Source organism: Shewanella atlantica (genome assembly GCF_003966265.1).
Classification (GTDB): Bacteria; Pseudomonadota; Gammaproteobacteria; order Enterobacterales; family Shewanellaceae; genus Shewanella; species Shewanella atlantica.
The window spans coordinates 57,672-115,342 of record NZ_RXNV01000004.1 but is presented as its reverse complement, the minus strand read 5'-3'; the positions used below and the strand labels follow the sequence as shown (position 1 = coordinate 115,342).

General features: G+C 45.3%; 54 protein-coding genes (1 of these 54 only partly in view). 29 read left to right on the top strand and 25 right to left on the bottom strand.

Annotation, left to right across the window (positions count from 1 at the left end):
• A protein-coding gene (locus EKG39_RS11780; protein WP_126505947.1) for a PGPGW domain-containing protein crosses the window boundary here: on the bottom strand, positions 1-45 show its 5' portion. The gene continues 183 nt to the left of window position 1, outside the view; only the first 45 of its 228 coding nucleotides appear in the window; the start codon lies at positions 43-45; its stop codon lies beyond the left edge, outside the window.
• Between the two features lie 238 nt (positions 46-283).
• Between EKG39_RS11780 and EKG39_RS11775 the strand changes: the two genes are divergently transcribed.
• Positions 284-991, top strand: coding sequence for a substrate-binding periplasmic protein (locus EKG39_RS11775; RefSeq protein WP_126506101.1), 708 nt, complete (start codon positions 284-286; stop codon positions 989-991).
• Between the two features lie 57 nt (positions 992-1,048).
• Here EKG39_RS11775 and EKG39_RS11770 read toward each other — a convergent pair whose 3' ends face one another.
• Positions 1,049-1,456, bottom strand: a complete 408-nt coding sequence (locus EKG39_RS11770) for a YccF domain-containing protein (protein WP_126505946.1) — start codon at positions 1,454-1,456, stop codon at positions 1,049-1,051.
• A 205-nt stretch (positions 1,457-1,661) separates the two neighbouring features.
• On the opposite strand from EKG39_RS11770, the gene EKG39_RS11765 reads away from it, so the two are divergent.
• Positions 1,662-2,582: a 1-aminocyclopropane-1-carboxylate deaminase/D-cysteine desulfhydrase gene (locus EKG39_RS11765; RefSeq protein ID WP_185817592.1), complete on the top strand. Its 921-nt coding sequence runs from the start codon at positions 1,662-1,664 to the stop codon at positions 2,580-2,582.
• An 83-nt stretch (positions 2,583-2,665) separates the two neighbouring features.
• Here EKG39_RS11765 and EKG39_RS23740 read toward each other — a convergent pair whose 3' ends face one another.
• The gene (locus EKG39_RS23740; protein ID WP_281276242.1) at positions 2,666-2,800 is read right to left on the bottom strand and encodes a hypothetical protein; all 135 of its coding nucleotides are present in this window, start codon (positions 2,798-2,800) and stop codon (positions 2,666-2,668) included.
• Positions 2,801-2,923: 123 nt separating this feature from the next.
• Positions 2,924-3,097, bottom strand: coding sequence for a hypothetical protein (locus EKG39_RS11760; RefSeq protein ID WP_126505944.1), 174 nt, complete (start codon positions 3,095-3,097; stop codon positions 2,924-2,926).
• Between the two features lie 487 nt (positions 3,098-3,584).
• On the opposite strand from EKG39_RS11760, the gene EKG39_RS11755 reads away from it, so the two are divergent.
• Positions 3,585-5,195: a mechanosensitive ion channel family protein gene (locus tag EKG39_RS11755; RefSeq protein ID WP_126505943.1), complete on the top strand. Its 1,611-nt coding sequence runs from the start codon at positions 3,585-3,587 to the stop codon at positions 5,193-5,195.
• A 141-nt stretch (positions 5,196-5,336) separates the two neighbouring features.
• Positions 5,337-6,275 carry a chemotaxis protein CheV gene (locus EKG39_RS11750; RefSeq protein WP_126505942.1) on the top strand — a complete coding sequence of 313 codons (939 nt, stop codon included), beginning with the start codon at positions 5,337-5,339 and terminating at the stop codon, positions 6,273-6,275.
• Positions 6,276-6,353: 78 nt separating this feature from the next.
• On the opposite strand, the gene EKG39_RS11745 is transcribed toward EKG39_RS11750, so the two are convergent.
• A complete protein-coding gene (locus EKG39_RS11745; protein WP_126505941.1) occupies positions 6,354-7,019 on the bottom strand; it encodes a hypothetical protein in 666 nt (221 codons plus the stop codon).
• A gap of 98 nt (positions 7,020-7,117) precedes the next feature.
• The gene (locus tag EKG39_RS11740; RefSeq protein WP_126505940.1) at positions 7,118-7,477 is read right to left on the bottom strand and encodes a DUF2750 domain-containing protein; all 360 of its coding nucleotides are present in this window, start codon (positions 7,475-7,477) and stop codon (positions 7,118-7,120) included.
• Positions 7,478-7,734: 257 nt separating this feature from the next.
• On the opposite strand from EKG39_RS11740, the gene EKG39_RS11735 reads away from it, so the two are divergent.
• The 4 genes from EKG39_RS11735 to EKG39_RS11720 all read left to right on the top strand — a co-directional run bounded on the left by EKG39_RS11735 (position 7,735) and on the right by EKG39_RS11720 (position 10,835).
• Positions 7,735-8,922, top strand: a complete 1,188-nt coding sequence (locus EKG39_RS11735) for a lytic murein transglycosylase (RefSeq protein ID WP_126505939.1) — start codon at positions 7,735-7,737, stop codon at positions 8,920-8,922.
• A gap of 170 nt (positions 8,923-9,092) precedes the next feature.
• Positions 9,093-9,965 carry a WYL domain-containing protein gene (locus tag EKG39_RS11730; protein WP_126505938.1) on the top strand — a complete coding sequence of 291 codons (873 nt, stop codon included), beginning with the start codon at positions 9,093-9,095 and terminating at the stop codon, positions 9,963-9,965.
• Between the two features lie 82 nt (positions 9,966-10,047).
• Entirely contained in the window at positions 10,048-10,530 is a 483-nt protein-coding gene (locus EKG39_RS11725) for an FKBP-type peptidyl-prolyl cis-trans isomerase (protein ID WP_126505937.1), read from the top strand.
• 83 nt (positions 10,531-10,613) lie between these two features.
• Positions 10,614-10,835 (top strand): DUF3389 domain-containing protein, encoded by a 222-nt coding sequence (locus tag EKG39_RS11720; protein WP_126505936.1) that lies wholly within the window; start codon positions 10,614-10,616, stop codon positions 10,833-10,835.
• Positions 10,836-10,985: 150 nt separating this feature from the next.
• On the opposite strand, the gene EKG39_RS11715 is transcribed toward EKG39_RS11720, so the two are convergent.
• Positions 10,986-11,999 (bottom strand): glutathione S-transferase family protein, encoded by a 1,014-nt coding sequence (locus tag EKG39_RS11715; RefSeq protein WP_126505935.1) that lies wholly within the window; start codon positions 11,997-11,999, stop codon positions 10,986-10,988.
• A gap of 168 nt (positions 12,000-12,167) precedes the next feature.
• Between EKG39_RS11715 and EKG39_RS11710 the strand changes: the two genes are divergently transcribed.
• From EKG39_RS11710 to EKG39_RS11700, 3 genes are all read left to right on the top strand, one after another.
• Positions 12,168-12,839 carry an alpha/beta hydrolase gene (locus tag EKG39_RS11710; RefSeq protein WP_126505934.1) on the top strand — a complete coding sequence of 224 codons (672 nt, stop codon included), beginning with the start codon at positions 12,168-12,170 and terminating at the stop codon, positions 12,837-12,839.
• A gap of 366 nt (positions 12,840-13,205) precedes the next feature.
• Entirely contained in the window at positions 13,206-14,963 is a 1,758-nt protein-coding gene (ushA, locus tag EKG39_RS11705; protein WP_126505933.1) for a bifunctional UDP-sugar hydrolase/5'-nucleotidase UshA, read from the top strand.
• Positions 14,964-15,292: 329 nt separating this feature from the next.
• Positions 15,293-15,733, top strand: coding sequence for an Hsp20 family protein (locus EKG39_RS11700; RefSeq protein ID WP_126505932.1), 441 nt, complete (start codon positions 15,293-15,295; stop codon positions 15,731-15,733).
• A gap of 179 nt (positions 15,734-15,912) precedes the next feature.
• On the opposite strand, the gene ilvN is transcribed toward EKG39_RS11700, so the two are convergent.
• The 7 genes from ilvN to EKG39_RS11665 all read right to left on the bottom strand — a co-directional run bounded on the left by ilvN (position 15,913) and on the right by EKG39_RS11665 (position 23,553).
• Positions 15,913-16,407: an acetolactate synthase small subunit gene (gene ilvN, locus EKG39_RS11695; RefSeq protein WP_012143005.1), complete on the bottom strand. Its 495-nt coding sequence runs from the start codon at positions 16,405-16,407 to the stop codon at positions 15,913-15,915.
• Complete coding sequence (locus tag EKG39_RS11690) at positions 16,407-18,128, bottom strand: acetolactate synthase 3 large subunit (protein WP_126505931.1); 1,722 nt, start codon at positions 18,126-18,128, stop codon at positions 16,407-16,409. Before EKG39_RS11690 ends, ilvN begins: the two co-directional genes overlap by 1 nt.
• A gap of 561 nt (positions 18,129-18,689) precedes the next feature.
• Complete coding sequence (locus EKG39_RS11685) at positions 18,690-19,916, bottom strand: multidrug effflux MFS transporter (RefSeq protein ID WP_185817584.1); 1,227 nt, start codon at positions 19,914-19,916, stop codon at positions 18,690-18,692.
• Positions 19,917-20,302: 386 nt separating this feature from the next.
• Positions 20,303-20,869 (bottom strand): class I SAM-dependent methyltransferase, encoded by a 567-nt coding sequence (locus EKG39_RS11680; RefSeq protein ID WP_126505930.1) that lies wholly within the window; start codon positions 20,867-20,869, stop codon positions 20,303-20,305.
• Positions 20,870-21,338: 469 nt separating this feature from the next.
• A complete protein-coding gene (locus EKG39_RS11675; RefSeq protein ID WP_126505929.1) occupies positions 21,339-21,842 on the bottom strand; it encodes a hypothetical protein in 504 nt (167 codons plus the stop codon).
• Entirely contained in the window at positions 21,839-22,795 is a 957-nt protein-coding gene (locus tag EKG39_RS11670) for a YbgA family protein (protein WP_126505928.1), read from the bottom strand. The genes EKG39_RS11675 and EKG39_RS11670 overlap by 4 nt, the downstream gene beginning before the upstream one ends.
• Before the next feature lie 83 nt (positions 22,796-22,878).
• Positions 22,879-23,553 (bottom strand): glutathione S-transferase, encoded by a 675-nt coding sequence (locus tag EKG39_RS11665; protein ID WP_126505927.1) that lies wholly within the window; start codon positions 23,551-23,553, stop codon positions 22,879-22,881.
• A gap of 219 nt (positions 23,554-23,772) precedes the next feature.
• Here EKG39_RS11665 and trhO point away from each other — a divergent pair, with 219 nt between their 5' ends.
• Positions 23,773-24,768 (top strand): oxygen-dependent tRNA uridine(34) hydroxylase TrhO, encoded by a 996-nt coding sequence (gene trhO / locus EKG39_RS11660; protein WP_126505926.1) that lies wholly within the window; start codon positions 23,773-23,775, stop codon positions 24,766-24,768.
• 132 nt (positions 24,769-24,900) lie between these two features.
• Here the strand turns inward: trhO and EKG39_RS11655 are convergent, their stop codons facing one another.
• Together EKG39_RS11655 and EKG39_RS11650 are read right to left on the bottom strand one after the other, a co-directional pair.
• On the bottom strand, positions 24,901-25,704 hold the full coding sequence (locus EKG39_RS11655; protein WP_126505925.1) for a slipin family protein: 804 nt from the start codon (positions 25,702-25,704) through the stop codon (positions 24,901-24,903).
• Positions 25,685-27,178 carry an NfeD family protein gene (locus tag EKG39_RS11650; protein ID WP_126505924.1) on the bottom strand — a complete coding sequence of 498 codons (1,494 nt, stop codon included), beginning with the start codon at positions 27,176-27,178 and terminating at the stop codon, positions 25,685-25,687. Before EKG39_RS11650 ends, EKG39_RS11655 begins: the two co-directional genes overlap by 20 nt.
• Before the next feature lie 197 nt (positions 27,179-27,375).
• Here EKG39_RS11650 and EKG39_RS11645 point away from each other — a divergent pair, with 197 nt between their 5' ends.
• The 3 genes from EKG39_RS11645 to EKG39_RS11635 all read left to right on the top strand — a co-directional run bounded on the left by EKG39_RS11645 (position 27,376) and on the right by EKG39_RS11635 (position 30,057).
• The gene (locus EKG39_RS11645; protein ID WP_126505923.1) at positions 27,376-27,885 is read left to right on the top strand and encodes an aminoacyl-tRNA deacylase; all 510 of its coding nucleotides are present in this window, start codon (positions 27,376-27,378) and stop codon (positions 27,883-27,885) included.
• A gap of 177 nt (positions 27,886-28,062) precedes the next feature.
• Positions 28,063-29,436 (top strand): molecular chaperone, encoded by a 1,374-nt coding sequence (gene yegD, locus EKG39_RS11640; RefSeq protein ID WP_126505922.1) that lies wholly within the window; start codon positions 28,063-28,065, stop codon positions 29,434-29,436.
• Between the two features lie 120 nt (positions 29,437-29,556).
• On the top strand, positions 29,557-30,057 hold the full coding sequence (locus tag EKG39_RS11635; RefSeq protein WP_126505921.1) for a CreA family protein: 501 nt from the start codon (positions 29,557-29,559) through the stop codon (positions 30,055-30,057).
• A gap of 127 nt (positions 30,058-30,184) precedes the next feature.
• Here the strand turns inward: EKG39_RS11635 and metG are convergent, their stop codons facing one another.
• Positions 30,185-32,257, bottom strand: a complete 2,073-nt coding sequence (gene metG / locus EKG39_RS11630; protein WP_126505920.1) for a methionine--tRNA ligase — start codon at positions 32,255-32,257, stop codon at positions 30,185-30,187.
• A 161-nt stretch (positions 32,258-32,418) separates the two neighbouring features.
• Between metG and apbC the strand changes: the two genes are divergently transcribed.
• The 8 genes from apbC (at position 32,419) to EKG39_RS11590 (ending at position 38,922) form a co-directional block, all read left to right on the top strand.
• A complete protein-coding gene (gene apbC, locus EKG39_RS11625; protein WP_126505919.1) occupies positions 32,419-33,534 on the top strand; it encodes an iron-sulfur cluster carrier protein ApbC in 1,116 nt (371 codons plus the stop codon).
• A 12-nt stretch (positions 33,535-33,546) separates the two neighbouring features.
• Complete coding sequence (udk, locus tag EKG39_RS11620) at positions 33,547-34,182, top strand: uridine kinase (protein WP_126505918.1); 636 nt, start codon at positions 33,547-33,549, stop codon at positions 34,180-34,182.
• 147 nt (positions 34,183-34,329) lie between these two features.
• Positions 34,330-35,145, top strand: a complete 816-nt coding sequence (pabC, locus tag EKG39_RS11615; protein WP_126506099.1) for an aminodeoxychorismate lyase — start codon at positions 34,330-34,332, stop codon at positions 35,143-35,145.
• Positions 35,142-36,149, top strand: a complete 1,008-nt coding sequence (gene mltG, locus EKG39_RS11610; protein WP_126505917.1) for an endolytic transglycosylase MltG — start codon at positions 35,142-35,144, stop codon at positions 36,147-36,149. The genes pabC and mltG overlap by 4 nt, the downstream gene beginning before the upstream one ends.
• Positions 36,146-36,778 carry a dTMP kinase gene (gene tmk / locus EKG39_RS11605; protein WP_126505916.1) on the top strand — a complete coding sequence of 211 codons (633 nt, stop codon included), beginning with the start codon at positions 36,146-36,148 and terminating at the stop codon, positions 36,776-36,778. Before mltG ends, tmk begins: the two co-directional genes overlap by 4 nt.
• Positions 36,778-37,692, top strand: coding sequence for a DNA polymerase III subunit delta' (holB, locus tag EKG39_RS11600; RefSeq protein WP_126505915.1), 915 nt, complete (start codon positions 36,778-36,780; stop codon positions 37,690-37,692). The genes tmk and holB overlap by 1 nt, the downstream gene beginning before the upstream one ends.
• A 7-nt stretch (positions 37,693-37,699) precedes the next feature.
• A complete protein-coding gene (locus EKG39_RS11595; protein ID WP_012142984.1) occupies positions 37,700-38,026 on the top strand; it encodes a PilZ domain-containing protein in 327 nt (108 codons plus the stop codon).
• Between the two features lie 107 nt (positions 38,027-38,133).
• Positions 38,134-38,922 carry a TatD family hydrolase gene (locus tag EKG39_RS11590; protein ID WP_126505914.1) on the top strand — a complete coding sequence of 263 codons (789 nt, stop codon included), beginning with the start codon at positions 38,134-38,136 and terminating at the stop codon, positions 38,920-38,922.
• Between the two features lie 206 nt (positions 38,923-39,128).
• Here EKG39_RS11590 and rsmF read toward each other — a convergent pair whose 3' ends face one another.
• Positions 39,129-40,565, bottom strand: a complete 1,437-nt coding sequence (gene rsmF, locus EKG39_RS11585) for a 16S rRNA (cytosine(1407)-C(5))-methyltransferase RsmF (RefSeq protein WP_126505913.1) — start codon at positions 40,563-40,565, stop codon at positions 39,129-39,131.
• Positions 40,566-40,756: 191 nt separating this feature from the next.
• On the opposite strand from rsmF, the gene EKG39_RS11580 reads away from it, so the two are divergent.
• Positions 40,757-41,983, top strand: a complete 1,227-nt coding sequence (locus EKG39_RS11580) for a nucleoside recognition domain-containing protein (RefSeq protein ID WP_126505912.1) — start codon at positions 40,757-40,759, stop codon at positions 41,981-41,983.
• A gap of 104 nt (positions 41,984-42,087) precedes the next feature.
• Here EKG39_RS11580 and EKG39_RS11575 read toward each other — a convergent pair whose 3' ends face one another.
• Together EKG39_RS11575 and EKG39_RS11570 are read right to left on the bottom strand one after the other, a co-directional pair.
• Positions 42,088-42,981, bottom strand: a complete 894-nt coding sequence (locus tag EKG39_RS11575) for a hypothetical protein (RefSeq protein ID WP_126505911.1) — start codon at positions 42,979-42,981, stop codon at positions 42,088-42,090.
• A 286-nt stretch (positions 42,982-43,267) separates the two neighbouring features.
• A complete protein-coding gene (locus EKG39_RS11570) occupies positions 43,268-43,642 on the bottom strand; it encodes a diacylglycerol kinase (RefSeq protein ID WP_126505910.1) in 375 nt (124 codons plus the stop codon).
• 332 nt (positions 43,643-43,974) lie between these two features.
• Between EKG39_RS11570 and EKG39_RS11565 the strand changes: the two genes are divergently transcribed.
• A complete protein-coding gene (locus EKG39_RS11565; RefSeq protein ID WP_126505909.1) occupies positions 43,975-44,820 on the top strand; it encodes a DNA ligase in 846 nt (281 codons plus the stop codon).
• Between the two features lie 22 nt (positions 44,821-44,842).
• Positions 44,843-45,328 carry a low molecular weight protein-tyrosine-phosphatase gene (locus EKG39_RS11560; RefSeq protein WP_126505908.1) on the top strand — a complete coding sequence of 162 codons (486 nt, stop codon included), beginning with the start codon at positions 44,843-44,845 and terminating at the stop codon, positions 45,326-45,328.
• 50 nt (positions 45,329-45,378) lie between these two features.
• Here EKG39_RS11560 and ylqF read toward each other — a convergent pair whose 3' ends face one another.
• Positions 45,379-46,317 (bottom strand): ribosome biogenesis GTPase YlqF, encoded by a 939-nt coding sequence (gene ylqF, locus EKG39_RS11555; protein WP_126505907.1) that lies wholly within the window; start codon positions 46,315-46,317, stop codon positions 45,379-45,381.
• Between the two features lie 180 nt (positions 46,318-46,497).
• Complete coding sequence (locus tag EKG39_RS11550; RefSeq protein ID WP_126505906.1) at positions 46,498-47,337, bottom strand: isopenicillin N synthase family dioxygenase; 840 nt, start codon at positions 47,335-47,337, stop codon at positions 46,498-46,500.
• Between the two features lie 331 nt (positions 47,338-47,668).
• On the opposite strand from EKG39_RS11550, the gene EKG39_RS11545 reads away from it, so the two are divergent.
• Entirely contained in the window at positions 47,669-48,571 is a 903-nt protein-coding gene (locus tag EKG39_RS11545; protein WP_126505905.1) for a bifunctional methionine sulfoxide reductase B/A protein, read from the top strand.
• Positions 48,572-48,651: 80 nt separating this feature from the next.
• Here EKG39_RS11545 and EKG39_RS11540 read toward each other — a convergent pair whose 3' ends face one another.
• Positions 48,652-50,211: a SulP family inorganic anion transporter gene (locus EKG39_RS11540; RefSeq protein ID WP_126505904.1), complete on the bottom strand. Its 1,560-nt coding sequence runs from the start codon at positions 50,209-50,211 to the stop codon at positions 48,652-48,654.
• A 133-nt stretch (positions 50,212-50,344) separates the two neighbouring features.
• Positions 50,345-53,932, bottom strand: coding sequence for a ribonuclease E (gene rne / locus EKG39_RS11535; protein WP_126505903.1), 3,588 nt, complete (start codon positions 53,930-53,932; stop codon positions 50,345-50,347).
• A gap of 591 nt (positions 53,933-54,523) precedes the next feature.
• Here rne and rluC point away from each other — a divergent pair.
• Positions 54,524-55,483 (top strand): 23S rRNA pseudouridine(955/2504/2580) synthase RluC, encoded by a 960-nt coding sequence (rluC, locus tag EKG39_RS11530; RefSeq protein ID WP_126505902.1) that lies wholly within the window; start codon positions 54,524-54,526, stop codon positions 55,481-55,483.
• The gene (locus EKG39_RS11525) at positions 55,480-56,130 is read left to right on the top strand and encodes an HAD-IIIA family hydrolase (protein WP_126505901.1); all 651 of its coding nucleotides are present in this window, start codon (positions 55,480-55,482) and stop codon (positions 56,128-56,130) included. Before rluC ends, EKG39_RS11525 begins: the two co-directional genes overlap by 4 nt.
• A gap of 123 nt (positions 56,131-56,253) precedes the next feature.
• Here EKG39_RS11525 and EKG39_RS11520 read toward each other — a convergent pair whose 3' ends face one another.
• Complete coding sequence (locus EKG39_RS11520; RefSeq protein ID WP_126505900.1) at positions 56,254-57,639, bottom strand: GGDEF domain-containing protein; 1,386 nt, start codon at positions 57,637-57,639, stop codon at positions 56,254-56,256.
• Positions 57,640-57,671 lie beyond the last annotated feature (32 nt).

Sequence of the window (57,671 nt, the reverse complement as noted above, 5' to 3'; positions counted from 1 at the left end):
GGTGAGTACACCTCCGACGATTGTGATCAGTGCTTTACGTAACATCGGGACTCCAGAGCTATGTTCCTGGCTGATACTCTCTCATTATTAGACCTGAATCGACCAGTCAACAATTGTAACAAAGCATAACTTGTCCGCCTGATATTGTGGCTATAATGAGTAGGAGTACTCTTTCTAAGGGGCGTTAGGCATCAGTGGTACCAAGGTGTTAGTCGGTGTGCGCAAAAACATAGTTATTTTTGGAATTCTGTTTCAGCTTCTGCTGTTCGCAGGAAGTTCATGTGTGCCCGGAGCCAAGGCTGATACCCTTCACCTTACCTCTCTTCACTGGCCTCCCTACTCAGGCAGTACTTTAAAAGAGCAGGGAGCGACTATTGCTATTACCCGTGCGGCAATCCGGGCTGTAGGACATGAACTCGTTGTTGGCTTTTTTCCCTGGAGTAGAGCGATAAGGCTAGTTAATCGACCCGATTCTAAGTATGTCGGATACCTGCCCGCTTACAGTTATCCAACAGATGAATTTATATTTTCAGACTCTTTAGGGACTAGTCCTCTAGGTTTAGTCGAGCAGCGCTTGCATCCTATCAGCTGGTCCAGTTTCACAGATCTTAATCAGTATCGGTTAGGTGTCGTGAGAGAGTATACAAACACTGCTGAGCTCGATGGCATGATTAAGCAGGGCACCCAAAGGGTAGAACTTGTCAATTCTGACGAACATAATGTTAAGAAGGTGGCAACGGCTCGCATCGATGCTGCGGTCATCGATCTGCACGTATTTAGTTACCTGTTATCTCAAAAACAGTTGAAGTCGCTTGCGGGAAAGTTACAGATAAACAAGAAGACCCTCGAAGATAAACAGATGCTTATCGCGTTTAAAAATACACCTGAAGGCCATTACTGGCGAGATATGTTTAATGTTGGTTTATCGAAAATTGATGCGGCATCGATTTTGGATGAATATATGTCAGATGTGCAAGCTGGTATTAAATAGGTATCTCCACATAGTAAAACGCCGAATTATCGTTAATTCGGCGCATTTAACTGGTGGTTATGCTTTAGTGACGACCGTCTGCCCAATAGGGGTTAAGCTTAAAATCGCTAATTTCAGGTGCTGAATACCAAATGGGATCCCGATAATAGTAACGAAGCATGCCAGCGCGTGGGTTATGTGACCTATTGCAAGCCAGATCCCAAACAGTAAAAACCAGACTATATTGCCCAGGGTACCAAATGCGCCTGTACCTATATCCTCACTGCCTGTCAGGCTTCTTCTACTCATATGATCTTGTCCGAATGGCCAGAAGGTCATTTCACCTATGACAAAACAGGCTCGCCCAAATGGAATGCCGATAATACTGATATAACAGAGTAAGCCAGCGATCCACCAGGCTAACCCCATAACAAACCCACCAAGAACAAACCATGCAATGTTAAAGATTAAACGTAATACTGCCATTAAAAACTCCTCATAAGGGCAAAAGAAAGAATGCGCTATACAGTTAACAAGCTAAAAACGTGCCAATTAGCTATCGCTATGAAATTTATACAGTTTTAATTTTTTTAAACTTGTAGGATAGTGAAAAATACCAGCTTTTAGTGGTTTTGCTCGATAGAGTTACAGTGATAAACTTGCCAGTTCAATAGTTTAGGTTTCCAGAATGATGAAATTATCCCATACCCCCGTAGATTCTATCGAGATGTTTGGCAGAGAAGTTTTTGTTAAGCGGGACGATCTACTGCACCCTGAGTTTTCCGGTAACAAGGCCCGCAAATTCGCCTATTTTCTCGAGCATGAGTTCCCGGGTGTCCAAAAGGTTATCGGGTATGGCTCTGCTCAGGCTAACTCTCTCTATTCGATGTCCGCGCTCGCTAAGTTGAGAGGGTGGCAGCTGGATTTTTATGTCGACCATATCGCTTCTCATATAAAAACACAGCAAGAGGGCAACTATGCCAGGGCTTGTCAAAATGGCGCAAACATCATAGACCTGAGCGAGTTAGATGATAGAGAGGGGCGAGATACCCTTACCTATATCGAAGAGAGAGTATTGCCGGAAGAAAAAATGGCGGTGTTTGTTCCCGAGGGAGGAAGATGCGGTTATGCCGAATTTGGTGTGTCTAAACTTGCCGGGGAGATCTGTGAGTGGTTTAAGGAGCAGGGTCTCTTATCTCTCATTGTGTTTCTTCCCTCCGGTACAGGTACAACCGCGTTATTTCTCAATAAGTATTTTGTGGAGCAGGGGGTCACTATTCGGGTGTTAACTTGCGCGGCAGTCGGAGGAGATGACTATCTGAAGCTTCAATTTGAAGAGCTGAGCGATGATGTTATATATCACCCTGAGATTGTTGTCATGCCTAAAAAATACCATTTTGGTAAGTTGTATCGGGAGTTTTATGAGATGTGGCAACGGGTCTGTAATACAGGCATCGAATTTGAGCTTCTCTATGATCCTTTAGGCTGGTTGGCATTAGAGCACTATCTGAACACAACTGCTGATAAAACACCTGTCATGTATCTTCATCAGGGGGGGCTACTGGGCAATGTCAGTATGTTGCCTCGGTATCAACGCAAGTATGGCGATTAATTTAACATCTGTCGGGTGAGCTTATATCGAAGCCAGAAGGTTAAGTCAGAAGGTTGAGGAGATAGAATAAATCATTGAGGTTTTTACCGTTTGGTCAGGCGGGTATCTGTGAAATTGATACAGCCTGAACCAAAGGTAGGTGTTACTTTACTGCCTGATAGCTGACTTAATGATGTCAGTCCTATCTGTTCCCGGCTTCCGGTGGAAGATTGGGTCATTCGATACCAGTGAGAGGTAGTGTATCGATTGGCATTATTTTTACTGATGTTATTACATTTTGTACTGCAAACAGATTATTTTTCTATTAGTGAACTCTGCTAATCATCCATTAATCATATGGCTTATTTGTTGCCAGATAGAAGCCATTTCATAAACGATAACGCTTCTGTGCGTTTAGAAAAAGTTTGTCTGTTTTTCCCTTGGCTATCGGTGAAAGCGATAGAAGACTTATTTACAGAGATAGAGTCTACCGGGAAATTTACTGTGATCTCATGACCATTTATATTGTACGACATATGTCATATTCCTTTTTTTATTACTGCAAACCTTTGCAGCTTGTATTTAACTATAAAATATCCTTAGCATTTTTTGCGAAAGATGAGTGTTATGTGTGTTTCGAGACTACTCATCTTTAACGGCTTAATCAAGCATTTATATTATTTGCAAATGTTAACGTTTGTAACAAATGCGAATTAGATATGCTGGATCGAGTCAAAGTAAATCATAAATTTATGACAGTAAAATGACGAGCTAGTAGATGTTGAACCGGGTGTATTAATGTATTTTGTGAGGCTGTGACGAGAGGAGTCGGACTAACAAAAGAAAATTACAAGGGTATCTCAAAATCGCTGACTATTATATCGGCAATAAAGGCCTTGTCAACCTGTATTTCAATTGGATAGTGCGATTTGCCGCCAGTAGGGTTATTAAGTTACAAAAACTGTCACTTATTGTTATAAGTGTTAGAATTTATGAGTCTTTTGGTTTCTGTGGGCAGGTCTTATGGATTTAAGGTTATTTGCATCTTTGCTGCTTATTCTCGTTTCTCATCTCTTCCCATCGGCCATAGCAGCCGTCAATCCAAGCATGATAAACCTGCAAGGTGAGCCTAAAATTGAAGAGGCAGCCCCCGAGCTACCAGTGCACCGCCTCTATGAATATAAAGATAAACTAAGAAGAGACACCCCCAGAGGAACACTTGAAGGTTTTAGCCAAGCAGCCTATGAACAGGATTTTGAACTTGCTGCAAAATACCTGGACCTGCGATACCTGCCTGAGGGGATGACGGCGGAGAGTGGGGCTGAATATGCGTCCAAACTACAGGCTATTATCGATCGCAATGTTTGGGTCGACCTGGATCAGATAAACGACTCACCTCGTGGTTTAGATAATGACATGCTGCCCGCTTACAGGGATGCGTTTGGTCGTATACAAGTTGACGGTGGTGAAGTCTCACTCCTGTTACAGAGGGTGCCAGGTAAACAGGGGTCACTCTGGAAGGTATCCAATGCAACCGTGGCTAAAATTCCTCAACTTTATAATCAATTAGGTTATGGACCTGTGGTTGAATGGCTGATTGACAAGTTACCTGAGGGGAGGCTGTTTAAGATAAACCTCTGGGAGTGGGTACTATTAGTTATCTACCTTTTGGCGGCTTTTATTATTGTCATTCCGATCACCTGGTTTGTGAAGATATTACTGCTTCGAACTCGAGTAGGCTTAAAAACTGAACTTGCCTACATCGTTGCCGGCCCCTTACGTTTCTTTTTGGCGGTCATATTAGATCGGGCCTGGATAGCCCATAGCAGTATCTCTGCGATGGCATTGGATATGATTGATACCGGTTTTTTACTTTTTATCTCTGCTTGTTGGTTGGTCTGGAGTTCTTTGGGGATCCTTCAAGCGGGGTTAAAGCAGCGTTGGATAGCCAAAGACAATCAACAGGGAGTCTCGCTGCTCAGGCCTTTGACAAATTTCACTCGAGTTATGTTTATCGCATTAGCCGGCTTAATATGGTTAGAGCACCTGGGGTTTAATGCAAGTGCAATTATGGCGGGTATGGGCATCGGTGGGGTTGCCATTGCTTTGGCGTCGAAGCAATCTATTGAAAACTTTATCGGTACCATTACTCTTTATTCTGCCGCTCCCATCAAGGTGGGAAATCTGTGCCGTTTTGGTGCGATAAACGGCACCGTAGAAGAGATTGGCTTGAGGTGTACGCAGATAAGAACCTTGGATAGAACCTTAATACATGTACCCAATGCCAAGCTTGCTGAGATGGAGATTGAGAATATCTCTGAGCGTGAAAAAATCCGCTTTAAAGCTGACATCAGACTAGATTACGCCACCTCTTCGGAGCAGCTGAAAAGTATTATATACGATATAAAACTGATGCTGGAGCAACACGCTCAGGTAGATGAGAGCCCATTAAGGGTGACGTTTCAAGGTTTTGGATTACATGGGCTGCAGGTGAATATTTTTGCCTACGTGGGCACGACGAGTTTTCCCAGTTATCAGGTTATCGCAGAGGAGTTGCATCTCGGCATCATGGACATCGTCGCTGAGCATGGCTCCCAGATTATTCCGGTTGCGCCGACCATGTTACCAAAGTAGTTTGAGCTATCTTTAACCTGTTCATTTACTTATTTGTTTTAATTAGATCTGTAACTCAGTTATCCGGTTAAGATAAAGGCTATAATTAATAAGTAACATTTTGGTTGCTAATCATTATCCCTTCATTTTGAGAGTTGTATTATGGCAAAAATTCTTGACTCAGTAGATCAACGTACGCAACTCGTTGGTGAAAATAGGTTAGAGCTTTTATTGTTTCGGATAAACGCCACTCAGCTATTTGCAATTAATGTTTTTAAAGTCAAAGAGGTCGTTAAGTTACCTGCGCTAAGTGCTATGCCGGGTAGTCATCCTCATATCAGCGGTGTTGCAAATATTCGTGGTACTTCCATTCCTGTTATCGATCTGCGTGCGGCCATAGGTTTTCAACCCATGTCTGATGAGCAAGAGTCGAATTTGATCATTACCGAGTACAACAGAAGTGTTCAAGGGTTCAGAGTTGGAAAGGTTGAGCATATTGTCAACATGACTTGGGGGGATATCCTACCTCCGCCCAAGACCGCAGGAGCTAATAACTACTTAACGGCTATCACTCGCATCGAAGTGGGAGGGCAAACCCAGCTTGTTTCCATCATTGATGTTGAAAAAGTGCTGGCGGAGATCATCCATTACGATATCCGTCTCTCTGAAGGCGTACTCGATGAATCTCTGGTCAGTGAAATGCATGGTCGGCGAATATTGATTGCCGATGACTCATCTACCGCTCGTAGGCAGATCAAAGAGACCTTAGAGCCGCTTGGAATAGAGGTCATAGAAACCTCTGACGGCTTACAGGCACTGAATGTCTTGAAGAAGTGGTGTGATGAAGGCAAGTCTATTCAGGATGAGATCTTAATGTTGATCACCGATGCCGAGATGCCCGAGATGGATGGCTATAAGCTGACACATGAGATCCGTAGTGATAAGCGCATGAGCTCCCTGTTTATCACCTTGAATACCTCATTGAGTGGTAGTTTTAACAATGCCATGGTCGAAAAAGTCGGTTGTGACCGATTCATATCGAAATTCCAACCCGATCTACTCGTGGATGTGGTGCAGCAGAAGCTAAGAGAGATTGTTTAAGTCCTACCAGGACAAGAAACACATTCCACGACAAGACACTCAATGAATAAAGGCTATAGACTAGAGTTTATGGCCTTTTTAAAACCAAGTGTCACTTTGCAGGGGCTGCCCTTGTTCCTGAGCGATATCTTTCAGTACCTGTTGTTTGACTCTTTTATGTGAAGCAATATTAATTCTGCTGATGCGAACGGCATAACCAAATCGACTCCTGCCCACCTGTGACAGTACAGCTTCAAAAAATAATTTATCCAACCCAAAGGTGCTACTGTAATGGTTCACGGCTTTCGAAAGAGAGCTGTATTTTATGCCATCAAACTCAAAGCCTACCTCATAATTGCCATTATCCAGCGGAATACCATTAACGCTGAGCGGCCAACCCGGTGCATTTACTCTTTCTTTAGCGATCAGATACATCATCCAGGCGCTCTTCTTAAACCCTTCGAATACTTTACAGGAAAACTCCGAATCAATGAGTTCCTGTTCTGTCCAATTGATACCGATTGCCAGATGTTTAGCGTAAATCCGCATAAGCTCATCTTTCACCGCGATCTGACAGTCCCAAATTGAAGTGAGTTGATTCTGCTTAGCCAGCTTTAAGCACTCTTTACAGGCGGGAATACTCAGACTCTGATGTGGAGTACTCACAGTGGCGTGGTATTCGAAGGTACAGTTACAGGGTTCGGCGCAAAACCAGCAGGTATGGCGATAATCGAATGGTACATCGATATGAGGTAGGGGAGGCATGGATATTAAGCTCGAGCATGGAAGATGAGTCGGGCTTCTTAACCCTAATTTACCCTGAAGGAATATTTAAGGTTAAGAAGCTTCATTCACTCAATAAGTTACTCGGTTTCGACGTTAACCAAAGATTGAGCAAGTACGATTGGGTCAACTTCCAAACACTCTTTTTCGGCTTGCCAATCGGTGCCGATAAGTACGCCATCGTCGTTAAGATCTGATACCCAAAACTCAAGGAATTCAACTAGCGTGATAGAGACTGGCTGGTAGTTAGCCCACTCTTCACTACAATGTACTTTTGCATGCGCTTCTGTTGACCATAATGGCATAACATCAGTGTCTTCGTATTCAGAAGAGTCACACACTACCCAACCTTCACCTGTTTCATCCTGCAGTCCCCAGACCGCCTGATGTTCTTTTACATTTTCGATAAAGCTGGTCAGCAATGGATTTGTTTCAGTCATTTTAGGTCTCTTAGGTATGAATATTTAACCGACTCATTATACGTCATGAGCCGCATTCTCCAAGAAATTCTTTAGATTTAACCTGGCTATTTTTGTCAGAATAGAATAATTGCAATTTATTCTCACTTTATAGGGGATAAATACTTAATATCTGTTGTCTGTATCGTTACTATGGTCGGTACTAACAGCTATAGCCCATAGTCATGACTTTCTTTTATTTGGGCCGATATTTTTTATGCATTCTTGGAGTATTCATTTTGATTAAACATGCCCCGTTAGCCTCCCTGTTATTATTTTCAAGTTTATGTGCCTTGCCTTCGAGTGCCGACGACTTTGACTCTTGCGTTGTTAAGTTAAAAGAGACCGCACAAGCACAAGGCCTATCGAGAGACACCATAGAAAACACCCTGGCAAAGGTAAAATATGTATCTCGGGTTATCGAATTAGACAAGAAACAGCCTGAATTCAGCCAAACGTTCGATAACTATTTCAGCAAAAGGGTAACCGACTGGCGCGTGAAAGAGGGGAGAAAGTTACTAAAAGAGAATCGAGCTCTGCTCGATGAGTTATCTCAAAAGTATGGGGTGCCGCCTCAATATCTGATGGCGTTTTGGGGGCTGGAAACGAATTTCGGTTCTTATAAGGGGAAGATGCCGGTACTCGACTCTTTAGCAACACTGGCCTGCGATCCTCGTCGTAGCAAGTACTTCACCGGCGAACTGATGAAGGCCCTGAAGCTTAAAGAGGAGTATCAGTTTGAGTCCTCACAGATGGTTGGCTCCTGGGCCGGCGCTATGGGCCACACACAATTCATGCCCAGTGCGTATGCAAAATATGCCGTCGATGGAGATGGTGATGGTAAAGCCGACCTTTGGAACAGCACCACCGACGCACTGACCTCTGCGGCAAACTTTTTAAATCAACTCGGCTGGCAACGTAATGAGCGCTGGGGGCGTGAAGTCAAACTGCCAACTGATTTCAGTTATGAATACCTGGGTAAAGATAAAGCTCAACCTTTGACTGAATGGGTAAAGCTTGGAGTCACTAAGAGTGATGATGCCCCTTTGTCTACACCGGATATGAGCGCTGCACTCTACCTGCCGGCAGGACACACAGGCCCGGCATTTCTTGGCTACAAGAATTTCGATGTGATCATGCGTTGGAATCGCTCAGTGTTTTACGCCATTGCGGTCGGGCATCTGGCCGACAGAATCAATGGGGGAGTTAGTTTAGTCGTTGCACCGCCAAAGCAGGATAATTTAAGTCGCGCCAGAGTCAAGTCGCTGCAGGCTAAGTTAAATGAGAAAGGGTTCGATGTAGGAAAGCCTGACGGTGTGATGGGCAGAAATTCCAAAACAGGATTACGAGCATTTCAACTGAGCGTTGGCTTGGTTGCTGACGGTTTTCCAAGTGAAGCCACTTTTAAGGCCTTAGGCGTTATTTAAACCAGACTGAATCCGAACTCTGCATCAATAAGGTGTAATCAAAATGATTGCACCTTGTTGTTTTATCCATTACATTAACTTTTAGCCGCCGTTAAATACTTATAATAAACAGAATATTACTACCTCTCGGCATAATAACTCATATCTGAATATGGAAGCCTGCAAAGCCTATGAACTCAATGGATAACCTCTCTCACGCTCAAAAGCAGCGCCTTGCTTTTATCGACTTTAGTTTGCAGTATTTTGGTCAGGTATCCCGTCAGGATCTCATTAAAAAGTTTGCAACAGGCCTGGCTGCAGCGACGCGTGACTTTGCCAGTTATCGAGAGTTTGCGCCGGATAATATGGCTCTGGTTCATCAAACGAAGAGTTATCATAGAAAACCTGAATTTAAAGCCCTGTTTCAGCATGAACCCGAAGGCATTTTACATGGTTTAGCGAAAGGCTTCGGTGATGGCTTGTCTCAGCCTATTTCGCCCAGTGAAATATGTATCGATGCGGTGCAGTTGATCCACCCTGATACCGACATTATTGCAGCCTTGATGCGCGCTATTCAAAATAAGCGGGCATTAAAAATTAAGTATGTTTCGGTCTCCTCGGGTGAAAGAGAGCGGGAGATAGTTCCTCATGCTCTGGTTAACAATGGTCAAAGGTGGCATGTCAGGGCGTTCGACAGAACTCATGCAGTGTTTACCGACTTTGTGGTGACCCGCATCAAGGCGATTTCAAGTGCCAGTAGTGAACCTAAGTTCAATGAGACTCAGGTTAAAGACAGCCAATGGGATAATATGATCACTTTGAATCTTATCCCTCACCCAAGCCTTAAGCACCCGGAGGCGATTGCACTGGATTACCAGATGCAGGATAACAAGTTGGAGGTCGTGACAAGAGCGGCGTTAGCAGGATATCTGTTAAGGCAATGGAGCGTAGATTGCTCCGCAAAACATCAAATTAGCTCAGGAGTGTGTCAGTTAGCGCTGTCTAATCTGGATATTCTCAGTCAGGTTGAACACCTTACCATTGTCCCGGGTGGCGGGCGATAATTCAGCTTAGGGCTAGAGAGTACAAATGAGTTTTGCTAAGCTGCGACTCAAAACAGAGTCAGCAGACAGTTAAGGATATTTAATGAGCATTAAAAACGATATGGTTGTTCAGTTTAATTACACATTACGCGATGAGCAGGGAGAGGTGTTAGAGACAAATGAAGGTCTCGATCCTATCGCATACCTGCATGGCCATGACAACATGATGCCGGGTGTCGAAGATGCCATTAATGGTAAAGAAGCCGGTGAGAAGTTTTCTGTCACTTTACCGGCGGCATCAACGTACGGTGAGCGTAATGAAGATTGTGAGCAGCGTGTATCGGTTAAGCATCTACAGGGCGCAAAAGTGTGGAAGCCGGGGATGCGTGCATTGATCAACACAGATCAGGGACAGCGTCAGGTGACCATTATTAAAGTGGGTAAGTTTATGGCTACTGTCGATATTAACCATCCGTTAGCCGGTCGTGAATTGACGTTCGACATTGAAATTGTCGACGCTCGCGACGCGACCGATGAAGAGAAGGCACACGGTCACGCCCATGGTAAGGGCGGTCATCAGCACTAAGCCAGTTAAGTGTGTGAAGATTAAACCAGCAACTGTTTGCTGGTTTTTTGTTTTAGACTAATTAAGAATTTATAGGTTGGCGTATGGTCATCGAATTTTCACAAGGTAAAATCATTCTGACTCCTTTCGAGGTTCAGGTGAGATTATCCACTTCTGGCACGACCATGTATGCCATGGTGGAGGATATTAAGTTCGTTGAACAGGCATTGATTATCAATGCCGATGCCGGTGCCGTCAGGTGGAGCTTGAAACTCGATACTTTGGAGCAGCTTAACTCTATTCGTGAAGAACTCGGTATCGGGTAACCAATATACGAGCCTCTAGGTACGATTCAGTGTCGAGCAACTTAGTTTTATTGGTGAAGAGCTCGGCATAGGGTAACCGATATACAGGCCCTGATACCGACGCTTCAGTGTCGATCAATTTAATGCGATCCGAGATCAGTTGGGTATCGGTTAGCCCTTGTTTGCAAGTCCTCGTCCATGTGGGCTCAGGTAATCAATAAACGGGCCCTTAGGTACGATTCTGCTCGGATTAATCTGATCGTGGCTGAAGTAATAGTGTTGCTTAATATGTTCAAAGTTAACCGTCGCTTTGATGCCTTCCACTTGGTATAACTCCCTCAGATAATCTGAAATTGCCGGGTATTGCTCGATCGTTTGTCTGTTTGCTTTAAAGTGACCCACATAAACCGAGTCGAATCTGATCAGGGTGGTAAAAAGACGCCAATCGGCTTCGGTTATTGTCTCACCTGTTAAGTAACGCTTTCCTTGTAATATCTTTTCTACCTTATCCAGGGCGTTAAACAGACTGTCAAAGGCTTCATTATAAGCCTCCTGACTGGTAGCAAACCCGGCTCGGTAAACGCCATTATTTATCGAGGAGTAGACCCAGCCATTGATCTCATCAATATTTTCTCTCAGTGCCTCAGGGTAAAGGTCTATTGTGTTCCCGGTCAGGTGATTGAAGGCGGAGTTGAAAATTCGAATGATATCCGAAGATTCATTGTTTACAATTGTTTTCGTTTTCTTATCCCAGAGAACGGGTACCGTTACCCGGCCAGTATAATCAGTAGCTGCCGCCTGATAGATTTGATACAGGAAATCTTTGCCGTTGAGTCTGTCGGTTTCAGCCCCTTTGATGTGTGAAGCTGCATCGCTTTGATTTGGACCTGAGAACTCCCACCCGTTATGTAACATATGGGGCTCAACCACAGAGACGCTGATGTAGGCTTGCAGTGATTTTAGCTCCCTGAATATCAGGGTTCGGTGCGCCCACGGGCAGGCGAGGGATACATATAGGTGATAGCGCTGCGCTTCGGCGACAAATTTTGCCCCATTTTCATTCACCGACTCTCCTTCCGGGGTTATCCAGTGCCTGAACTGTGACTTTTCACGGACAAATTTACCGCCGTTCTCTTTGGTTGGATACCACTGGTCTTTCCACACGCCATCTTGAAGTAATCCCATAACTTTTCTCTTTCTCGTATCTCGATGTATTGAGTGTAGGCGGTGATATTCAACAGGAAAAGCGAAAAGACTAGACAAGAATGAACGATTTTATTGAACGTTTGGGTCATCGCCATCGCTTTGGTATGATGTCGCTCACAAAAATGACGGCGAGTTTAAAGGAAAAGAATGTCTACAAGAGTATTAGAGCGCATTACGATAGAACCTGAATCGACTGCTACGGCGTGTGTTATCTGGTTGCATGGTTTGGGTGACTCAGGTGCAGGCTTTGCGCCGGTAGTTCCGGCTTTAGGATTGCCTGGCGATCACAGCATCCGTTTTGTGTTTCCTCATGCCCCGGAACAGGCGGTAACCATTAATCAAGGTTATGTGATGCGAGCCTGGTATGACATTAAGGGCATGGATCTGCATAACAGGGCCGATATGCCGGGCGTGCTTGAGTCTGAAGTTGCCGTTTGCGGTTTAATACAGGAACAGATAGATGCCGGTATTCCAGCCGATAAAATCGTATTGGCTGGCTTTAGTCAAGGCGGGGTAATGAGCCTTTTCTGCGGATTAAGGTTTCCTGAAACATTAGCGGGAATCATGGCACTGTCTTGTTATCTGCCAACCGCAGAGCATATGCCGTCTGATTTGAGCGAGGCAAATAAAGCGACCCCAATCTTGCAACACCACGGTGAACAAGATGATGTCGTACCGGTAGCGGCCGGTAAGATGGCAAACGAGATGTTAATCACTAATGGTTATGATGTTGAGTGGAAAACCTACGCTATGCCTCACACCGTTCTGCCTCATCAGTTGACCGACATCGCAAAATGGCTCAAAAGTAGATTAGATTAAGTTAATGCTTGGTTAATAAAATGGTGTTTGGTGGTGCTGGTATGTAACGGCCTGTTCATAAATAAAGACAATCGTTTTGAAACGCGTAAAGCGCTAACGCGTTGAAATAAAAAACTAAGCCTTATGGGGGGAGAGGCTTTTAAAATTTCCCTTCGCACCACCCGGAACCCCTGGTTCTTTCTGTTCTTATATGTGGACAATAAGTTATACAATATGCTTTGAAAATAAACATTTAGCCCACGTTTATTCATAAAGTTGACACAATTTCGATATATTCTTTGCTATGATGCTGTCAGCGAGATCATAGAATCCGTAATTGTAAAAAATGATGGTAACTAATAAAGAATAATCTAGGGGTTGATAGTAATGACAAATAAGCTAATAAAAGGTTTAGTTGCAACTGCAGTACTAGTGGCATTAACTGGTTGTGGAAGTGACAACGATGACAACAAAGAAGTTGTTCTGCCTGCAACATGTGCTGAAGCAGGTGAAGCTTGTACAACGTTTACCGTACTTCACACTAACGATAACCATGGTCGTTTCTGGCAGAGTGAATATGGTGAATATGGTATGGCGGCGCGTAAGACGCTGATCGATCAGATACGCGCAGAAGTTGAGTCAAATGGTGGTGAAGTGCTGCTATTGTCTGGCGGTGATATTAACACTGGTGTGCCAGAGTCAGATATGCAAGATGCGGTACCAGATTTCATGGGCATGAATCTAATCGGTTATGACGCTATGGCTGTCGGTAACCATGAATTTGACAATCCATTACATGTACTTGAAATGCAACGTAAGTTGGCTGACTTCCCTATGTTAGCGGCTAACATCTATGACAAGGTTTCTGGCGAACGCCTTTTTGATGCTTACAAAGTTTTTGATGTTAACGGTCTACGTGTTGCCGTCATCGGTTTAACGACAAAAGATACAGTTAAAATTGGTAATGTTGAATATATCGGTGGTCTTGAATTTACCGATCCAACAGAAGAGATTCAAAAAGTCATCAAAGAGATTAAAGATGCCGGTGCCGCTGACTTGATCTTCGCTACCACTCATATGGGCCACTATGCTGATGCTGCTAACGGCAGTAACGCACCTGGTGACGTTGCCATGGCGCGTGCGTTGACTGAAGGTGATTTAGCTGCCGTTATAGGTGGTCACTCTCAGAACCCTGTTTGTATGGAGCCAGGTACAGACAAGTATGACGAAGAGTTTACACGTGGCGGTGAGTGTACTCCTGATCAGCAAAATGGTACTTACATCATGCAGGCTCATGAGTGGGGCAAGTATGTTGGTCGCGCCGATTTTGAATACTTCAATGATGAGCTACACCTGGCAAGTTACAATCTAGTCCCAGTTAATCTGATGGTTCTGAATAAGTATGGATCTCCGGATACAGATGACGATGGTAATACAACTTTAGTTCCTGGAACTACAGCTATCGAAGAAAGTGATGTTGTGCTGGATGCGTTAAGACCGTACCAAGAAGAAGGCCAGAAATTGCTGGATGTAGTTATCGGAACTACCGATGGCAAGCTAGAGGGCGATCGAGGTGTTGTTCGTGAAGAGCAGACAAACTTAGGTCATCTACTTGCTAGAGCTCAGAGCGATTATAAGCTGGTTAAGGCTGATTTCGGTATCATGAACTCTGGTGGTGTACGTGCCTCAATTGCTGAGGGTGAAATTACTTATCGTGACGTATTAACCGTACAACCATTTGGTAACATGGTCGCCTATGCAACGATGACTGGTACAGATTTGGTTGAATACTTGAATGTAGTTGCTACTAAAACAGCTGGTGCAGGGGCTTATGCTCAGCTAGACGGTATTAAGTTATCTGTCGATTGTGATGCAAAGAAAGTCACCATTAATGAAATTGCAGGTGAATCTTTTGATGCAGATAAAGAGTACAAGTTCTCTCTATCAACCTATCTTGCTGCTGGTGGTGACGGTTACCCGGCCATCGAAGCAACTTCAATTCAAATTGCCGATGCTTTAGTATTGCGTGATTTCATCGAATTGAATGAAACTATCCTGGTAGCAGACTATAATCCTGTTGCTGGTGACCTTGAATACTTAGCGGGTGGCGAATCACTTAAGGCTTGTCCAGCTGCTGCTGAATAATTTGGCTTTATAGCTTAGCTTTAGAAAGCAGCCTGCGGGCTGCTTTTTTTATGCCTATAGTTTGCTGAACTGCAAGCCTGCCAATATAAAAGTCTTTCCAAATATAAAAGTCTTTTTAATTAATTTTCTATTTTCCCTTGAAAACGAAAAAACAGACTACATATATTGATTATGGGACGCTCAATGAGGTTCCGGGTTAATGACAATTTTGATGCCTTCGGGGTCAAAGCGAATTAACCGACAAAAGAAAGGTGCGACAGATTGCAGCGATTTCTGCATTTGTTGGCCAACATAAATTAACTATATTGCTTTATAAAAAGGATATACACATGCGTAATTATGATCTCACCCCCCTATACCGTAGTGCCATTGGTTTCGATCGTTTAGCCCAGCTTGCAGAGCATGCGGCCTCGAACAAAGGCAACTCAGGTTATCCCCCGTATAATATCGAACTGCTGAACGAAAACCGTTATCGTATCACTATGGCTGTTGCCGGCTTCACAATGGATGAACTCGATATCACCAGTGAAGGCGATAAGCTACTGGTTAAGGGCACTAAAGCCGAGCAAGGCAAAGAGCGTAAATACCTCTATCAAGGCATTGCCGAGCGTGGTTTCGAGCGTACATTCCAGTTGGCCGATTATGTGACAGTGGTTGGTGCTAACCTTGAAAATGGCTTACTCAATATCGATCTTCAAAGAGAGATCCCCGAGGCATTGAAGCCACGTAAAATTGAGATCGGTACATCGCGGGTTCTCGAGTCTGAGTAACTATTGTTAGCGTGATAGACAAAGCTAAACGAGATTAATATCTGCCTGGACTCAGTACTCGTTTATCGTTTGTAGAAATCGACAAAATATAAAGGGAGCATCGGCTCCCTTTTTAGTGCGTGAGTTAGTAAGTTAGTGCTTAAACCTTAAACCTTAAACCTTAAACCTTGATACGCCTATCAGGCTCTCATCGCCTTCTCGCCGCGGGCAAGCCCGACAACGCCAGAGCGTGATACTTCAACGACCTTAGTCACATCACCGACAGCAGTAATAAAAGCATCGAGTTTTTCACTGGTTCCTGTCAGCTGCACCGTGTAGAGATCGGCGGTAATATCGACGACCTGTCCACGGAAGATCTCCGCAGTGCGTTTTATCTCATCACGCATATTGCCTTTGGCTTTAACCTTAACCAGAGCCAGCTCTCTCTCGATATGATCCGATTCGGTAATGTTTGAAACCTTGAGGGTATCGATAAGCTTATGCAGTTGCTTCTCTATCTGCTCGAGTGCGGCTTCATCGGCCACCAAAGAGATGTTAAGACGAGACAGGGTGATGTCATCTGTGGGCGCTACGGTTAAGGTTTCAATGTTGTAGCCGCGCTGAGAAAACAGACCCACAACCCGTGAAAGTGCACCAGGTTGGTTTTCAAGTAATACTGATATAATACGACGCATTAGCTTTTCTCCGTTTTGCTCAGCCACATCTCGTTCATCGCACCACCGCGGATCTGCATGGGGTAAACGTGTTCAGTTTCATCGACATTAATATCGACAAATACCAGCTTATCTTTCATAGCCAGGGCTTTCTCCAGCCCGGATTCGAGTTCAGCAGGATCACTGATAGTCATCCCTACGTGGCCGTATGCTTCGGCGATTTTAGCAAAGTCAGGTACCGAGTCCATATAGGAGTGTGAGTGGCGTCCGGCATAAATAATATCCTGCCACTGTTTAACCATACCTAAGAAGCGGTTGTTGAGGTTGATGATTTTGACCGGCGTATCGTATTGCAGCGCCGTAGAAAGCTCCTGAATGTTCATCTGAATGGAGCCATCACCGGTTACACAGATAACGGTTTCATCGGGTTTAGCCATCTTGACCCCCATTGCGGCGGGAAGACCAAAGCCCATGGTGCCGAGCCCGCCGGAGTTAATCCAGCGACGGGGTTTATCGAATGGATAGTAAAGTGCGGCAAACATCTGATGTTGTCCTACATCCGATGCAACGTAGGCATCTCCATTGGTCAGTCTATGAAGCGTTTCGATCACCTGTTGAGGTTTGATCCTTTCGCTGGTCTTGTCGTAATCAAGACTCTTACGACTGCGCCACTGACTGATCTCACTCCACCAAAAGTCGATAGCAGCTTCATCTGAACTTGCTTCACCACCCGAGTCCAATTGAGATAGCATCTCATCGAGGATCTTTTCTGCCGAGCCAACGATGGGGATATCTACCCGAATGGTTTTCGAGATGGACGAGGGATCGATATCGATATGTAATATGGTTGCGTTAGGGCAATACTTGTCAATATTATTCGTGGTTCGGTCGTCAAAGCGCACACCAATACCGAAGATAAGGTCAGTATTGTGCATCGCCATGTTTGCTTCATAACAGCCATGCATGCCGAGCATGCCTAAGCTGTTTTTATGGGTACCGGGAAATGCTCCCAATCCCATTAAGGTGCTGACGACAGGAATGTTTAACTTTTCAGATAGCGCCAGGATCTGTTTGTCACACTCGGAGATAATAGCGCCACCTCCTACATACAGAACTGGCTTCTTTGCTTTTAACAATGCCTGAACGCCACGACGGATCTGGCCCTTGTGCCCCGTTGTCGTCGGGTTATATGAGCGCATGCTGATGTCATCAGGATACTTATACTCGTGTAGCATTGCCGGATTCATGCAGTCTTTGGGGATATCGATAACCACGGGACCCGGACGACCGCTGGCAGCAATAAAAAAGGCTTTCTTTACTATGGTGGGAATATCTTTTGCGTCTGTGACTAAGAAACTGTGCTTAACCACAGGTCTGGAGATACCTATCATGTCACATTCCTGGAATGCGTCATTACCAATTAAGTTACTCGGTACCTGTCCGGATATCACCACCATAGGGATGGAATCCATATAGGCTGTGGCAATACCTGTGATTGTGTTTGTCGCACCTGGGCCCGATGTGACCAGTACTACGCCGACTTCACCGGTAGAACGGGCATAGCCATCGGCCATATGTACGGCAGCTTGTTCATGACGGACGAGAATGTGTTCGATTTTGGACTTTTCGTGCAGGGCATCGTAGATATCTAACACCGATCCGCCGGGATAGCCGAATATATGTTTTACGCCTTCGTCAATAAGAGAACGGACGATCATGCTGGCGCCTGATAGCTTTTCCATTTGTAAACCCTCATAAGTTACCGCTACGGTATGCAGTATCTCGCTACAGCGACGGTAATCGCTTGAATTTATGAGTTTGGATGGTGATCCTAAACTCTCGATATGTCGATTAACTTAAGGTATGAAGTTAGCTTTCACCTTGTAAGGTGCGACACCTGTTTCAAATGAACAGAATTTCATCATATAAAATTAAGCGCGCATTTCAAGCATTTTATTGAAAAAAGAGTAATAAATGAAAAAAATTCACTGTTCAGAATAGAGACTAATGGCTGAATGTAAGCCTATAAGCTGAAAAGTGAGAAATATTGAGAGCTTAAATCTTAGAATTTAAGTAGATGTGAACATCAGTGAATGTGCGAAATTAGTCATTACACTGGCTAAAAATGACATTCTGGCTAGAGGCAAACCATTACTTTTGTCCTTTATCGTAGGACTAAGGCGTAAAAACGCCATAATGACAACTATGTCGATTGGTATTATTACGCGTAGATCTCGGCCCGATCCGAGTCTTTAGTTATCAGAACCGGGCGATTCTCGTATAAGGTATTAAGCCAGTCGATATTAATTTGGGTTTTGAACACCTGTAGGAGCATAAAACTGACAGACTCCGACTAAGACCACAGAGCTCAACATCAGAGCCGAGAAGGGGACTGCGGTTCCGGTATAAAACAGGGCTAATAATGGACCCGCCAGGGCGCCGCATCCGAAACGAAGAGTGCCAATGACCGCGGTAGCCGTACCGGTTTCCTGTTTAAATTTCATTAATACTATCGCGTCGGCATTGACTGACATTACACCGAGAAACCCCATGAAAGGAATAAGGGTTGCGACAGTAAAATAGAGGCTCAACCCAAACCAGTTCACCAGAAACAGAGCCGAACCGGCAAGCATGGCCAGTATGGTCGATACTCTGAGCATTCTTCTGGAACCATAACGGCCTACGATACGGCTGTTGATCACGTTGGCCAACATGAGAGCGCCTACATTGGTACTAAAAAGTATGGCGAACAGAGATTTGTCCAGACCGAATACCTCCATATAGACGAAGGGAGAAGCGGTAAGGTAGCAGAAAAAGGCAAATGAGGTTAATACGCCACTGGCAATATGCAGTTTGACTCCGGGTTTAGTGAATACGACCGCATAGGCGCCGAAGAAGGACTTCCTGCTACGGCTTCCTTTATCCTTGTCACTTGGCATTTTCAGTTTCCAAAGCACCAGAGATAATAGGGTGCAGGCATAGAAAGCTAAGATAAAAAAGATGAGGTGCCACTCGCCAAACTCTAAAATTAAACTTCCCAGGCTGGGGGCCAGCAGTGGTGCCAGCATCATAATGAGGCTGACATAGGACATACCTTTGGCGGTATTATCCCCATAGACCTCTTTAATATATCCAGGCACAACCACGGTTGCGGCGGCGCCGATAAATGCCTGGGCGAATCGCAGCGTAAGAAATAGTTCGATATTGGTGACAAAAGCCAATGCCAGGCTGATAAACATAAAACCAGTCAAACCCATAATGACCAGAGGGCGCCGGCCTATTCGATCGGCTAATGGCCCAAAACTGAGCATACCAAGTGAATAACCCGCTAAATACAGACTTAAAGATTGCTGTACCGTGGTGATGTCGGAGTGAAAACTAGCGGCTAAGGTCGACATGGCCGGTAGGTACATGTCGATTGCCAATGGGGTGATGGCCACAATTGCCGACAGCATAGGGATCAGTAGGGCGAGGTTTAAGATAATTGCGGGTTTTGAAACGGTTTGCGCTTGAATTGGATCTGTTTGCACTGATACCTCTTAAGATAAGAATATAATCAAAATGAATAACGACTTGTTTCCTGATGACGATTTTTTAACGGAAACACTATCTAATACCAATCGGTATAAGCAGGGCTGGAGCCTGTTATTTGAGAGAGTAAATATTGTACGGCCAATGGTGAATATTAGCCATGGCTATTCATCCGTATTACCCGGTTTAAACGCTAAAATTTGTAACTAAACTTTTGCTTTCAAATCGGGCGGGGAGCACAGCTTAAATGTCGCTAAACAACCGAATGTGTGCTCTGAGAAAGCTTGATGATTGTCGAAGCAGTTCACATACTCGGTTACATAGGAATTAGAGAGAAGTTAACCACATATGAGCATAATAGGTGGTGATTGCATACTCATAGAAGTTAGAGCTGCGCGACGATAAACAGGTCAGTGGTCTCGCTCCCATCCGCCTTAGGATAGGTTTTACGTTTAACATCGATGATCTCAAACCCACTCTGGGTGAGGTATTGGGTTAAATAGTCGCCTCGATGAAAGTGAGTGAAGACCCTGTCGCCGGAGCTGGATATATCAAAACCTGAATCTTTCTCATCGCCTTCCATGGTACTGAGATAGATGATGCCTTCAGCTCTCAATAAACGAGAGGCATCAGCGATTAGCTTTCTTGCATCATCTCTGGATATGTAGGGGAGACAGAAGCCACACATAATTGCATCGTATCTGCTATCGACCTTATGTATCTCTCTGCAGTCCATCACCTCAAACCTTGCCGTCGGGTTATTCAATTTTGCCAGTTCAACCATCTCTGGAGCCAGGTCGCTGCCATGGATGGTTAATTCGGGACACTGGTTTAATAGAAACTGAGAGATGTTTCCAGGGCCGCAACCAATTTCGAATAGTGAAGGTTGGTCTTTATCATTGAGTCGCTGACAAAAAAGATCGAAGGTGTCGTCATATAAGGCCATGTCCATATACCTGTCTTGGTACTTTTTGCTAACTTATACCAATTGCATTAAGTACCTGACCATTCAGCGAGAATTCAAAGCTCTGTAGGCAAGTAGGATGTTTGAAGCTAATAGTTATTCTATATCGAAAGCATCCCGTGCAGCATAGAGGGCTTTGCCCTTTGCTTTAAACATCAGTCGCACTACGTGAGTTCCTCAGACTTCCCACTTCTGCTTTGCATTAACTTAAAAGGGAATAACCATTTCTTCATCAATGCGCCTTGAATTGAAAATTCTGAGGGACTCTGAATTGGTTAATTATTTAATGCAAATTGGTATGATTAAATGGATTGACGGTAATGCTGTATTTATCCAACTAAGAGGCCTCGGTGATAATAGCTGACTGGAATTAGATTTACATATTAATCATTAGTAATGCAGATAAATTTTCCTTTAGGAGAAGAGGGGGCCTGAAGAGGGCAATATCGCTTCATCTCTATATATTTCTTGAGTCGTAGGCCCAGTGTAATAAAGCCTGTCTCTGTTTCTTTCGGCATTGATAGTCAAAGGGTTCGCAAAACTTCCTTACAGCCCCCGCATGGCGACTGAAAGACCTCCACCTGTTGATCTGACGAATGTCCTCTTCAGCGGTTCGCCTCCCCATGAAATATCGGCAGTACCATTGAAACCAGCCTCTGGGATCTTGTGGGTGGATCCACCCCTTTCGTACCCATTCGCTTAAAGGAAGAGAGGCGTTCACAGAAAAATAATTCAGGCTGATATCTTTCTCTTGTTTGGCCAGCTTCGCATCTGCAAACCAATCGCTGGGGAACTCTTCTGTGCAGTCGTTCAGATACTTGCCGCCAAATACTCCAAGTTGCAGCATCTCTTTCGGAGTCAGCTCTGGCCTGAAGTTGATGGCAAATTCAGCCCCCATGGGCGCGACACATTCATAGGAGTAATTTGTTTGCATTTTGTCGGTGACCAGGACCTTAATCATAAATTATTTAACAACATAAGTTCACCCGGGTGAGGCTGCATGTAAAAGGACTCGGTAATATAGGCATTTGGGTATAGTCTGAAGTGATGACGCAGGAGTGTAATAGGGACTATCAAGGGTAACAACCCTCTTCGATATGCTTCAATGCTTGCCTGCATTTCCTGTTTGTCGTCAGCCGTTAACTGCTTTTTCAGGTACCCCTGAATATGTTGCAATGTGTTGACATGATTATTTCTGCTGGCGACTTTTTTCAATAGGGCCATCATCTCGGTGAGATAGGTTGAACTGAGATCCTCCAGCTCGGTAGCGCTTCCATTGGCGAGCAGGTTACCCAGTTGCTTAGCCCTGATCTGGTCGTGGCTCATAAAAATATATTTGTGTCGGGCATGAAAATTTTGTAACTCACTCAGTGAAAAGCCATTTTGCTTTACTGATTTCCATCTCGAAAAGATGTAGACCCGTTGAATAAAATTTTCTCTTAATCTTGCATCTCCCAGTCGACCTTCCTCCTCCACCGGAAGGTTAGGGAAGTTTTCCATCAGGCGTTCAGCATACAGACCAACGCCTTTACGTTCTGCCATCTCCGATTTGTAGAGTTTAACCCTCTCCATTCCACAACTGGGTGAATCCTTCTTTAATATGTAGCCGCATAGCTCCTCATGCCATCTTTTTTTCTTTTCTGCCGATTGATAGAGAAGCTCCGTGACATCTAATTCGGGAGTTCTGGAGCCGATACATCTTACTCCCTCTTCTGAAGAGACCAGACGGATAGGTTCTCTTGGAACCCCTAACCCGATATCCATCTCAGGACAGAAGGAGGTGAACTCAAAATAGTCACCTAACGTGCTGTTGATATAGGCATTTTTTTTATGGCCGGAGTCGAAGCGCACTTTTTCACCCATGAGGCAGGCGCTTATGCCTATTTTGATCTTAGGTATATCGGATTCACCCATAATTATCTGCCCTCATCCTTTGCGATAACTTTAATCTTAGCTAGTTTGATGGACTTCGGTAGAATTGACTGTGACGGAACCGATTATGTTAACTCTTTTTGCTTCGATTCCTTGCCGAAGAGAAATTCCTGTTCACTCTCGAGCCAGGTGGGGTACTTCTTCATAATATGGTTAAAAGTGGTGCTTGTCAGATGACCGCTCAGCCAACGCTGCACATTAAGATAGGGGGACTCTTTGAACCAGGGCTTGTTTACATGGGCAAATTGACGCACAAAGGGGAAAATAGCAAAGTCGGCGATTGAGGGCTTTGGCCCCAGCAGCTGTTTATTTTTAGCGAGTAAGTTTTCAAGTTGAGCGATAAATTGCTCTCCCTGTTGGCGATAGTTCTCTTCGCTCAGTTCAGGGTGTCGATCGGCATATTTATATTTATCCAGCCAAGGTTTGAATTCATTATCGTTGGCCTCGATTAATGCCTTCGCTATCTCCAGCTTGTGTGGCTCCCCCACAAGTAAGAGATTATCTGGATCATTGTGCTTCAGAGCCCATAGCATGATATCCAGACTTTCATCGATAACCTTATCATCTTCCAGAATTAATACCGGGACTGTACCTTTAGGAGAGACCTGAAGCATGGGCTCTGGTTTATGTTTAAGCACTATCTCACGTAAGGAAACCTGAGATCCCGAAAGATAAATCCCTAAGCGCGCCCGCATGGCATAGGGGCAACGTCTGAAAGAGTATAGGGTTGGCAGTGTCATATGAGTCTCATTTTTATTGTTACTTTCGTGCCCATGTTGTGGCTTTTGGGCTCAAAAAACAAATCTCTCTTTTGACGTCATAATACCCCTACTTTTTGTCTCTGTTTGTTTGTCTGTGACTCAGGTAGAATTCCCGACCGTTTTTGCATGCTTGCTCACGCTTTTGAGCTGGCTTATTTTGCACTGGAGGTTAAGCTCCAGCGAGCAGTTGAGGTTGATATGTCCCAGGTTGTTGTGTGCGCACTTTATAAATTTGTTTCTCTGCCCCATTTTGAATCGTTACAGAACCCTCTATTGGCTGTGATGGAAGAGTCAGGTATTAAAGGGACCTTACTGCTGGCAAGTGAAGGGATCAATGGCACGGTTGCCGGAAACCAAGCCGGTATTGATAGTTTGTTGGTTTGGCTGAAGCAGCAACCCGGGCTCGATAATATTGTGCACAAGTTCTCTTTTGATGAACAGATGCCTTTCTATCGAACTAAGGTCAAACTAAAAAAAGAGATTGTCACTATGGGGGTCGAAGGTATCGATCCTCTGAAGGTAGTGGGCACCTATGTTAAGCCGAAAGATTGGAACGAGCTGATCTCTGATCCCGATGTGTTGCTGGTGGATACCCGCAATGAATATGAGATCCAGATAGGTACTTTCAAGAATGCAGTTGACCCTAAAACCGATACCTTTCGTGAATTCCCCGCCTATGTCAAAGATAATTTAGATCCAGCGAAGCATAAAAAAGTGGCCATGTTTTGTACCGGTGGCATTCGTTGTGAGAAGTCTACGGCGTATCTTAAAGAGCAAGGTTTCGATGAGGTGTACCATCTCGAGGGGGGCGTGCTTAAGTACCTCGAAGAGGTTAAGCCCGAAGAGAGCCTTTGGGAAGGTGAGTGTTTTGTATTCGACAATCGTGTTGCTGTAAATCATAGCCTGGAAAAAGGTCAGTATGATCAATGTAATGCTTGCCGTATGCCAATAACTGAAACCGAAAAGGCGAGCGAAGCCTATGTTCAGGGGGTGAGTTGTCCCCACTGTATCGATTCCACTTCAGATAAGCAGCGTCGTCGTTTTGAAGAGCGTGAGCGCCAGATGCGCCTGGCTGCTAAACGAGGAGAGGCGCATATCGGCAGTGATGTCAGTCAGGTGATCTTATCCAGACGCAGTGAGAAAGAGAGTCTGAAACAAGTACAACTCAAACAAAATATAAAATCTAAATGCTGATCCTCGTCTACACTCTTATGTAAGGTGAAACGTTACGCTGCATCGGGCGATCGTTCACGCTGTATTTAAAAAGCCGGCTAATAATAGTCGGCTTTTTTATTGGATGATTTTTACTAATACCAGCTGGTATCACTATTCGCTCTGTTTATCTGAATCCTTTGGTGGCTCATCTTTAACTTTGCTGAGCACACCGTTGAGTAGATCCATCGGCAGCGGGAATAAGATGGTCGAATTTTTCTCACCGGCAATCTCTGTCAGAGTCTGTAAATATCTCAGTAAAATAGCATTGGGCTCCAGTGCCAGCTTACTCGCAGCTTCAACCAATTTTGTCGAGGCTTCCATTTCACCGGATGCATGAATGACTTTTGCCCTCCGGGTACGTTCGGCCTCAGCCTGGCGTGCAATGGCTCTCACCATAGTTTCATTGAGATCCACATGCTTAATTTCAACGTTAGAGACTTTTATGCCCCAGCCATCGGTACGGGTGTCAAGAATGCTCTGTATGTCGGTATTTAGCATCTCTCTATTGGCCAGCATCTCATCGAGTTCATGCTGCCCGAGTACCGAGCGCAGTGTCGTTTGAGCCAGTTGGGAGGTGGCCTGCAGGTAATCTTCTACATTGATAATGGCTTTTTGAGCATCGATCACCCGAAAGTAGATCACCGCGTTGACTTTGACCGACACATTGTCCCGGCTGATCACATCTTGAGTCGGCACATCCATAACAACAGTACGCAGATCGACTCTGACCATCTGTTGAATGATTGGAATGACGATGATGAGTCCGGGTCCTTTCACCTTGTAAAAGCGTCCAAGCAGAAAGATCACTCCTCGCTCATACTCACGCAAAATTCTAAATGCGCTCAATAGCAGTGCGACGACCAGAAATACGACCGCAAGGCTGAACATAGCGCTATTATGAAGAATGGGATCCATTGTCAGGCTCCTTGTTGTTTGAACTGTCCTCAATACCCACTTGCACTTCGTCCTGAGTATTGTCCGTTGCTGATTTTAAAATAAGGGTTAATTCTTTAATACTATCTACGGTGACACGTTGACCTTTGTGTAGTGGCGTATCGGTTCTGGCAGCCCAGCGCTCCCCGCCAAACAACACATATCCCTGTTTATCAAAGTCGTCGAGTACTACAGCCTGAGCCCCCATGATGGCTTCCTGGCCACTGACAATTCGGTTTTTCCGTGAACGCCAGAGAAAACCCAATACGAAGAGGAAGAAGACCACGCTAACCGAGGTGACGGCGGCGATGACAGGAATAGAGATTTGAAATTGGGTCTCTTTGGTGTCGATAAGGAATATGGATCCCATGGTAAAGGCGATGATCCCGCCCACACCGAATATGCCAAAGCTCGGCATCATGGCTTCGGTGACAAGCAAACCTATTCCCAACAGCAGTAAAGCCAGACCGGCATAATTGATGGGTAAAAGTTGAAACGCATAGAGGGCGATAACCAGAGATATGGCTCCTGTGACTCCCGCTACGCCAATTCCCGGACTATAAAACTCGAGTAATATGCCATAGATGCCGAGGATCATCAGGATATAGGCGATGTTAGGGTTCGTTATGGTGGATATGAATTCGTTGCGCCAGTCAGGGGCGACAGACTTAAGACTCGCCTGTTTTAACGCCAGGGTGCGTGGTTCATCCTTTACCTTAACCTCCCAGCCATCCAATTTGTTCAACAGATCCTGAGGGGAGTCGGCAAGAAGAGTGATCACATTTTGTTCCAGTGCCTCTGTGGCCGTTAATGTCGCGGCTTCCTTAACGGCTAACTCTGCCCACTCTTCGTTGCGCCCACGTAGTTGCGCCAGTGAGCGTATATAAGCGATAGAGTCGTTGAGTACTTTCTTCTCCATCGCAGACTTTGTCGGCGCCTTGTCCTGCTCTTTGTCATCTTTGCTGTCTTTGCCGGTGGGAGAGGTCGGTGCGGTGGGACCGCCTATACTGACCGGTGTTGCGGCGCCCAATGTAGTTGCCGAGGACATGGCCGCAATGTGACATGCATAGAGAATAAAGGTCCCTGCGCTGGCTGCCCGTGCGCCCGGAGGGTGTACCAGGCAGGCAATGGGCACATCTGAATTGAGTATGACCTGGTTGATGTCCCTTAAACTGGAGACTAAACCACCAGGTGTGTCGATGACTATGATGAGCAGAGGAGCCGAGTCACGATTAGCGGCTTTGATTTCGGTTATCAGGTAGTCACTTACCGCAGGGCCTATTGCCCCTTTAATACTTAAAACCGGCACAGACAGGGACTCGGAGGCCACAGAAGGTTTCGGGGCCGAGTCTGCCTGAGCCTGTGCTGCAGCCAGGAAAAAAAGGGAGAGAAAAAACGTTATTATCTTAAGGGGCGTTAACCCGAAAGCCGATAACTTAGAGATAGATGCACACATAAGAGACTCTTCGATGGCATTATCTTTTAGTTTAGGCGATATAATATCGATCGGTATAAATATCTGTTAGTTGCTTGAGTTCTCTGAGGAGGATAGCGATATAATTTACCTCTATGAACGCTATGTTTGCTCAGCCTTGTCTATAATTGAGCTAGTATCATTTCACGTTAAAATTACCAACGATGGGAGGTTTTATCATGGCCATAGCAATGACTCTTGAATCGTTTCTTAGCGACAACAAGGTTGAATACTCCCTTGTTAAGCATCGCAAGACCTTGTCATCTCTCGACTCATCGGCATCGGCGCATCTGCCGAGTTCTCAGGTGGTGAAAGCCGTGTTATTGGTCAATAACGATGGCGACTACCTCATGGCTGCAGTTGGCTCCGGTCGTAGGTTATCTGTATTAAAAGTCAGTGAGCAGATGGGTGAAGCTTATCATCTGGCCGATGAAACTGAGCTGTCTACTCAATTTGCCGATTGTGATAAAGGTGCCATTCCCGGGCTTGCGGAGGCATATGGTATCAAAATGATGTTAGATAAACGGTTATTCGATGAGGAAAAAGTCTATCTCGAAGCCGGAGATCACCGACATCTTATCGAGATCAATCATCAGCAATATACGCCATTACTGTCCGGTACCCTGTTGGCCGATATCGGAGGTACACCAATCGGTGCCCCTGAATTTGGCGATCTTGAGCAGGCCTGATTTGAAACACGGGTATTTTTAATACCCGTTTCCTCATCTTTGGGCCAAGGTTGAGTCAGGATCCTAACCCTGAGTTTAACTTTTGTCATGAAATAACGCTTCCCCCTTTTTACTCCCGTCATAGTGTGCTATTTTTCACGGCTTTTTATTTGTAGCTTTTACCTTTGGGGCGAGTGAATGTTTGTTGGTTTTGATTATGGTAGTGCGAATTGTGCCATAGGTGTTATGGATGGAGAGGGCGTCAGACTGTTGCCTTTGTCGGTGGAGTCAAATTATCTGACTTCGACTCTTTATGCGCTCGACAGAGAGCTTATCGCTGAAGCTGTATATCAGCAGATGCCGACTCACCTTAAAGCCGATTATGCCAAAGCCCGGTCGGCTCAGCTGAGCCGTGCCCGTTATGCCAGGCTCGAGTTAGACCTGGATAGCGATGAACAGGCCGTTTTCGTCGGTGAACAAGCTGTCAAAGCATATTTGGATATGCCTGAGGAAGGTTTCTATGTCCGTTCGCCAAAATCTTTCTTAGGGGCTACAGGCTTAAGAATCGATCAGGTGGCCCTGTTTGAAGACATCGTCACTATGATGATGCAGCATATAAAGCAGATTGCCGAGTCTAAACAGGGGCTGGATAGCGAACACGCCATAACTCATGCTGTTATCGGTAGACCCGTGAACTTTCAGGGGATCGGTGGTGAAGATAGCAATAAACAAGCTGAGTCGATTCTGCGCCTGGCGGCAAAAAGAGCGGGCTTCGTCGATGTCGACTTTCTGTTTGAACCGCTAGCTGCAGGCATGGACTTTGAGGCGAGTTTAAACGAGGACAAAGTGGTTTTGGTCGTCGATGTTGGTGGCGGTACTACCGATTGCTCTGTGGTCAAGATGGGACCATCACATATTACATCAATAGATAGGGCTGGTGACTTTCTCGGTCATAGCGGCCAAAGAGTCGGCGGGAATGACTTAGATATTGCGCTGTCTATGAAGGCCTTCATGTCTCACTTAGGTTTAGGTTGTCATATGGTCAACGGTCTGCCTGTACCGAGTAAACCTTTCTGGAATGCCGTGGCCGTTAACGATATCAGTGCTCAACGTGACTTTTCATCATTAAGCTCGCGCAAGATGATCGAGGAGTTGATTAAAGATGCTAAGAAACCCGAGCTGTTAGAGAGACTACTCAAGGTGCAACAAGATCAGTTGGGCTATCGAATCGTGCGCAGTGCCGAACAGGCTAAAATCAGCTTGTCGGATAATGACTCAGTCACAATGCAACTCGATTATATCTGCTCTAAGCTCAGCGCCGATGTGAGCCGGGATCTGTTCGCAGAGGCCGTTGCGGCACCTAGTGCAAAAATTGAAGCCTTGATGCAGGAAGCGTTAGCGACAGCCGGCATCGAACCCGATGTGATCTATGTGACCGGTGGTACGGCAAGAAGTCCCGCTATCTATAATAAGATCGCAGGATTATATCCCGCTATCCCTATCGTTGTGGGTGATCATTTTGGTAGTGTAACGGCAGGGCTAACGCGATGGGCGCAAAAAGTATTTAGTTAACCTGTTCAGTCAAAGTATTTGGTAGAGGAGGAGTCATGAGTCTTTACCTGAATATATGAGCTGAATAACAATACATAGTGAGCCAACTGTTCGCAGTTTTGACGTTTAAGGGAAGAGATGATGAAAGTATTGACGACACTCGGCAAAGTAACCGCGGCAGTCATGTTGTTGGGAGGCCTGAGTGCCTGCGGCGATGATGTGGGTAAAGTCAGCCTAGGACTGTTTACCACTAAAGATGTGATTATCGACGCCAGGCAAGATCCTAAAATAGCCGGTGTTACCTGCCATATCAGCCGTATCGAAGCCAACTTGAGTCTGGCCGATCCTTCAGACATGAGTATATCGTGCAGACAGACAGGGCCGATTTCGGCGATGGAACTCGCCAATATTGATAAGAGCAAGAATGGTGAGATAGTTTTTAAACAGTCTCTCAGCATCTTGTTTAAGACGCTAAAAGTGCGTCGTATTTATGATGCAGACAATCAAACGTTACTCTATCTGTCTTATTCGACCAAAGAGACCAACGGTAGCCACAAACATGCGCTGTCGACCGTGCCGCTTTATGGAACCGATGCGTGGATACAATCTGGTGTACCGATTGAAAAGGTTGAGGTGCTGTAAGGATCCATCTTTAGATGCTCAGCTAGTTTCGTTTGACACAATGAAATGATTCAATAAAAAGGGCCGCATCACTGCGGCCCTTTTTTATGTTTAACTGTCACTTACTGCGGAGTCACTCACTGGGGAGTTACTTAACTCGCATACCAGGCTGTGCACCTTCGTGAGGCTCTACGATCCACAGATCTTTCTTACCGGGACCAGCTGCAACGACCATGCCTTCTGACATGCCGAAACGCATCTTTCGCGGCGCAAGGTTTGCGACCATCACAGTAAGCTTGCCTTCAAGATCTTCAGGGGCATAAGCAGATTTAATTCCTGCAAAAACCTGTTTAGTCTCGCCGCCTAAATCGAGTTGCAGCTTCAAAAGCTTGTTAGCTTCAGGAACATGCTCAGCTTTAGCTATACGGGCAATACGCAAGTCAATTTTGGCAAAGTCTTCGAAGCTTATCTCTTCTGAAATAGGGTCAAGTGCTAACTGATCAACATCGGTCATATCAGTAGCTGTTTCTGTTTCGACTTGCTTAGTTTTAGCGACCTCAGGCTGGGCTGCAAGCAGGTTCTCTTTAGATGCGTCGATGATAGCTTCGATGTTCTTCATATCGATGCGTTGCATCAAGGCTTTGAATTTAGCGATTTCATGACCGGCGAGATCGGCACCTAAATTGTCCCAGGTAAGCGGGAACTGCAGGAAGGCTTCGACATCGTCTGCAAGTTTTGGCAATACAGGCTTGAGATAAGTGACTAAGATGCGGAACAGGTTAAGTGCATTACTGCACACCTGATGCGCCTCATCTTGCTTATCTTCTTGCTTGATTAACTGCCATGGCGCGGCGTCGGCAACATAAGCGTTGGCGATATCGGCCAGTGCCATTATCTCACGCATCGCTTTACCGAATTCACGGTTCTCGTATAAGTCAGCAATGACCTCCTGTTTCGCCAGGAAGGTCTGTTCCAGAGTGGTGTCGGCGACTTTAGCTAACTTGCCATCGAAACGCTTGCTGATAAAACCGGCGGTGCGTGAGGCCAGGTTAACTAGTTTACCAACCAAGTCTGAGTTAACACGCTGGGCGAAATCTTCAAGGTTAAGATCGAGATCGTCAATACGATTGCTGAGCTTAGCCGCATAGTAATAACGCAGGTATTCAGGGTCTAAGTTGTCAAGGTAAGTACGGGCCTTGATAAAGGTGCCTTTAGACTTCGACATCTTAGCGCCGTTAACCGTGACATAGCCGTGAGCGAATACGCTGGTAGGTTTACGGAATCCCGCACCTTCGAGCATGGCTGGCCAGAACAGGCTGTGGAAGTTAACGATATCTTTACCGATGAAGTGATATACCTCGGCTGTTGAATCTTTAGACCAGAAATCGTCGAAGTTGAGATCTTCACGTCTGTCACATAGATTTTTAAACGAACCCATGTAACCGATAGGAGCATCGAGCCATACGTAAAAGTACTTACCCGGCGCATCAGGGATCTCGAAGCCAAAATATGGTGCATCACGGCTGATGTCCCACTGCTGTAGACCCTGTTCGAACCATTCACCTAGTTTGTTTGCGATCTCATCCTGAATAGCACCGGAGCGGGTCCACTCGTTAAGCATGTTTTCAAATGCTGGCAGGTCGAAGAAGAAGTGCTCAGACTCTTTCATCACAGGTGTCGCACCAGAGACGGCAGATTTTGGATCAATCAGATCCGTCGGGTTGTATGTTGCGCCACAGTTATCGCAGTTATCACCGTATTGGTCTTCTGATTTACACTTAGGGCAAGTGCCTTTTACGAAGCGATCAGGCAGGAACATAGACTTTTCAGGATCGAATAGTTGAGAGATGGTCTTGGTTTTAATGTAACCCGCATCACGCAACTTAAGGTATATCTCACTGGACAACTCACGGTTTTCGACACTGTGAGTGCTGTGGAAGTTGTCAAATTTGATATTGAAGTCAGCAAAATCCTGCTGATGCTCTTTATTGACTTGAGCAATCATCTCTTCCGGTTCGATACCCAGCTGCTGAGCCTTAAGCATGATAGGGGTACCATGGGCATCATCGGCACAAATATAGTGACATTCGTGTCCACGAAGTTTTTGGAATCGTGACCAAATATCGGTTTGAATATATTCCAGCATATGGCCTAAATGGATAGGTCCATTGGCGTATGGAAGTGCGCTTGTCACCAGGATTTTACGTTGTGAATTTGCCATCTTGTCTCAAAATCAGTAAGGAGCCCAAAAAGAATGGCATAGATACTAACCGATCCTCGCGAGACTTTCATCAAAAGGTGATTTAAGTGAGTTAAATCTACACGAATATTTAGGTCATTTTCTGGTACACTTGGTCAAATTTTTTATAGGGGGTAGCACTTTTGTCTTCAGCTTCTCAGAATTACCGTCTCAACGACGATCTTCTCGGGCCTGTTTTGGCCATTTTGGATGCGTATCAAGATCCATATTTAGCACAAGGTTTGGTCAGCGCAGGTTGCGTAAACAAGTTATCAATGGATGGTAAACGTTTGCAGTTGGGTCTTTGTTACCCATATCCTTGCATGACACAGTACCGTGATACCGTTATGGCTATTACGAAAAAGCTTGCTGTGCTCGATGCTATCGATGAAGTGGAATGCGAAATCGACTTCCAACCAGCATCAATTTCTGCCATTGGTGGTGTTGAGCCGATTGAGAATGTTAAGCAAGTGATTGCCGTCGCCTCCGGTAAAGGTGGTGTGGGTAAATCAACCACAGCGGTCAACTTGGCATTAGCCTTAGCTGCCGAAGGTGCGAAAGTGGGCATCTTAGATGCCGACATCTATGGTCCCTCTATTCCGCTAATGTTGGGTGTAACTGATTTTAAGCCGGTCTCTCCAGATGGCAAAATGATGACGGCTGCCACAGCCCATGGTATTACGGCACAATCTATCGGTTTTATGTTGGGTGATGATGAAGCCGCTGTATGGCGTGGGCCTATGGCTGCCGGTGCATTAGCCCAGTTGTTGAATGAAACTCAATGGCCGGAACTCGACTATATGGTTATCGATATGCCACCGGGGACGGGTGACATTCAACTGACTCTCTCTCAAAAAGTACCTGTGACAGGTGCGGTGGTTGTGACAACGCCTCAGGATATTGCCCTTGCCGATGCTAAAAAAGGTATCAGCATGTTCCGCAAAGTAAACATTCCTGTGTTAGGTATTGTCGAGAACATGAGCTTTCACATGTGTAGCGAATGTGGTCATAAAGAGCATCCATTCGGTAGTCACGGTGGCAGCAAAATGGCCGAACGTTATCAAGTTCCTCTCTTGGGAGAGTTACCGCTTAAACTTAACATCCGTGAAGATGTAGATAAAGGCGCACCTACGGTCGTAGCCGATCCTGACAGTGAAGTGTCTGCACTTTATCGTGAGATAGCAAGAAAAGTGGGAGCTCAGCTCGCACTCACCAAAGTACAATCCAGTGTTTCAATTAGTATTTCAGATGACGAATAAGGTTTTATCAGCATGAATTCTCAGTGTGTCATAATCGGTATAGCAGGGGCGTCAGCCTCTGGAAAAAGTTTAATCGCAAAAACCATCTACGAAGAGTTGTGTCGTGATCTTGGTACCGACCAGATAGGTGTTATTGCCGAAGATGCTTATTACAGAGATCAGGGACATCTGTCGATGGAGCAGCGGGTACTGACCAATTATGATCACCCTAAAGCACTCGACCATGAGCTTTTATGCAGCCACTTATCGGCCTTGAAATCAGGTGAAGCGGTAGAGATCCCAACTTACAGTTATAACGAACATACGCGTATGGAAGAGACGATTAAGATGACACCGAAGAAGGTGATCATCTTGGAAGGTATCTTGCTACTTACCGATCCAGTGCTTAGAAACACCATGGATGCGAGTGTGTTTATGGATACGCCTCTGGATATCTGTTTTATGCGCCGCCTTTCTCGCGATGTTGCCGAGCGTGGTCGTACTATGGAGTCTGTAATGTCGCAGTATACCGAGACTGTTCGTCCTATGTTCCTGCAATTTATCGAACCATCTAAGCAGTATGCGGATATTATTGTGCCGCGCGGTGGTAAAAACCGTATCGCTACCGATATTCTCAAGACTCGAATTCAGCACCTGTTAGCAAAATAATACTTATAAAGCGGCCCTACATTTTGATTCTATGTTCGTTATAGTAACGAACATAGTGAGCACAACCAAAGGACAGAGGAAGTGTATGGGGTTTAAAAGGGAGTGAGCGAATGGCAATATTGATGCCGATGGCAGGTTTGTGTGGCGATGACTGAAGTTTGGGTAAACGGGAAACAAGATTGCCAGATTGATCCACTCGAACGTGGATTAGCTTACGGAGACGGATTGTTTGCGACCATGCGTTTCAGTGGTGGTAAGATCTTGTTTTTAAAGGCCCACATGCAGAGGCTGGAGCAGGGCGCAAAGCGGCTAGGTTTCGACTGGTGCGGCAGTGATGCGCTTATTGCCCGGATTAACCAGATTGCGATGACTCGTGGTGAGGGCTGTATTAAGCTATTACTCGGCCGTGGTGTCGGCGGGCGCGGCTATGCTGCGCCGGCTGATGCAAGCATTACCGAAATCGTCTCGGTTCATGCTATCCCCACCCATTATTCACAATGGCAAAGTGGGGGAATATCCTTGAAGAGCAGCGATGTTAAGCTGGCGCATCAACCCTTGCTGGCTGGTATTAAACATCTGAACCGTCTCGAACAGGTATTAATTAAATCAAAGAGCTTACCCTCAGGTTTTGAGGACTGGCTGGTGATGGATCAACAGTGCAATGTTATTGAGTCATCGATGGCAAATCTGTTTCTGGTTGATGGTAATAAAGTCATCACACCGAGCATTGCTTTGGCGGGGGTTGCCGGAGTGATGCGAGAGCAGGTCATCTATGCACTCATAGATCTAGGTTTCGATCTGCATATTAATGAAGTCAGCTATCTGCAACTGTCTCAGTTTGAGCATGGATTTATTACTAACAGCCTGTTTGGCCTTGTCGATATTAATCGGATCGATGACTTTACCTATGAGCGGTCATCTTTTACTGCTTCAATAAGAGATTCTTTACAGCTTACCTTATGAAAAAAATTGTTTTAGCGCTTGTCGCAACCAGTTTTACTCTGCTTACCCTCGCTGGTGGCTTTGGTTTTTTGGGTTATAAACATATTATCGGGTTTAGTCAGTTACCGCTAAACATTGCTCAGCCACAAGATCTTGAACTCAAACGCGGCACCTCATTTTCACAGCTCGTGACCACGTTAGAGAAACGGGAGTTAGTTACCGAGGGTTGGAAGCTGAAAGTATTGGCCCGTCTTAAACCGGAACTTGCTAAAATTCGCTCAGGATTCTACGTTATAGAGCCCGGCGAGACAGTCAACGAGCTGCTTGAGAAGTTGGTTGAGGGAAAAGAGAAAGTCTTCAGTGTGACGCTTATCGAGGGACAGAGTATCAAGGAGTGGTTGGCGGTACTGGAAACCTTACCTCAAAGTCAATTTGATGAAGACGTATTCAGGCGGGTTTTAGTCGAGCAGGGAGATGAGTCCGGTTTGCCCGAAGGTAAATTTTATCCCGACACTTATCATTATGTTGCTGGCGATGACATTCAGCTGGTCGTTACTCAAAGTTATAATAAGATGCAGCAGGAGTTAGCCGCTGCCTGGGCGCAACGTGCTGAGGACCTTCCGCTTAAGTCACCTTATGAGTTATTGATCATGGCATCGATAATCGAAAAAGAGACCGGCAAGGCGAGCGAACGTCCCTGGATATCGGCAGTATTTGCTAACCGCCTCAATAAGGGGATGCGTTTACAAACCGATCCGACCGTGATTTACGGCATGGGAGACAGGTATCAAGGCAATATCAGGCGCAAGGATCTGAGAGAGCTAACTCCCTTTAATACGTATAGAATTAATGGGCTTACGCCAACTCCAATTGCGGCGCCAAGTGGCGCATCACTGCTTGCCGCTGCGCAGCCGGCAGACGTGAACTACCTCTATTTCGTGTCCCGCAATGATGGCAGTCACGTATTTTCAAGAACATTAGTCGAGCACAACCGTGCCGTAAACAAGTATCAGAGAAATCGATGAATAACCAAAACAGCAGTAAATTTATTGTGATCGAGGGGTTGGAAGGCGCAGGCAAGTCCAGTGCGATATCCCTTGTTCGGGATTTTATCGAAAAGCACACCGGCACAGCTCCCGTGTGTACCCGTGAACCTGGTGGTACACCATTGGCTGAACGTATGAGAGATCTCGTTAAAATCGCCGATGAGAGTGATCCACTCTGTGACGAGGCTGAGTGTCTTCTCCTTTACGCCGCAAGAGCTCAGTTAGTCGCCAACGTGATTAAACCGGCCCTATCTCGTGGAGAATGGGTACTTGGGGACAGGCATAACCTTTCGTCCCTGGCCTACCAAGGGGGAGGGCGGGGCTTGATGGATTTGGTCGAGGTCGTGAGTCAGGCCACGTTGGGAGAATTCAAGCCTGATTTGACTATCTATCTGGATATCGACCCAGAATTGGGTTTAAGTCGCGCCGCAAGCCGGGGTGAGTTAGACAGGATTGAGAAGCAAGAGCTGGACTTTTTTGAGCGTGCCCGTGGGACCTTTCTCTCCTTCGCATCGAAAGATGACTCCATCGCCGTTATCGATGCGGGTCAGACTATGGCTGAAGTACATAAAGACATTCTTGCGTTATTGCAATCAATGGAGTGGTAATGGAGCTGCCTTGGTTGACCCCGGTTATCGGTGATTTTAGTGAGCAACTAAAATCACAGCATATCGGTCATGCTTACCTTGTTGGGGTACATAACGGATATGGCGGTGAAATCCTCTCCTTAGCCTTGGCAAAGGCTGCGCTATGTCAAACGGTGACATCACAGGGAGCGTGTGGGTTCTGTAAAGCGTGTCAGTTAGTCGAAGCTAATAATCATCCGGACTTTTATCACATTCTCGCCGATGGGAATCAAATTAAGGTCGATCAGGTGAGGGAGCTTTGTCGAAAACTGACGGCAACATCACAGCAAGGCGGCAGGCGCGTTGCCGTTATCGGTAATTGTGAAAAACTAAATCAGGCTTCGGCCAATGCCCTGTTAAAAACGCTCGAAGAGCCAGGTAAAGAGACATTACTACTCTTACAGTCAGATACCCCTTCGAGGTTGATGGCAACCATCAGTAGTCGCTGTCAACGGATCCATTTCCAGGCACCAACACGTGAAGAGATCAAGAGCTGGCTATCACTGGAATCGGGTGGTAAATCCGATGTGACCTGGTGTCTGCCGGTGATGGGGGGACCATTGGAGCTGGCTAAGGCTCTGGAAGGTGAACGGTATACCACCTTACTTCAGCTAAGAAAAGACTGGTCTCAAAGTTTGTCCTCTGGTCACCTGTGTGCTAATTTAATTAATATAAATGAAAAGCAAGTTTCTGATGCACTTAAAGTTTTATATTTACTTTTAAGACAGAAACTAGTGAAACAGACAGATTTAGATGCATTGTTGAGAGTGAAAATAACAGAGTTCAGCGCGAAGGTGATGGAGACTTATCACCGTCTTTTACTTATGCCGAATGTAAATTATTTAGCTTTATTTCAATCGTTTATATTAGAATACTACGAGATGGGTAAAAAGTGATCGGTTTATGATAGATCTAGTTGTTAATTTTGACACCTTACATCAGCTTTACCGCGCTTACATGCCCTTTATTAAACCGGCAGGTTTATTCGTTGCGACCACAGAAAGCCATTATCTGGGGCAAGAGTTAACGATTGCCTATCAACTTCCCGGCTCAACCTCTAAGCACCAGTTTGAAGGAGTGGTGGTTTGGATTAATCCATTAGGAGCCTCGGGTGGTCGGCCTGCAGGGATTGGTGTGAAAATATTAACTGATCCCGATACCCACAAACATCATATTGAAAATCTGTTATCCCGGGAGCTTGCGTCCGGTGATTTGACCTGCACCATGTAGGTCTGTATCCTTCCATCTTCTGTAACTCAGCATGTTGCCGGTTAAAATCTGCGCCGGAATATACTGAATAGAACTTCTTTTTTACACATTAATTGCTGGAAACTCCCGTGCTCATCGATTCTCATTGTCATCTTGACCGTTTAAAAGCGGCGCCCGATCATCAAACTCTTCAACATATCCTCAAAGAAGCTAAAACCAGAGGAGTAGATTACTTCCTATGTGTTAATGTTCGTCAAAATGGCTTCGAGTCTATGCGCGACAAGATGGCAGAGTTTGACCAAGTCTTTCTTTCCGCAGGCGTACACCCTCTGGATGTTCAGGAGGGGTTAGATGCGGTACAGCTACAGGAGTTTGTTAAAGAGCCGAAGGTGATCGCCATAGGTGAGACCGGCTTAGATTATTTTTATGCCAACGAAACGAAGGCCCTACAGCAGACTTGTTTCGAGCAGCAGATCGAGCTGGCAGTTCAAGTTAATAAGCCTTTAATTATTCATACTCGTGACGCTCGTGAAGATACACTGAATTTTTTGAAAAATGGACACGGTGACAAGGTCGGTGGGGTGTTGCACTGCTTCACAGAAAACTGGGAGATGGCTAAGGCCGCTATCGATTTGGGTTTTTATATTTCAGTTTCGGGTATTGCGACCTTTAAAAATGCGGGAGAGTTGAGAACCGTCATTCGTAAGGTGCCTAAAGACAGGCTGCTGGTCGAGACCGATGCTCCCTATTTAGCCCCGGTTCCTCATCGCGGTAAAGAGAATCAACCTGCATTTGTCAGAGATGTGGCCGAGTATATTGCTCAGTTACGTGGAGAGAGCTTCGAAGAGTTGGCTCAATACACCACAGATAATTTCTTTAACCTGTTCACCGATGCAGCCAAGCTTGCTGGCCGCTAGTCAAATATAGAGGCCGAAAAAAGTCAAAAAAAGACCCAAAACTATTCCAATTGTTCTGGGTCCAGGGGAATGGCTCTATCTAAAGAGCCGTGCGCTACTGGTGAGATCCTCGCGGGAATTAACTCTCTGGCTATTAGTGTAGTAGAGAGTGAAAACTCCTAGCGAGAATATTACTATTTTTTAACATAGCTTTGTAACTAAATGTTTCAGAGGTTCGTGCTGGCATCTGAATCGGCAATTTTATCCCGTACTAAATCTCTGGGAAGACTGTTTTTAAGACGGCTTCCCAAATGTTTTGCAACCCCTAATGCACACCCATGATAGGTCACTATCAGCTCTCCTTGTGGTTTTCCGCCATCAACGAGGGGGATATCTCTTCCCATCAGGTATTGTGTGGCCTGCGCTTGAGAGAGTTCATAGCCACTGGATTTTTCTGCTAAGGCCATGATGGCTTCATGCCTAGCCTTAAAGCCTTTTTTCAGTCCATCGGCGAGTTTTACGCCAATTCTCTGAAATCTCATTTTTCCGATCAACTCTTTCATACCGGCGGGGAACAACCAATACTCCAGATCTCGCACCATGAGCATGTCACCGACGGGAATATCTATGTCGAAGGTTTGCTTGAAATACTGGCGTAGTTCCAGCTCTACTTTCGAAGATATGGTGGTAAACGGAAAATTCTTCTGCCTCTTCGGCTCAGGTTTTTGTCTTTCAACATCGCAGGTTTTGGTTATCTTGGCGATGAAGAAGCCCTCACTATCATAGATTTGTGGCCATACGTGAAGGAAGCCTTCATCTGTACAGGCTTTATCTGCATCGGGGAACAGTGAGGCAAGGGATTCAAACTCAACCGCCTCAGGAAATGTGGATCTGAGGTGTTCGCAAACGTCTTGATTTTCTAATCTGCTCAGTGCACAGGTGGAATAGACTAATGTTCCGCCTGTTTTTAACGCCAGGAAGGCCGATTCAAGCAATGCTTTTTGGGTTTCGGCGATAGCGCTATTTTCTGTTAGCCCCCAATTATTAAGTGCTAAGGGATCTTTTCGAATAGTGCCTTCGCCGCTACAGGGGGCGTCGAGTAAAATAGCATCGAATCGGTTATACAGGTATTCACCGAATACTCTGGCATCGAAGTGGGTGAGGGCGGTGTTACTGACCCCCATTCTAAGTACATTGGCGTGAAGTACTTTTACACGACTCGATGAATATTCGTTAGCAATGAGTAGACCCGAGTTGTCCATCATTGCCGCTATCTGAGTGGTCTTAGAGCCGGGTGCCGAAGCCATATCGAGTATGGTGCGTTCATCATTGTCTGTTAATGTCGAAAATAGCGCTATGGGTGGTAACATAGAGCTTGCTTCCTGAATGTAAAACAGACCCTGGAGGTGTTCTACCGTGTTACCTAACTGCACGTCATTGTCGAGTGAGATCCAAAATCCGTCTTTGCACCAGGGAATGGGGTCGAGTGTCCACCCTTTAGGTGTCATCAATGAAATGAAATCCTGAGATGAGATTTTTAGCGTGTTGACTCGGATGGATGGGCGCAAAGGTTTGCTGCTGTAGCTGATAAAATCATCCATTGAAAGATGAGCCGGCATATCTTTAGCAATGCTCTTGATAAATTCTTGATTTAGTTGAACCATAGGACTCTGACAGTTAGCTAACGGTGTGTCTTTTGGCGCGATTATATCATAGCATTTAGCGGCTCGCTCTTCAGCGAGCACCATGGAGGCTGTTAGTATCACGCTTTATGAAGTGAGCAGAGTTTTTAATAAGAGTGCTTGGGTTTATCAATTAGATAGCGCAGATTCAGTTTTAATCAAAAGGATATAGTGTGTTAAATCGGATTTGGTTTTTTTTCTTTATGACAGCCATGCTGGCTATTGGCATACAACTCTTTAATGGTCAGCTGGATGTACTGTCTTCGTCTGTGACAGCACTATTTGATAGCTCGAAACTTGCTGCCGAAATAGCCCTGGGGCTAATTGGTGTCCTCTCTTTATGGATGGGGCTGATGCGGGTCGGGGAGAAAGCCGGCGTCGTTGGTTTTTTCGCTAAAATTTTTGAACCACTCTTGTCCAGATTAATGCCTGAGGTACCCAAAGGCCACCCCGCATACGGCAGTATCACTATGAATCTGACGGCAAATATTTTAGGCCTGGATAATGCGGCTACGCCATTAGGGCTTAAAGCGATGCAAGATCTGCAGATGTTGAACCCGCAAAAAAGTGTCGCAACCAACGCGCAGATCCTTTTCTTAGTTCTCAATACTTCTTCGGTTACTTTAGTGCCTGTCACCGTCTTTCTTTATCGCGCGCAACAGGGGGCTGCGGCGCCGGCGGATATTTTTCTGCCCATACTCCTGGCAACTTCTGCTTCAACCATTGCAGGGGTATTGGTGGTGGCGATGTTTCAGCGTTTGTCTTTGTTAAATAGCGTTATCTTAGGCTATGGCGCATTAATTTTTGGCTCAATAATGGCGCTGGTCTTCTATTTGGGAACACTAACAACAACAGCGATAGGTACGCTATCCACCGCTATGGGGAACGGTGTACTCCTGTTATTAGTGTTTAGTTTTATTCTTGTCGCAGGACTGAGAAAAGTTGCAGTTTATGATGAGTTTATTACCGGTGCTAAAGAGGGATTTTCACAGTCGATAAAGCTTATCCCTTACCTGCTTGCTATGTTACTGGCGATTTCCATGCTCAGGGCATCGGGGGCCTTGGATTATCTGTTACACCTTATCTCTGTGGTGGTATCGGTATTGGGGGGAGACACTCGCTTTGTGGATGCCTTGCCGACGGGCATAATGAAACCATTTAGTGGTTCAGGTGCCAGAGCCATGATGTTAGAGACCATGGAGCATCATGGTGTCGACTCGTTTGCCGGGCGTTTGGCTGCGATATTTCAGGGAAGTACGGAGACCACTTTCTATGTGTTGGCCGTCTACTTCGGTGCGGTGGGGATCCGTAATGGCCGTCATGCACTGGTGTGCGGTTTAACGGCGGATCTGGCGGGGATTCTTGCCGCTATTTTTGTCTGCTATCAATTTTATGGTTAAGCGGGATAGGGTTGGTGGTGAATGGTGGAACAGCAGAACACAAGGTAGGTTGAAGCAAATCCAGCTGCCAGCCATGGCGGAACCTGCATCATTTATCGATCTACTTAAAAATGGTAGCTCACAGACAGCATAGGCCCGATAAAGCTGTATGACAGGTTATAATTGGCAATATTAACGCCATCAATACCCGATTTTTGTTCGTAGTCTACATCGACCTCATAATAGTTAAATGCAGCTGTCATATGCCAGTTTTCGGATATTTGAGCTTCAATTCCGGCTCTTACATCTATCAGCCGTCCATCTAAGTCATCGAGTTTTATCTGAAAGTACTGAGCGTGAGCTCTAAAACTGAAACCAGGTGAAAACTCATAGGTGCCATATAGTCCTATGTCAGGAAGTGGTGCGGTTATTTTTTCATCTACGACATTAGGAATTGCAGCTATTCCGCAGTCATCGATATTTTCGCCATCGACACAGGCTCCGACTTTGCCTTCAAATCCGGTTTTAATAAACATGGCGTGCAGACCCAGGGAAACACCTATGTTGTAGTTGTTACCCTGATAGAAATTGTAGCCGTATCCAATTCTGGCAATATCGATATTGAGCGTTGTCTTGAGTTGACTACCAAGCTTTACATCGAATATCTTGTCGTCAAGATCGACCTGGAATGGATTCGAGATACTCTGGACTGTTGCACTTCTATGTAGTTGTTTCCAGTCGATAAATATGAGATGTTTATCGTTGAAATGATGGAATATTTCGAAAAAAGGCAGGAATTGAGACTCTTCAAGATTCAGATCTTGCTCGAAATCAATCTTAAAGTCTTCACCTAAAATGGGGTTAGTAACATCCATCGTGGAATTGGAATTAGAGTAAAATCCTCCAACTCTAATCACAGTTTTACTATCAGCTACATTGACCGACTGACTATCGTCTGCGGCTAAACAGGGGATAGCAGCTATCATAGCTAAAACTGAGATGCCTAATTTTCTTACCATTAAGGCTACTCCACAAATATTCTTATTATTATTTTAAGTTGTTGATTCTATGTGATCGAATCTATCTATGCCCGTTATACTAGCAGCTTGTTTCTATTTGTGAATGACTTGTATCAAAAAATATCAAAATAACTGCATTTTTTTTATGGGTTTGTAAGCGGTGTCGCTGAAATAGTCGTTATTGGGCTTGTGAACTAGCAAGAAACTATTGGCCAAGTGAATATCAAAAGGGAAAAGATACGGGAAAGGAGTCACCGTAAGATGACTCCTGATTTAAACTGGAGGCTTAAGAAATGTATCGGCTTGCAAGTATGACTGTCCATGTAATGCCACATAAGGCCAGGCTCATAAATACGGCGGCCGAAGCGACATCTTTGGCTTGACCACTTAGAGGGTGTATCTCGTCACCAACCCTATCGACAACGGCCTCAATTGCCGAATTTAACAACTCTACGATTAGGACAATAAAGAGAGTTAAAATTAAAAAGAGGCGCTCAACAGTGGTGATATCAACCAAAAGCGCTATCGGTAACATAATGATGGCTAACATCAGTTCTTGTCTGAATGCGGCTTCATGCACCCATGCCAATCTTAGTCCTTGCATGGAGAACCCAGTGGCCCTAAATATGCGTTTTAATCCGTGATTATTTTCAGGTTTCATAACATCCCATGAGTTTTATTGTAACTGCTGCTTTACTTATACCTAAGGTATTAGCGAGCCGACTGCGCGTGAGTATATCACCGTCAAAATATGTGACAATTGCATTTTTGCTGCACAGTTCGCGTATTTAGGGCATTTGTTTACTTAAAGCAATCTTAAGTGAGTGCTGTTTGAAGCAACCTTTCGCAGGCTCTTCGATGTTAACAAGATATTTGGGGGGAAATAGCATTATGTCCTACACTGTTTTCAGTGGCGGGCTTTAGTCGTATAACAACTAACCTGCTAAAAGCTGAAGGAAGCAGCTTGAGTCATCATACGAAGGAGTGTTCTCTATGTACTTTACCTCTGTACGTCTATTGTCTGTATTTCTTATCCTTATCTATCTTCTCATAGGTTTCAGTGAGGCACATGTTAATGACATTCAGCTGGCCGTTGAGCAACAGGCTGACGCGCCAGTCAGTGAATATCTGGTTAGCGAGAAGCTTGATGGAGTGAGAGGGTATTGGGATGGCACACATCTGTTTACGCGATCAGGAAGGCAGATGTCTACGCCACAGTGGTTTACACAAGGGTTCCCCGATTATGCGCTCGATGGTGAGTTATGGATGGGAAGAGGGACATTTGAGCAAATTTCGTCATTAATAAGAAGTAAGCATCCCAGTCAGGAACGCTGGCGTGAAGTAAAATTTATGGTGTTCGACCTGCCATCTCACAGCCAAGATTTTGCACAGCGATACGCCATAGCCAAAAGTGAGTTAGCGGGCAGCTCACCCTATCTATCGGTTATTGAGCAGAAACGGTTCGACAGCGTACAGGCACTCGATACTTGGTTTAATCGCGTCATTGAGCAAGGCGGTGAGGGATTGATGTTACACCATAATCAATCTCTCTATCTTAGTGGCAGAAACAAAGGCGTGATAAAACTCAAGCCACTCTACGACGCAGAGGCACGGGTGGTAGCTCATCAGGAGGGAAAAGGTAAGTTTAATGGCATGTTAGGCGCTTTAGTGGTTGAAACTCCGAGTGGGATCCGCTTTAAACTCGGTACCGGTTTTTCTATGAATGAAAGGCGCCATCCTCCTGAAATAGGCTCTACTGTCACTTATCAATACTCAGGCACAACCCAAAAAGGAACCCCTAGGTTCGCGAGCTTTCTTCGGGTAAGATTTAAAGAGTGATGATTTTTTAGTGGCTGTAGTAATGACTCAAATAACCTCCGTCCTCTTTGTATGTATGGGCAACATTTGTCGTTCACCCACGGCAGAGGCAGTTTTTCGTGCTAAGGCTGAAACGAGAGGATTGAACCTTGATATCGATTCGGCTGGCACTATCGCTTACCATCAGGGGAAGTCTCCGGACCCCAGAAGCATCGCGGCTGGGGAGAAGCGAGGCTTTAGTTTTAAAGGGATAACGGCGCGTCAGGTAACACAAGAGGATTTTGTTCGTTTCGATCTGATTTTAGCTGCGGATCTTCAAAACCTTCAAGATCTTCAGGACCGCTCCCCTGAGCATTATCAAGACAAGCTTAAGCTGATGTTATCTTTCTTAGACGAAGCTTCAGTGAGTACTGCAACACTAAATGAAGTGCCGGATCCTTATTATGGTGCAGGTAATGGGTTTGAGTTGGTTTTGGACTTGATTGAGCAGAGCTGTGATAACTTACTTAAGCAAATAAACAGCCAATAAAAAAGCCTCACCTATTTAATAGCTGAGGCTTGTCTGATTCATATAAATGGCTATTTATATCGTTTACCCGCACGCTTTAATCTCTCAGCTTCCTGTTTAGCTTCTTTTTCTGCTTCTTTTTTAGCAATTAGCTTGGCGACTTCGGCTTTTTCAATATCGGCCATTTCCGGCGTTTCCAGAGACAGTTGGCCAATTTTACCTGAGCGGAACTCATGTAGCACAAGCTCAGAGACTTTATGAAGGTCGATACGCCCACCTGGACGTAGCGCTCCTCTTTTACGGCCTATGGCTTCGAGTAACTCGATATCGGTATCAGGTAGCTCTTTTAGTTTATAACGCTCTGCAATCGCTTCAGGATAAGCCTGTAGAAAGTACTCTGCGGCGAACATGGCGACATCTTCATATTCCATGGCCGTGTCTTTAATGGCTCCGGTTACAGCCAGGCGATAACTACTCTTTTCATTATCAACTTTCGGCCACAAGATCCCCGGAGTATCGGAGAGAACGATACCGTTTCTCAGGTTGATACGTTGCTGCACCTTAGTGACCGCAGGTTCATTACCCGTTTTGGCGATCATACGACCAGCAAGGGTGTTGATGATGGTGGATTTACCGACGTTCGGGATCCCCATGATCATGGTGCGGATATCTTTTTCAACTTTGTCCCGGCTCGGAACAAACTTTCGACAGAGGTCCGGGATTTTCTTGACTTGAGCTGCCTGTAAAGTGGTAATCGCCATCGCTTTTACCCCCTGTTCACGCTCCAGATACTCAATCCAACGTTGGGTCGTTTCAGGATCCGCCAAATCTGATTTATTCAGCAGTTTAATACAGGGCTTATTACCACGAAGCGTTGAAACCATAGGGTTTTCACTACTATATGGGATCCTTGCGTCGAGCACTTCAATAACCAGATCGACTTGAGGCATGACCTCTTCAATCTCTTTACGTGCTTTGTGCATATGTCCCGGGTACCACTGAATTGCCATTTTAACGCTCTGTATTAATTCTGTTAGGGGGATTTTACCTTGTTAAGGAAAAATTTCATCAACAAAAAAGCGCCGATTGGCGCTTTTGTCTGAGGGGGGACTTAAAAACCTCAGCCTTGGAATGGCCGGGAGTTAAAACCTAGCCTGTTATGCGAACAGCTAGGAGAGGAGTTGTTGGGATCAGATCACCCCGAGCTCTCTTAAGCGTTCCATCAGGTAACTGTCAGCCGTATATCGGCTTGAAAGTACAACTTCTGGTTTAGGATGTAAAAACAGAGGCAGTGAGACTCTCGCTTTTGAGGTGTCGGCGCCTACCGGATTAACGACTCTATGTGTAGTGGAAGGGAAGTAGCCTCCAGAGGCTTCTTGCAACATATCACCGATATTGATGATGAGATTGCCGAAGTCACAAGGTACATCTAACCAGTTACCATCTTTGGTTTTTACCTGTAACCCGGGTTCATTCGCTGCCGGTAAGATAGTCAGTAAGTTAATGTCTTCATGAGCGGCGGCGCGTATTGCACCAGGTTCTTCGTTGCCAGACATTGCCGGATAATGCAGAACACGCAATAAGGTTTTATGGCTGTCTTCAATCATCTTAGGCAGGGCGATAGAGTAATTCACTGCGACTTCGGCAGGGGTATGTGTTTCAACCCATTGCAGCAGTTCGGCAGCCAACTCATTTGCCCGTTGATAATAGGCTAAGATATTTTCTCTTAATGAATCGGGAATACGACCCCATGGGTAAACATGGTAATACTCTTTAATATCTTTAACAGTATGGCCTTTAGCCGTTTCAGATATTTCTGAGGGGAAAAAACCATCTTGTGTTTCCGGTTTAAACAGAAAATCTTGCTTCTCCGAACTATTGAAGAATGCCTGCCACTCCTGATAGATAGTTTCTACCAGAGATTTATCTATGGTGTGGTTGGACAGTACGCCGAAGCCTGTGTCTCGTAAGGACTGTACAAATTTTTCTGCACTATCATGAGCTTGGTAATTAATTGTTTCTAGTTTCATCTCAATTCTTCTTATTTTGTGACCCCGACGCATTCTAACCAGCAGATGGCTGACTCGCAACTAAGTGTGATTGAAATCACGTTTTTATTATTTTCAATCTAAATCAATGCACCATAATGAGGAAAAAACTTACCAATAAATAATTAGATAGGGGTGAACAAGCCTTAAAAAATAAAGTGACATTAATTCCGACTAAAATGATACAGAATAGGCTGCATTGATTGAGGTTAGGCTATTTGGTAGCCGTGGGATATTGTCGGTCAGGGCAATGAAAGAGATAATGCCTATGCCGGGTCTTATGAATATGACTTTTTAAGGTAGAGAAAGCATCATGGGAAAATTAACTGAATTTGAACGATTTGTCATCGAGGATAAAGGGACCGAACGACCTTTTAGTGGTGAATATCATCTGCATGATGCTAAAGGTGTCTATCTGTGCAAACGTTGTGATGCACCTCTGTATCTGTCCGAGAGTAAGTTTAATGCCCATTGTGGATGGCCGGCTTTTGATGATGAGATTCCTGGAGCCGTTAAACGAGTCGCCGATAGTGATGGTGTACGGGTCGAGATAACCTGTGCGGCGTGTGGCGGCCATTTAGGGCATGTTTTTGAAGGTGAGTATCTTACCGATAAAAATGTCAGACATTGTGTCAACTCTGTGTCTCTGAGTTTTAAGTCGAGCGATGAGATAAATTTGAAATCTGAAGCGAGTGTGGCGACATTTGGCGGAGGCTGCTTTTGGTGTATCGAAGCCATTTTTTCAGAGCTCAATGGAGTCATTGACGTGACTTCCGGCTATAGTGGCGGAGATGCCGGGACGGCTAACTATAAAGATGTCTGCAGTGCGTCTACAGGCCATGCCGAAGTGATACAGATAAAATTCGACTCTGATACTATCAGTTTCGATGAACTGCTGGAGGTCTTTTGGATGAGTCACGATCCGACGACACTCAATCAACAGGGTCATGATGTCGGTCCGCAATATCGATCGGTTATTTTTGCCCATGATGCGCAGCAAGTGGATAGCGCTAACCGTATGATTGAGAGGTTAACAGAAGCTAAAGCCTGGAACAGGCCTATAGTGACAGAAATCACCGCATTTCAAACATTTTATCCAGCCGAGAATTACCACAAAGATTATTTTGAACTTAATGGTGAACAACCCTATTGCCAGGTGGTTATCAAACCTAAACTGGATAAATTTAGGTTGGCATTTGCGTCCAAATTAAAATAATACCTTTTGGTATAAAGCAGGCATAAAAAAGGCGAGTTATATACTCGCCTTTCTATTACACCATCTCACTGACAAGTAAATTATGAATCTAATTTATCATCGGCAATTTTGTAGTGAGGGTCTTCAATAAGGTTCACTTCAACCAAATCGCCAGCCTTGTGCAGTAACTTCTTACAGTCATTACTGAGGTGACGTAGATGCAGTTTTTTACCATTTGAACCATAGCGCTCGGCAAGAGTATCGATGGCATCCAGTGCCGAGTGATCACATACACGAGAGTTTTGGAAGTCTACGATCACATCGACAGGATCCGTATTAGCGTGGAACAGCTCTAAAAATTCGGCTGCTGAACCAAAAAATAGTGGTCCGTTAAGCTTATATACTTTCCAACCATTCGCATCTTCGCTGATATCTACATTGATGTGCTTCGCATGCTCCCAGGCAAAAACCAGGGCAGATACAATAACACCGACGAAAACGGCGAAAGCTAAGTCAGTAAACACTGTGACGATAGTGACCAGTATGATGACAAAAGCATCGTGCTTAGGTACTTTGCTCATCACCTTAAAGCTGGCCCATTCGAAGGTGCCAAGTACAACCATAAACATAACACCAACGAGTGCTGCTAACGGTATCATTTCGATGAGTGAAGAACCGAAAAGGATAAAGGCGAGTAGAGCAAGCGCCGCCGTGATACCGGATAAACGTCCACGACCACCAGAATTGATGTTAATCATAGACTGGCCGATCATCGCACAACCACCCATGGCACCAAAGAAGCCACTGGTTATATTACCGACACCTTGACCGATACACTCTTTGTTGCCCTTACCACGTGTGTTAGTCATCTCATCGATAACGGTCAGCGTTAGCAAAGATTCTATCAAGCCTACTGCCGCTAAGATCAATGAATAGGGCAGAATGATATATAACGTTTCAAGGTTAAATGAGACGGCAGGGATAGAGAAGCTAGGCAGGCTTCCCGCTATTGTCGCATTTTCGTCACCGCTCATAGATTTCAGGAAATCTAAAACGGTACGGGTATCAAGATCCAGGAAGACCACTAATAAAGTGACGGTTACGATGGCAGCCAACGAGGAGGGGACGGCAGAAGTCAGTTTCGGCAGGAACTGAATAATTGCCATAGTTAACAGTACTAAGCCCATCATCAGCATTAACTGACCTTGAGGTAACCATGTCATCATGCCGTCGGCACCGGGTACCTTAAACTGTCCAAGCTGTGCAAGGAAAATAACAATCGCCAGACCGTTCACAAAACCTATCATTACAGGGTAGGGAACGATTCGAATGAATTTTCCTAATTTCAGCAGACCAAATGAGACTTGAATGAGTCCCGCCAGAACGACTGCGGCAAAAAGGTATTGCACGCCGTGTTCAGCAACCAGAGCAACCATAACAACGGCCATTGCGCCGGTAGCACCCGATATCATACCTGGACGACCGCCAATAAGCGCAGTGATAAGCCCCATAATAAAGGCTGCATATAAGCCCACCATAGGCTCAACACCCGCTACGAAAGCGAATGCTACGGCTTCAGGAACCAGTGCAAGTGCTACAGTTAAGCCCGATAGAAGATCGGCTTTACTGCTGGCAGTTTTGTGACGAATGAGATCGAACATTTAGCCTCTGTTGTAATTTTGTTGATTTAGATTTAATTGCGGCCGCGAATACTAACAAATAATCCGCAGTAAGAAAATGAAAAAAGCCATGCTGTGATGCATGGCTTTCTTATTAATACAGCTTAACTATAGGTTATGGTTTAGCCATTTCCGAGTTTGCTGAATTGGCAGTTCTTGATTTTTCGCTCGGTGCAGTAGACTCTGAGGCTACATATTGACGGCCTGACGGCGTCGCAATATTTTCTCGGGTCTCTACAACTGGCTTAGTCATATCTGAAGTTACCATAGTGCCAAATCGACTTGAACCACCGGATTGTGCTTTCGGTGCCGCTTTAACCTTTGGCGCAGTCTCAGCCGGTGTCGATACTTGTGTTTCGACTGACGCTACAGTTTCAACTGGAGCCTCTGCTTTAACGGGAGCTTCAACTTTAACCTGACTCTCAGCTTTTACAGGAGCGGCAGGCTTGGCAGGAGCTGCAGCAGCTACAGATGCTTTGGCTTTAACTGGGGCTTCTGTTTCAACTGGAGCCTCGGTTTTAACAGGAGCTTTAGCTTTAACTGGAGCTTCAGCTTCAACTTCAACCTTAGCTTCAGCTTTCACCGGAGCGGCAGGCTTAGCTGGTGCCGCTGCAGCTACAGCTGCTTTGGTTTTCGCTGGTGCCTCTTCTTTGACTGGCGCCTCTGCTTTCACTGGTGCAGCAGGTTTAGCTGGCGCCGCTGTGGCAACCGATGCTTCAGTCTTCACTGGTGTAGCTGGTTTCGCAGGAGCGGCTGCGGCAACTGATGCTTCAGTTTTAACTGGAGCTTCTGCTTTCACAGGTTTAGCTGGCTTAGCCGGGGCAGCGGTTGCAACAGCTGCTTCAGCTTTAACGGTCGCGGCAGGTTTTGCAGGGGCTGCCGTAGCTTCAGATTTTACCGTTGCTTTAGGTTTGGCTGGCGCTTTTGCTTTAGCTGGAACGGCAGGCTTTGCCGGCGCGGCTGCTGCAACAGATGCCGTTGACTCACTCTTAGTTACCTCTGGCTTAGATGCTTCTGGTTGAGTTGCCTCAGGCTTAGCGGCCTCAGAGTTAACTGCAGTGTCTGCTTTTGGCGTAGCTTCAGCTGGACTCACTGGCTGAGCTGGAGCAGATACAGCAACAGAGGCAGCTTTCGTCTCATTGGCTTGATTTTCTACTTCAGTCTCATTTGGAACGAATGCCGGAGTTGCGTCAGATGAAGACTCGCCTTCGGTATCTTCATCGCGGCGACGACGTTGACCTGCTGCGCGAAGATGGCGAGGGCTACGACGGCTGCGACGTTGACCGTCACGTGGCTCACGCTGGTCTTTATCATCTGTGGCTTCAACGTCTTGTGAAGCTGATACTTCAACCTGGTCGGCGTCTGTCACTGATGTCGCTTGAATCGATTCAACCGCTACCGGCGTCTGCTGCTCAACTTTAGCTTCTACCTTAGTAGCTTCAACTGTATTGGCTTCAGATACGACAGCCACTTCGGCTTCAACTTGAGCTTCTTGTGCCGTTTCTTGCTGAGGCTTTGGCTTATTTGACTTTCTTGGTTGACGCTTGGTACGCGTGGTCTTCTCTTCGCTTACAGCTGTTTTAGCTGGAGCTTCAGATAGAACCTGATTTTCTTCAACTTGAGCTTGCTCATTCTCAACGCGAACCTTACGACGCATATTACGACGTTGACGACGTTCTCTGGCAACCTCTTGCTTAGGCTGGTCTTTCGATTCTACATCGGTTGCCTGAGCCGGGCGACGAGATTTACTGTCAGTACGAGATTGACGCTTGGCTTGCTCGTCCTTCCCTTTGACTTGCTTCTCTACCTTACTTGAGTCAGCGCTCTTGTTACGGCTATTACGTGCGCCTTTGTCACCCGTTTGCTCTTTGTCTTCACGATTGCGTCGATTGTCATTACGATTATCATTACGACGGGTATTACGACGGTTATTGCGATTCTGAGCGTTGCGGTTAGGCTGAGGCTTCTGCTTTGGCTCCTCTTTCTTCTCTTCAGGCTTGAACAGCGCGCTGATGGCAGAGAATAATTTAGAGACCAAACCAGGTTCAGCATCTTTCTTAGGCTCAGCTTTGACTTCTTTTTTAACACTCGATGGTTTTTCAACTTGCTTTACCGGTGCTGAGAAACCTTTTAGTGCAGGCTGCGGTGGCGCTGCGCGTTCAAGTTTTCGAGGCTCGTAAAGTTTTGCTTCAGGCTGGTCTAATAATTTATAGCTGGATTCACTGATCTGGTCGTCTTTACGATGACGAGAAACGCGATAATCCGGTGTTGTCATGTTTGGATCTGGGATCACATAGACTTCAACATCATGACGCTGCTCAGTAATGCGAATGGCTTTACGCTTTTCGTTAAGCAGGAATGCAGCAACATCGACAGGAACAACAGCTTCGATTTGAGAGGTGTTCTCTTTAATCGCTTCCTCTTCCATCAGACGTAGGATAGAAAGAGCTAATGACTCAGTTCCACGGATAGTACCCTGGCCATGACAACGAGGACATAGGTGTGCCGCAGACTCTTCAAGGGACGGACGTAGACGCTGTCTCGACATCTCCATAAGACCGAAGCGAGAGATACGACCCAGTTGAACTCGAGCTCTGTCATGATGCACGGCATCACGCATTCTATTTTCAACTTCACGCTGATGACGTACAGGTGTCATATCGATGAAATCGATAACAACCAAACCACCTAGATCGCGCAGGCGTAGTTGACGAGCAATTTCATCTGCAGCTTCTAAGTTGGTATTCAGTGCCGTCTCTTCAATATCACCACCTTTCGTTGCACGAGCGGAGTTGATATCAATTGATGTCAGGGCTTCAGTTGGATCGATAACAATCGAGCCACCAGACGGAAGACGAACTTCACGCTGGAAAGCCGATTCGATTTGCGTTTCGATCTGGAAGTGAGTGAAAAGTGGAACTTCAGCTTCATACTGCTTAATACGATCGACAAAGTCAGGACGTACCAAGGAAACATGCTGTTTAGCATCTTCAAAAATTCGTGGGTGATCGATAAGTACTTCACCAACATCACGACGAAGGTAATCACGAATTGCACGTACGATGACATTACTTTCCTGATGTATCAGGAAGGGAGCCGGACGGCCATCAGCGGCTTCTTTAATCGCAGCCCAGTGATGTTCGAGTACTTTCAGGTCCCACTTAAGTTCGGCTGAATCTTTTCCAACACCCGCAGTACGAACAATCAAGCCCATACCTTGAGGCACTTCAAGTTCAGACATTGCGGCTTTAAGTTCGGTACGCTCATCACCTTCGATTCGACGAGAGATACCGCCGGCACGAGGGTTGTTTGGCATAAGAACCAGATAAGAACCCGCCAGACTGATAAAGGTAGTTAACGCGGCACCTTTGTTGCCTCGTTCCTCTTTATCTATCTGAATAATAACTTCTTGACCCTCTTTAACCACCTCTTTGATATTGGGGCGACCTTGGAAAGAGTATCCTTTTGGAAAGTATTCTCTGGCAATCTCTTTTAATGGGAGGAATCCGTGACGATCGGCACCATAGTCGACAAATGCAGCTTCAAGAGAGGGTTCTACGCGGGTGATTTTACCTTTGTAAATGTTCGCTTTTTTCTGTTCGTGACCAGGACTTTCAATATCAAGATCGTACAGTTGTTGCCCATCAACAAGGGCAACGCGCAACTCTTCAGATTGAGTTGCATTAATTAACATCCGTTTCATTATGACGTAATTCTTCTAAAATAAGGTCATCAAACGATTTATTCGGTGCATTACGGGCCTAGCATTATTAACAAGACCTCACGGCCGGTGTCTAGGCAAGGTGCGCATTTCTGTAAGACGCATTCGCTGCGTGTCGCATCCATTTATGGCTTATTTTTTAATATTTACAAAAACAAGGAATTCGTTGTAAAACGTCAACCAACCCCATAAATTATTCAGTACTTTCCGGTAATGCCAAAATCGAATTAGTGTGCGTCTGATGATAAGTTAAAATTAAACTTCGAATTTTGGGTGCGTTTTTTAGAGAAACCACCTTGTAATGTGGCTTTTCCTATTTGTTTAGTCGTTAAAACTCATTTTCGGTTTTATATTAATAAAACGACTTGCAAATCAATTACTTGCGACAAATGAAAAAGGTTTTTAGTCTCTACTTTTTGCACTAGTGGTGGAGGATTTGTGAACACTTTATTCACTGATTATCCCCAACCGCCGATGAAATATAGCAATAATCAATAAAATCAGCAAATGGAAAGACACAATATTCTTATAACTTGATGTACAATACGCTTCCTGATGTACAAAAGGCGCACCATGAATACCGAAGCACCCAAACTTAAAGTTCAGCTGGTCACAATCGACGAAGATAATGTTGGACAACGTATAGACAATTTCCTACTGACAAAACTAAAAGGTGTGCCTAAAAGCATGATCTACCGGATCGTGCGTAAAGGCGAAGTCAGGGTCAATAAAAAACGCATAAAGCCAGAATACAAGTTACAAGATGGCGATATTGTTCGGGTGCCGCCTGTTCGCATGGCCGATAAAGAGGAACGTCCGGGCCCCTCGGCAAAGCTGAGTAAAGTGTCTCAATTAGAGGATCGCATTCTATTTGAAGATAAGCACCTCATTGTCTTGAATAAGCCAGCCGGGCTTGCTGTCCATGGTGGTAGCGGTGTTGATTTTGGTATTATTGAAGCCATGCGCTCGCTTAGGCCTACACAGAAGTTCCTTGAGTTGGCACATCGCTTAGACAAAGATACCTCTGGCGTACTGCTTATCGCAAAGAAGCGTAGTGCATTGCGGCATCTACACGACCAGCTTCGTTTTAAGAAGATGCAAAAAGATTATCAGGCCCTGGTTAAAGGGACCTGGCAAGCCAGAGATAAAGCCATTAAAGCGCCTCTGCTTAAATTAACCCTTAAATCCGGTGAGCGTATAGTACGTGTCAATCAAGAGGGGAAAGAGTGTGAAACCCGCTTTAAGATATTGCAACGCTATCAGGGTTCAACCTTAGTCCAGGCTAGCCCTGTGACGGGGCGTACGCATCAAATTCGTGTTCACTGCCAGTATACCGGCCATCCAATTGCTTGCGATGAAAAATACAGTGAGCAAAAGTATGATGACAGCATGAGAGCGCTGGGACTTAATCGATTATTTCTCCATGCTGCTCAACTTAGATTTACTCATCCGGGAACCGAAGAGGTGATGATAGTCAAAGCACCTTTAGATCCTGTTCTCACTCAAACATTAGATAAATTGGTCAAAGCATGAAGCAATATGAGTTGGTGATATTCGACTGGGATGGCACCTTAATGGATTCTATCGGGAAGATTGTGAACTGTATGCAACAGACGGCGCTGACACTGAATGTCTCTATGCCTTCGGAGCAGGCTGTTCGCGATATCATCGGCTTATCCATGAATGAGGCACTTAATGTTCTTCACCCTGATGGGAGTAACGACTTTCATGGTGAGATGATTGAAGTTTACAGACAACAGTACCTCAAGCTTAATACGACACCCAGCCCATTGTTTGATGGTGTCGAATCACTGCTGACTCAGCTTAATCAAATTGGCTATCAGATTGCCGTCGCGACAGGTAAAGCAAGAGCCGGATTGAATCGGGTATTAGGGGAGACGGGGCTGGACTCTCATTTCATTGCCAGCAGATGTGCCGATGAGGCGCAGAGTAAACCTAACCCTGAGATGATTTTGCAGTTGCTCCGTCAATTGAATGTAGCGCCGGAAAAGGCTGTCATGATTGGTGATTCGATACACGATCTTAATATGGCCAATAACGCAGGTGTCGACGCAATAGGCGTAGACTATGGTGCCCACGGCATTGAACAGCTGCAACAAGCAAACCCTAAGGTAATAATCAGTTCACCTTTAGAGCTACTTCAACATCTGGGACACTGAAATTGATGAGGAGATATTATCTTAGCTTTAATATCTCTTCTAACTTCTCTTCTAGACGAGGCTGGCTGTTCGTTCATTCACTTTTTATGTAATAGTCCGGTCTGACTCTCACTCCTTACCAGTTCAATTCAGATTTAATGTGCAGCTCAAGCTACATTTGGCTTTTTTCGAGTTATACATCTCTTTGTCAGCTTTACAGATGATAGCCGATAGGTCGTTATCGTTATCATCTGCAATATAACTTCCTATACTGGCGCTCACAGGTATGTGCTCCCCGTTTATTTCAATATTCATTCTCAGCTGGATTAAGAACTGTTCGCTAAGTGCTTCGAGCTTTGCTTGATAGCTGGATCGCGGCAGACCATAGGCAAAACTGGTTAATACAACAAATTCATCGCCTCCAATTCGTGAAATAAGCTCATCCGACCCCGCACAACCTTTAATACGAGCGGCAACATCTATCAGAACCTTGTCTCCCTGATGGTGACCGAATCTGTCATTGATCAATTTAAAACCATCCAGATCTATATACATGACGGCTAGCCGTAGTTTGCCAGACTTCTGGGCATTAATTTTGTGTTGGAGTGCTTCGAACAGGGCTCGTCTATTTGATAACCCGGTGAGAGGATCGTGATTGGCAAAGTGTTCAATTTCCACTTTCGCAGCATGGATCTCACTAATATTATGGGCCGAGACAATGACCCCATGAACATTGCCACTCTCACTATAGTAAGGGTTATGGTGGACATTGAGATACATGGGAGAATGTTGGTTAGGCGGGTGGATCCAAGTTTGCGTGTTAATGGTTTCACCCGCTAATGAGCGATCCAGCAGAGGTTTTAAATGTTGACTAAACACTTCTTCGCCATGGATCTCTTCAACGGTTTTACCTATAAACTCCTGCACAGGGCGATCGAATATTGTCTCGTAGCCCTTTGAGACAACGTGATAGCGGTAATCATTATCGACAAATGACATAAATTGTTCTGAAACGGCGATCATCTGTCTATGCAAGGCAAGTTCACGGGAGATAAGCAGCCTCTTATATTCAACCCCGATCCTCTGTGCCAATAGCCTGAAAAATTCCCGTGATTTGATTGAATCGGCTTGAGACTCAGTGTCCATTACTAATATATGGCCAATGGGGCTGCCGTCATCGGCCAGGATCAGTTCAGCCTGATAACTATTTGCACCGAGATCCTTAATTAATTGAAAGTTCGGAAATAGGGTTTGAAGATCTTTGGGGTAAAGAATATGAGTGTCTGGATATCTGAGCTGGTAGATTGTTTCACAAGGAGAGCCTTTGAGATTGAACTCAAAGCCGGGAATGCTGTGCTTGATATCGCAAAAGGCTACAACCTCTGCCATCCCTTTGTTCTCTGAGGGCCTCCCAAACGCGGCCCAGCGACACTGCGTCACCAGGGCTAGTGCCTTTAATGCTCGTTGGAAAAACCGCTCATCGGTACAGGGAGCTGCGAGGAGCGCTAATGCTTCTTCTATATCTGTCATCTACCATTTCCATTGAGCGTAGGTAATACCAA

Coding starts and splice junctions, on each gene's coding strand:
- ilvN (WP_012143005.1), bottom strand. CDS start 16,407: ATGCGTCGTATTATATCAGTATTACTTGAAAACCAACCTGGTGCACTT.
- EKG39_RS11575 (WP_126505911.1), bottom strand. CDS start 42,981: ATGGTAAGAAAATTAGGCATCTCAGTTTTAGCTATGATAGCTGCTATC.
- tmk (WP_126505916.1), top strand. CDS start 36,146: ATGAATAACCAAAACAGCAGTAAATTTATTGTGATCGAGGGGTTGGAA.
- metG (WP_126505920.1), bottom strand. CDS start 32,257: ATGGCAAATTCACAACGTAAAATCCTGGTGACAAGCGCACTTCCATAC.
- EKG39_RS11595 (WP_012142984.1), top strand. CDS start 37,700: ATGATAGATCTAGTTGTTAATTTTGACACCTTACATCAGCTTTACCGC.
- EKG39_RS11655 (WP_126505925.1), bottom strand. CDS start 25,704: ATGGATCCCATTCTTCATAATAGCGCTATGTTCAGCCTTGCGGTCGTA.
- EKG39_RS11725 (WP_126505937.1), top strand. CDS start 10,048: ATGAGCATTAAAAACGATATGGTTGTTCAGTTTAATTACACATTACGC.
- EKG39_RS11740 (WP_126505940.1), bottom strand. CDS start 7,477: ATGACTGAAACAAATCCATTGCTGACCAGCTTTATCGAAAATGTAAAA.
- EKG39_RS11745 (WP_126505941.1), bottom strand. CDS start 7,019: ATGCCTCCCCTACCTCATATCGATGTACCATTCGATTATCGCCATACC.
- EKG39_RS11650 (WP_126505924.1), bottom strand. CDS start 27,178: ATGTGTGCATCTATCTCTAAGTTATCGGCTTTCGGGTTAACGCCCCTT.
- mltG (WP_126505917.1), top strand. CDS start 35,142: ATGAAAAAAATTGTTTTAGCGCTTGTCGCAACCAGTTTTACTCTGCTT.
- EKG39_RS11635 (WP_126505921.1), top strand. CDS start 29,557: ATGAAAGTATTGACGACACTCGGCAAAGTAACCGCGGCAGTCATGTTG.
- rluC (WP_126505902.1), top strand. CDS start 54,524: ATGAATACCGAAGCACCCAAACTTAAAGTTCAGCTGGTCACAATCGAC.
- trhO (WP_126505926.1), top strand. CDS start 23,773: ATGTCCCAGGTTGTTGTGTGCGCACTTTATAAATTTGTTTCTCTGCCC.
- pabC (WP_126506099.1), top strand. CDS start 34,330: ATGACTGAAGTTTGGGTAAACGGGAAACAAGATTGCCAGATTGATCCA.
- EKG39_RS23740 (WP_281276242.1), bottom strand. CDS start 2,800: ATGACCCAATCTTCCACCGGAAGCCGGGAACAGATAGGACTGACATCA.
- EKG39_RS11770 (WP_126505946.1), bottom strand. CDS start 1,456: ATGGCAGTATTACGTTTAATCTTTAACATTGCATGGTTTGTTCTTGGT.
- EKG39_RS11560 (WP_126505908.1), top strand. CDS start 44,843: ATGACTCAAATAACCTCCGTCCTCTTTGTATGTATGGGCAACATTTGT.
- EKG39_RS11690 (WP_126505931.1), bottom strand. CDS start 18,128: ATGGAAAAGCTATCAGGCGCCAGCATGATCGTCCGTTCTCTTATTGAC.
- EKG39_RS11715 (WP_126505935.1), bottom strand. CDS start 11,999: ATGGGATTACTTCAAGATGGCGTGTGGAAAGACCAGTGGTATCCAACC.
- yegD (WP_126505922.1), top strand. CDS start 28,063: ATGTTTGTTGGTTTTGATTATGGTAGTGCGAATTGTGCCATAGGTGTT.
- EKG39_RS11755 (WP_126505943.1), top strand. CDS start 3,585: ATGGATTTAAGGTTATTTGCATCTTTGCTGCTTATTCTCGTTTCTCAT.
- EKG39_RS11545 (WP_126505905.1), top strand. CDS start 47,669: ATGGGAAAATTAACTGAATTTGAACGATTTGTCATCGAGGATAAAGGG.
- EKG39_RS11765 (WP_185817592.1), top strand. CDS start 1,662: ATGAAATTATCCCATACCCCCGTAGATTCTATCGAGATGTTTGGCAGA.
- EKG39_RS11750 (WP_126505942.1), top strand. CDS start 5,337: ATGGCAAAAATTCTTGACTCAGTAGATCAACGTACGCAACTCGTTGGT.
- EKG39_RS11645 (WP_126505923.1), top strand. CDS start 27,376: ATGGCCATAGCAATGACTCTTGAATCGTTTCTTAGCGACAACAAGGTT.
- udk (WP_126505918.1), top strand. CDS start 33,547: ATGAATTCTCAGTGTGTCATAATCGGTATAGCAGGGGCGTCAGCCTCT.
- rsmF (WP_126505913.1), bottom strand. CDS start 40,565: ATGGTTCAACTAAATCAAGAATTTATCAAGAGCATTGCTAAAGATATG.
- ushA (WP_126505933.1), top strand. CDS start 13,206: ATGACAAATAAGCTAATAAAAGGTTTAGTTGCAACTGCAGTACTAGTG.
- EKG39_RS11710 (WP_126505934.1), top strand. CDS start 12,168: ATGTCTACAAGAGTATTAGAGCGCATTACGATAGAACCTGAATCGACT.
- EKG39_RS11570 (WP_126505910.1), bottom strand. CDS start 43,642: ATGAAACCTGAAAATAATCACGGATTAAAACGCATATTTAGGGCCACT.
- EKG39_RS11520 (WP_126505900.1), bottom strand. CDS start 57,639: ATGACAGATATAGAAGAAGCATTAGCGCTCCTCGCAGCTCCCTGTACC.
- rne (WP_126505903.1), bottom strand. CDS start 53,932: ATGAAACGGATGTTAATTAATGCAACTCAATCTGAAGAGTTGCGCGTT.
- ylqF (WP_126505907.1), bottom strand. CDS start 46,317: ATGGCAATTCAGTGGTACCCGGGACATATGCACAAAGCACGTAAAGAG.
- EKG39_RS11540 (WP_126505904.1), bottom strand. CDS start 50,211: ATGTTCGATCTCATTCGTCACAAAACTGCCAGCAGTAAAGCCGATCTT.
- EKG39_RS11565 (WP_126505909.1), top strand. CDS start 43,975: ATGTACTTTACCTCTGTACGTCTATTGTCTGTATTTCTTATCCTTATC.
- EKG39_RS11700 (WP_126505932.1), top strand. CDS start 15,293: ATGCGTAATTATGATCTCACCCCCCTATACCGTAGTGCCATTGGTTTC.
- EKG39_RS11680 (WP_126505930.1), bottom strand. CDS start 20,869: ATGGACATGGCCTTATATGACGACACCTTCGATCTTTTTTGTCAGCGA.
- EKG39_RS11720 (WP_126505936.1), top strand. CDS start 10,614: ATGGTCATCGAATTTTCACAAGGTAAAATCATTCTGACTCCTTTCGAG.
- EKG39_RS11665 (WP_126505927.1), bottom strand. CDS start 23,553: ATGACACTGCCAACCCTATACTCTTTCAGACGTTGCCCCTATGCCATG.
- EKG39_RS11525 (WP_126505901.1), top strand. CDS start 55,480: ATGAAGCAATATGAGTTGGTGATATTCGACTGGGATGGCACCTTAATG.
- EKG39_RS11675 (WP_126505929.1), bottom strand. CDS start 21,842: ATGATTAAGGTCCTGGTCACCGACAAAATGCAAACAAATTACTCCTAT.
- EKG39_RS11550 (WP_126505906.1), bottom strand. CDS start 47,337: ATGAAACTAGAAACAATTAATTACCAAGCTCATGATAGTGCAGAAAAA.
- EKG39_RS11730 (WP_126505938.1), top strand. CDS start 9,093: ATGAACTCAATGGATAACCTCTCTCACGCTCAAAAGCAGCGCCTTGCT.
- holB (WP_126505915.1), top strand. CDS start 36,778: ATGGAGCTGCCTTGGTTGACCCCGGTTATCGGTGATTTTAGTGAGCAA.
- EKG39_RS11760 (WP_126505944.1), bottom strand. CDS start 3,097: ATGTCGTACAATATAAATGGTCATGAGATCACAGTAAATTTCCCGGTA.
- EKG39_RS11670 (WP_126505928.1), bottom strand. CDS start 22,795: ATGGGTGAATCCGATATACCTAAGATCAAAATAGGCATAAGCGCCTGC.